This window comes from Actinopolymorpha sp. B11F2 (genome assembly GCF_040195635.1).
Classification (GTDB): domain Bacteria; phylum Actinomycetota; class Actinomycetes; order Propionibacteriales; family Actinopolymorphaceae; genus Thermasporomyces.
In genome coordinates, this window is the sequence record NZ_JBEFTX010000011.1 from 115,344 (window position 1) to 173,014 (window position 57,671).

48 protein-coding genes (2 of these 48 cut by a window edge) are annotated in these 57,671 nt (G+C 69.0%); 16 read left to right on the forward strand and 32 right to left on the reverse strand.

The window, feature by feature from the left end; translation table 11 throughout:
• On the forward strand, positions 1 to 622 hold the 3' portion of the coding sequence (locus tag ABN034_RS20290) for an NAD(P)-dependent oxidoreductase (protein ID WP_349692554.1). The gene continues 284 nt to the left of window position 1, outside the view; 622 of the gene's 906 nt are visible here — the last part of the coding sequence; its start codon lies off the left edge, out of view; its stop codon occupies positions 620 to 622.
• 74 nt (positions 623 to 696) lie between these two features.
• Here the strand turns inward: ABN034_RS20290 and ABN034_RS20295 are convergent, their stop codons facing one another.
• Positions 697 to 1,902 (reverse strand): acetyl-CoA C-acetyltransferase, encoded by a 1,206-nt coding sequence (locus ABN034_RS20295; RefSeq protein WP_349692555.1) that lies wholly within the window; start codon positions 1,900 to 1,902, stop codon positions 697 to 699.
• 319 nt (positions 1,903 to 2,221) lie between these two features.
• On the opposite strand from ABN034_RS20295, the gene ABN034_RS20300 reads away from it, so the two are divergent.
• Positions 2,222 to 2,983, forward strand: coding sequence for a phosphotransferase (locus ABN034_RS20300; protein WP_349692556.1), 762 nt, complete (start codon positions 2,222 to 2,224; stop codon positions 2,981 to 2,983).
• An 88-nt stretch (positions 2,984 to 3,071) separates the two neighbouring features.
• On the opposite strand, the gene ABN034_RS20305 is transcribed toward ABN034_RS20300, so the two are convergent.
• The 10 genes from ABN034_RS20305 to hisC form a co-directional block, all read right to left on the reverse strand.
• Positions 3,072 to 4,799 (reverse strand): ABC transporter substrate-binding protein, encoded by a 1,728-nt coding sequence (locus ABN034_RS20305; RefSeq protein ID WP_349692557.1) that lies wholly within the window; start codon positions 4,797 to 4,799, stop codon positions 3,072 to 3,074.
• Positions 4,800 to 5,237: 438 nt separating this feature from the next.
• Positions 5,238 to 6,254, reverse strand: coding sequence for a ferredoxin family protein (locus ABN034_RS20310; protein ID WP_349692558.1), 1,017 nt, complete (start codon positions 6,252 to 6,254; stop codon positions 5,238 to 5,240).
• A gap of 192 nt (positions 6,255 to 6,446) precedes the next feature.
• On the reverse strand, positions 6,447 to 7,271 hold the full coding sequence (locus ABN034_RS20315) for a septal ring lytic transglycosylase RlpA family protein (protein ID WP_349692559.1): 825 nt from the start codon (positions 7,269 to 7,271) through the stop codon (positions 6,447 to 6,449).
• 274 nt (positions 7,272 to 7,545) lie between these two features.
• The gene (locus ABN034_RS20320) at positions 7,546 to 8,460 is read right to left on the reverse strand and encodes a glycine betaine ABC transporter substrate-binding protein (protein WP_349692560.1); all 915 of its coding nucleotides are present in this window, start codon (positions 8,458 to 8,460) and stop codon (positions 7,546 to 7,548) included.
• Between the two features lie 103 nt (positions 8,461 to 8,563).
• Positions 8,564 to 9,568: an ABC transporter permease gene (locus ABN034_RS20325; RefSeq protein WP_349692561.1), complete on the reverse strand. Its 1,005-nt coding sequence runs from the start codon at positions 9,566 to 9,568 to the stop codon at positions 8,564 to 8,566.
• Positions 9,565 to 10,833 carry a quaternary amine ABC transporter ATP-binding protein gene (locus ABN034_RS20330; protein WP_349328352.1) on the reverse strand — a complete coding sequence of 423 codons (1,269 nt, stop codon included), beginning with the start codon at positions 10,831 to 10,833 and terminating at the stop codon, positions 9,565 to 9,567. The genes ABN034_RS20325 and ABN034_RS20330 overlap by 4 nt, the downstream gene beginning before the upstream one ends.
• Before the next feature lie 366 nt (positions 10,834 to 11,199).
• Complete coding sequence (locus tag ABN034_RS20335; RefSeq protein WP_349692562.1) at positions 11,200 to 13,122, reverse strand: ABC transporter ATP-binding protein; 1,923 nt, start codon at positions 13,120 to 13,122, stop codon at positions 11,200 to 11,202.
• Complete coding sequence (locus ABN034_RS20340) at positions 13,119 to 14,855, reverse strand: ABC transporter ATP-binding protein (protein WP_349692563.1); 1,737 nt, start codon at positions 14,853 to 14,855, stop codon at positions 13,119 to 13,121. The genes ABN034_RS20335 and ABN034_RS20340 overlap by 4 nt, the downstream gene beginning before the upstream one ends.
• A gap of 394 nt (positions 14,856 to 15,249) precedes the next feature.
• Positions 15,250 to 16,857, reverse strand: a complete 1,608-nt coding sequence (locus ABN034_RS20345; protein WP_349692564.1) for a hypothetical protein — start codon at positions 16,855 to 16,857, stop codon at positions 15,250 to 15,252.
• A 126-nt stretch (positions 16,858 to 16,983) separates the two neighbouring features.
• Entirely contained in the window at positions 16,984 to 18,066 is a 1,083-nt protein-coding gene (hisC, locus tag ABN034_RS20350) for a histidinol-phosphate transaminase (RefSeq protein WP_349692565.1), read from the reverse strand.
• Between the two features lie 85 nt (positions 18,067 to 18,151).
• Here hisC and ABN034_RS20355 point away from each other — a divergent pair, with 85 nt between their 5' ends.
• Both ABN034_RS20355 and ABN034_RS20360 read left to right on the forward strand, forming a co-directional pair.
• The gene (locus tag ABN034_RS20355) at positions 18,152 to 18,808 is read left to right on the forward strand and encodes a DUF3159 domain-containing protein (RefSeq protein ID WP_349692566.1); all 657 of its coding nucleotides are present in this window, start codon (positions 18,152 to 18,154) and stop codon (positions 18,806 to 18,808) included.
• Positions 18,809 to 19,012: 204 nt separating this feature from the next.
• Positions 19,013 to 20,026: a PadR family transcriptional regulator gene (locus ABN034_RS20360; RefSeq protein WP_349692567.1), complete on the forward strand. Its 1,014-nt coding sequence runs from the start codon at positions 19,013 to 19,015 to the stop codon at positions 20,024 to 20,026.
• A gap of 320 nt (positions 20,027 to 20,346) precedes the next feature.
• On the opposite strand, the gene ABN034_RS20365 is transcribed toward ABN034_RS20360, so the two are convergent.
• Complete coding sequence (locus ABN034_RS20365) at positions 20,347 to 21,483, reverse strand: IS30 family transposase (protein ID WP_502879068.1); 1,137 nt, start codon at positions 21,481 to 21,483, stop codon at positions 20,347 to 20,349.
• Between the two features lie 183 nt (positions 21,484 to 21,666).
• On the opposite strand from ABN034_RS20365, the gene ABN034_RS20370 reads away from it, so the two are divergent.
• Entirely contained in the window at positions 21,667 to 22,572 is a 906-nt protein-coding gene (locus ABN034_RS20370) for a fructosamine kinase family protein (protein WP_349692569.1), read from the forward strand.
• Between the two features lie 107 nt (positions 22,573 to 22,679).
• Here ABN034_RS20370 and ABN034_RS20375 read toward each other — a convergent pair whose 3' ends face one another.
• The 3 genes from ABN034_RS20375 to larB all read right to left on the reverse strand — a co-directional run bounded on the left by ABN034_RS20375 (position 22,680) and on the right by larB (position 26,114).
• A complete protein-coding gene (locus ABN034_RS20375; protein WP_349692570.1) occupies positions 22,680 to 23,624 on the reverse strand; it encodes an NHL repeat-containing protein in 945 nt (314 codons plus the stop codon).
• A gap of 337 nt (positions 23,625 to 23,961) precedes the next feature.
• Positions 23,962 to 25,212 (reverse strand): nickel pincer cofactor biosynthesis protein LarC, encoded by a 1,251-nt coding sequence (gene larC, locus ABN034_RS20380; protein ID WP_349692571.1) that lies wholly within the window; start codon positions 25,210 to 25,212, stop codon positions 23,962 to 23,964.
• 11 nt (positions 25,213 to 25,223) lie between these two features.
• Positions 25,224 to 26,114 (reverse strand): nickel pincer cofactor biosynthesis protein LarB, encoded by an 891-nt coding sequence (gene larB, locus ABN034_RS20385; RefSeq protein WP_349692572.1) that lies wholly within the window; start codon positions 26,112 to 26,114, stop codon positions 25,224 to 25,226.
• A gap of 180 nt (positions 26,115 to 26,294) precedes the next feature.
• On the opposite strand from larB, the gene galE reads away from it, so the two are divergent.
• From galE to ABN034_RS20400, 3 genes are all read left to right on the forward strand, one after another.
• Complete coding sequence (gene galE, locus ABN034_RS20390; RefSeq protein WP_349692573.1) at positions 26,295 to 27,290, forward strand: UDP-glucose 4-epimerase GalE; 996 nt, start codon at positions 26,295 to 26,297, stop codon at positions 27,288 to 27,290.
• A gap of 331 nt (positions 27,291 to 27,621) precedes the next feature.
• Entirely contained in the window at positions 27,622 to 28,293 is a 672-nt protein-coding gene (locus tag ABN034_RS20395; protein ID WP_349692574.1) for a GNAT family N-acetyltransferase, read from the forward strand.
• An 83-nt stretch (positions 28,294 to 28,376) separates the two neighbouring features.
• Positions 28,377 to 30,683: an ATP-binding cassette domain-containing protein gene (locus ABN034_RS20400; protein WP_349692575.1), complete on the forward strand. Its 2,307-nt coding sequence runs from the start codon at positions 28,377 to 28,379 to the stop codon at positions 30,681 to 30,683.
• Positions 30,684 to 30,820: 137 nt separating this feature from the next.
• Here ABN034_RS20400 and ABN034_RS20405 read toward each other — a convergent pair whose 3' ends face one another.
• The 7 genes from ABN034_RS20405 to ABN034_RS20435 form a co-directional block, all read right to left on the reverse strand.
• Positions 30,821 to 31,210, reverse strand: a complete 390-nt coding sequence (locus ABN034_RS20405; protein WP_349692576.1) for a VOC family protein — start codon at positions 31,208 to 31,210, stop codon at positions 30,821 to 30,823.
• Positions 31,211 to 31,267: 57 nt separating this feature from the next.
• Complete coding sequence (locus ABN034_RS20410) at positions 31,268 to 31,465, reverse strand: GNAT family N-acetyltransferase (RefSeq protein WP_349692577.1); 198 nt, start codon at positions 31,463 to 31,465, stop codon at positions 31,268 to 31,270.
• Between the two features lie 854 nt (positions 31,466 to 32,319).
• Positions 32,320 to 33,156, reverse strand: a complete 837-nt coding sequence (locus ABN034_RS20415; protein ID WP_349692578.1) for an MBL fold metallo-hydrolase — start codon at positions 33,154 to 33,156, stop codon at positions 32,320 to 32,322.
• Positions 33,157 to 33,192: 36 nt separating this feature from the next.
• The gene (locus tag ABN034_RS20420) at positions 33,193 to 34,281 is read right to left on the reverse strand and encodes a serine hydrolase domain-containing protein (RefSeq protein ID WP_349692579.1); all 1,089 of its coding nucleotides are present in this window, start codon (positions 34,279 to 34,281) and stop codon (positions 33,193 to 33,195) included.
• A gap of 78 nt (positions 34,282 to 34,359) precedes the next feature.
• Positions 34,360 to 34,800, reverse strand: coding sequence for a YybH family protein (locus ABN034_RS20425; protein ID WP_349692580.1), 441 nt, complete (start codon positions 34,798 to 34,800; stop codon positions 34,360 to 34,362).
• A 14-nt stretch (positions 34,801 to 34,814) separates the two neighbouring features.
• Positions 34,815 to 35,264: an SRPBCC domain-containing protein gene (locus ABN034_RS20430; protein WP_349692581.1), complete on the reverse strand. Its 450-nt coding sequence runs from the start codon at positions 35,262 to 35,264 to the stop codon at positions 34,815 to 34,817.
• Positions 35,261 to 35,647 carry an ArsR/SmtB family transcription factor gene (locus ABN034_RS20435; protein ID WP_349692582.1) on the reverse strand — a complete coding sequence of 129 codons (387 nt, stop codon included), beginning with the start codon at positions 35,645 to 35,647 and terminating at the stop codon, positions 35,261 to 35,263. The genes ABN034_RS20430 and ABN034_RS20435 overlap by 4 nt, the downstream gene beginning before the upstream one ends.
• Before the next feature lie 260 nt (positions 35,648 to 35,907).
• Here ABN034_RS20435 and imuA' point away from each other — a divergent pair, with 260 nt between their 5' ends.
• The 4 genes from imuA' (at position 35,908) to ABN034_RS20455 (ending at position 43,245) form a co-directional block, all read left to right on the forward strand.
• Positions 35,908 to 36,786, forward strand: coding sequence for a DnaE2-dependent mutagenesis accessory factor ImuA' (gene imuA' / locus ABN034_RS20440; RefSeq protein ID WP_349328372.1), 879 nt, complete (start codon positions 35,908 to 35,910; stop codon positions 36,784 to 36,786).
• Complete coding sequence (locus ABN034_RS20445; protein WP_349692583.1) at positions 36,783 to 38,603, forward strand: DNA polymerase Y family protein; 1,821 nt, start codon at positions 36,783 to 36,785, stop codon at positions 38,601 to 38,603. Before imuA' ends, ABN034_RS20445 begins: the two co-directional genes overlap by 4 nt.
• A gap of 144 nt (positions 38,604 to 38,747) precedes the next feature.
• Complete coding sequence (locus tag ABN034_RS20450; protein WP_349692584.1) at positions 38,748 to 42,356, forward strand: error-prone DNA polymerase; 3,609 nt, start codon at positions 38,748 to 38,750, stop codon at positions 42,354 to 42,356.
• A gap of 136 nt (positions 42,357 to 42,492) precedes the next feature.
• Complete coding sequence (locus tag ABN034_RS20455; RefSeq protein ID WP_349692585.1) at positions 42,493 to 43,245, forward strand: hypothetical protein; 753 nt, start codon at positions 42,493 to 42,495, stop codon at positions 43,243 to 43,245.
• Positions 43,246 to 43,260: 15 nt separating this feature from the next.
• Here the strand turns inward: ABN034_RS20455 and lipB are convergent, their stop codons facing one another.
• Both lipB and ABN034_RS20465 read right to left on the reverse strand, forming a co-directional pair.
• Positions 43,261 to 43,917, reverse strand: coding sequence for a lipoyl(octanoyl) transferase LipB (gene lipB / locus ABN034_RS20460; RefSeq protein WP_349692586.1), 657 nt, complete (start codon positions 43,915 to 43,917; stop codon positions 43,261 to 43,263).
• Between the two features lie 115 nt (positions 43,918 to 44,032).
• The gene (locus ABN034_RS20465; protein WP_349692587.1) at positions 44,033 to 44,605 is read right to left on the reverse strand and encodes a type VII secretion system-associated protein; all 573 of its coding nucleotides are present in this window, start codon (positions 44,603 to 44,605) and stop codon (positions 44,033 to 44,035) included.
• Positions 44,606 to 44,974: 369 nt separating this feature from the next.
• Between ABN034_RS20465 and ABN034_RS20470 the strand changes: the two genes are divergently transcribed.
• Positions 44,975 to 45,607, forward strand: coding sequence for an HAD family hydrolase (locus ABN034_RS20470; RefSeq protein WP_349692588.1), 633 nt, complete (start codon positions 44,975 to 44,977; stop codon positions 45,605 to 45,607).
• Here the strand turns inward: ABN034_RS20470 and ABN034_RS20475 are convergent.
• From ABN034_RS20475 to ABN034_RS20485, 3 genes are all read right to left on the reverse strand, one after another.
• The gene (locus ABN034_RS20475; RefSeq protein ID WP_349328379.1) at positions 45,604 to 45,915 is read right to left on the reverse strand and encodes a hypothetical protein; all 312 of its coding nucleotides are present in this window, start codon (positions 45,913 to 45,915) and stop codon (positions 45,604 to 45,606) included. The genes ABN034_RS20470 and ABN034_RS20475 overlap by 4 nt on opposite strands.
• Before the next feature lie 113 nt (positions 45,916 to 46,028).
• Positions 46,029 to 46,652 (reverse strand): HAD family hydrolase, encoded by a 624-nt coding sequence (locus ABN034_RS20480; RefSeq protein WP_349692589.1) that lies wholly within the window; start codon positions 46,650 to 46,652, stop codon positions 46,029 to 46,031.
• Positions 46,653 to 46,745: 93 nt separating this feature from the next.
• Positions 46,746 to 47,537 (reverse strand): peptidyl-tRNA hydrolase, encoded by a 792-nt coding sequence (locus ABN034_RS20485; RefSeq protein WP_349692590.1) that lies wholly within the window; start codon positions 47,535 to 47,537, stop codon positions 46,746 to 46,748.
• 128 nt (positions 47,538 to 47,665) lie between these two features.
• Between ABN034_RS20485 and ABN034_RS20490 the strand changes: the two genes are divergently transcribed.
• Entirely contained in the window at positions 47,666 to 48,406 is a 741-nt protein-coding gene (locus ABN034_RS20490) for a PIG-L deacetylase family protein (RefSeq protein ID WP_349692591.1), read from the forward strand.
• Here ABN034_RS20490 and ABN034_RS20495 read toward each other — a convergent pair.
• From ABN034_RS20495 to ABN034_RS20510, 4 genes are all read right to left on the reverse strand, one after another.
• Positions 48,363 to 48,845, reverse strand: coding sequence for a hypothetical protein (locus ABN034_RS20495; RefSeq protein ID WP_349692592.1), 483 nt, complete (start codon positions 48,843 to 48,845; stop codon positions 48,363 to 48,365). The genes ABN034_RS20490 and ABN034_RS20495 overlap by 44 nt on opposite strands.
• Positions 48,846 to 48,874: 29 nt before the next feature.
• Complete coding sequence (locus tag ABN034_RS20500; RefSeq protein ID WP_349692593.1) at positions 48,875 to 49,969, reverse strand: hypothetical protein; 1,095 nt, start codon at positions 49,967 to 49,969, stop codon at positions 48,875 to 48,877.
• Between the two features lie 245 nt (positions 49,970 to 50,214).
• A complete protein-coding gene (locus ABN034_RS20505) occupies positions 50,215 to 50,667 on the reverse strand; it encodes a thiol-disulfide oxidoreductase DCC family protein (protein ID WP_349692594.1) in 453 nt (150 codons plus the stop codon).
• Positions 50,668 to 50,753: 86 nt separating this feature from the next.
• Entirely contained in the window at positions 50,754 to 51,191 is a 438-nt protein-coding gene (locus ABN034_RS20510) for an ATP-binding protein (protein ID WP_349692595.1), read from the reverse strand.
• A 270-nt stretch (positions 51,192 to 51,461) separates the two neighbouring features.
• Between ABN034_RS20510 and ABN034_RS20515 the strand changes: the two genes are divergently transcribed.
• A complete protein-coding gene (locus tag ABN034_RS20515; RefSeq protein WP_349692596.1) occupies positions 51,462 to 52,799 on the forward strand; it encodes a S8 family serine peptidase in 1,338 nt (445 codons plus the stop codon).
• A gap of 128 nt (positions 52,800 to 52,927) precedes the next feature.
• Here the strand turns inward: ABN034_RS20515 and eccCa are convergent, their stop codons facing one another.
• A complete protein-coding gene (gene eccCa / locus ABN034_RS20520) occupies positions 52,928 to 56,998 on the reverse strand; it encodes a type VII secretion protein EccCa (protein ID WP_349692597.1) in 4,071 nt (1,356 codons plus the stop codon).
• A gap of 300 nt (positions 56,999 to 57,298) precedes the next feature.
• On the opposite strand from eccCa, the gene eccD reads away from it, so the two are divergent.
• On the forward strand, positions 57,299 to 57,671 hold the beginning of the coding sequence (gene eccD, locus ABN034_RS20525) for a type VII secretion integral membrane protein EccD (RefSeq protein WP_349692598.1). Its footprint extends 1,022 nt past the window's final position; only the first 373 of its 1,395 coding nucleotides appear in the window; its start codon is at positions 57,299 to 57,301; its stop codon lies beyond the right edge, outside the window.

Consider the following 57,671-nt stretch of genomic DNA (forward strand, 5'->3'; position numbering starts at 1 on the left):
AAGCGTCATCGTCAACCTCAGCTCCGACACGCCTGACGCCTCCCGCGAGGCGGCGGAATGGGCCGCCAGGCACGGAGCGAGCTTCGTGACGGGTGGCGTGATGGTGCCTGCTCCCGCGATCGGCACGCCAGCGGCGTACGTGTTCTACAGCGGACCCAGGGAGGTGTTCGACGTCCACGTACCAGTGCTGAGCCGGATCGGCGCACCCACGTACCTCGGCGAGGACCCGGGCCTGGCCCAGCTCTTCTACCAGGCCCACCTCGACGTGTTCCTCACCGCGTTGTCGAGCCTGCTCCACGCCACGGCGCTCGTCACCGCCGCCGGAATACCGGCAGCCGAGTTCCTGCCCGGCGCGCTGACCACCCTCACCGACATTCCGGCGATGATCGGCGACGGTCGTGAACTCGCCCGCCGGCTGGAAGCAGGTGAGCACCCTGGCGAGCTGAGCACGGCCCAGATGATGGGCGCCACCGCTCACCACATCCTGCGCACAAGCGAGAACTCCGGCGTCGACGTCGCGCTGCCGAAGGCGGTCAGGTCACACTACGAACGCGCCATCGCCGCTGGCCACGGCGCCAAGGACTGGACGGCACTCTACGAAGTGATCAAGACGCGCCGCTGAGTCCGGTCCAGGCGGAACCACACCGCAGGGATCAGCACCTCGGCGGTTTCCGGCGCCGGTAGGTCACGTCGGCGTCAGAGCCGTTCGATGATCGTGGCGACGCCCATGCCACCACCCACGCAGAGCGTCACGAGTCCACGGCGGAGGTCCCGTCGTTCGAGCTCGTCGAGCAGCGTGCCGAGCAACATCGCGCCCGTCGCTCCGAGCGGGTGGCCGAGCGCGATGGCACCACCGTTGACGTTGACGATCTCGGGTGAGACGTCCAGCTCCCGCATGAACCGCAGCACCACCCCGGCGAACGCCTCGTTGACCTCGAACAGGTCGATGTCACCGACCGTCAACCCCGCCTTGTCAAGCGCCTTGCGGGCGGCCGGAGCGGGACCGACCAGCATGATCGTCGGGTCGGTCCCCACCGCCGCGGCGCTCACGATCCGGGCCCGCGGGGCGATGCCGAGGTCCGCGCCGACGCGTTCACCGCCGATGAGGACAGCCGCCGCCCCGTCCACGATCTGGGAGGAGTTGCCCGCCGTGTGGACGTGGTTGATGCGTTCGACGCTCGGATAGCGGTCGATCGCCACGGCGTCGAAACCGAGCGCGCCGAGGTCGGCGAAACTGGGCTTGAGGCCGCCCAGAGTCTCGACCGTGGTCTCGGGGCGGATCGCCTCGTCATGGTCGAGCAGCAGCATGCCGTTGTGGTCGACGACCGGGACCAGCGACCGGTCGAAGTAGCCCTTGTCGCGAGCGACCGTCGCCCGGTGCTGCGACTCGGCGGCATAAGCGTCCACGTCGTCGCGGGTGAAACCCTCCAGGGTGGCGAGCAGGTCGGCGCTCACGCCCTGGGGTACGAATCCGGTGGCGAGGTTGGTCTCCGGGTCGATGAACCACGCGCCCCCGTCGGAACCCATCGGCACCCGCGACATCGACTCGACACCGCCGGCCACGACGAGATCGTCGAAGCCCGACCTGACCTTCTGTGCGGCCAGGTTGACGGCTTCGAGACCGGAGGCGCAGAACCGGTTGAGCTGGGTACCGGGGACCCTGAGGTCCCAGCCGGCCATCAGCACCGCGGTACGAGCCAGGTCGGCCCCCTGCTCACCCACCGGCGTGACGATGCCGAAGACCACATCATCCACGCGTTCGGTGTCGAGTTCGGAACGCACCTGCAGCGCTTCCAACACCCCTGACGCGAGGGTCACCGGTTTCACGCTGTGCAGCGCGCCCCGCTTCCCCCGGCCTCGTGGTGTGCGGATCGCATCGAAGACGTACGCCTCCTCGGTCATGAATCCAGCTTGCCCCTTCGCCGGCGGATCAGCCCAGAAGTCGCCCGACCCGGCCGCCTTCGTGCGCGGGAATGATCACGAATGGGTGATCATTCCCGACCAGGCGCGGCAGATTCACCAGGTTCGTGGGGAATTGCCGCGTCTCGTGGATCTTGCCGGCTCGGCCTGCAAGACCGGAGCTCGCGCGGCGTGCCTGTGGGAGCGCGTGCCTGTTGGATCAGGGGCACCCTCCCGCACACGCCCGTTGGACCAGGGGCTACACATGGCGCGCGGCAACCCGATGCTGGCAGGTCGGCGTACACCCGGGCAGGCTGGGCACATGAGCCGCCAGCGTCGCGTGACCGGGGAGCGCCTCGCAGGTGGCCTGGCGCACGACGTCGTACGCATCGGCGAGACAGTACGCCGACCGATGCCGGCGCGCGCGGCCTACATCCACGACGTCCTCCGGCTCTTCGCCCGCCACGGCTGGCCCGCGGCGCCCCGCTACCTCGGCGTCGACGAGGAAGGGCGGCAGACACTGACCTATCTGGCCGGTCACGTCGCGTGGCAGCCGGCACAACCTCCGGCGGTCTGGTCCGAGGACAGCCTGACCCGGGTGGCCAAACTGGTGCGGCAGTTCCACGACCTGACCGCCGGGACGCCACTGGCGGAGGACGACGAGGTGGTCTGTCACAACGACCTGTCACCCAGGAACACCGTCTACCGCGACGACGGCGCCGGCCTGCGTCCGTACGCCTTCATCGACTGGGACTTCGCCGCACCCGGCCGGCGGATCCACGACGTCGCCCACGTGTGTTGGCAGTTTCTCGACCTCGGGCCGGGGCGCGCGAGTCCCGAAGGGCCGGCGCGGCTGATCGGCCTGGTCGCCGACACCTACGCGCTACGGACGCGGGACCGGCGTGCGCTCGTCGAGACGATCCTGTGGTGGCAGGACCGCTGCTGGCGAGGCATCGACGAGCGGGCCGACGCGGGCGATCCGGCGATGGAGCGGCTCCGGTCAGCAGGGCACGTCAAGGCGATTCAGGAGGCGTACGCCTGGGTCGACGAGCATCGCTCCGCCCTCGAGTCCGCCCTGCTTTGAACGAGCGGGCTTGTCGTCGCCGTACGAACCGTTTCCGTACCTCAGGTCCTCGTGGTTCCACGCCCTCAGGTCCGTGTAGTTCGATGCCTCAGGTCCTGGTGGTGAAGTACTGGCACGGGTCGGTGGGGCCGGGATCAGGAAACCACGCGCCGGTGCTCGAGTGGATCTCCTTCGGCACGTTGTGGAAGTCATTTCGCACGATGCCGTAGCCCTTGGCGGGAAGATTGATCCCGATGAAGGCGAACTCCTCGGCCGCGATGGCGAGGATCTCCTTCATCAGGTTCGCCTGATCGTCCTCGCCCACCGTCGTCTGCAGCTGGTCGTACAGAGCCATCTGCCGCCGGACCCAGTCAGGCGGCCGCTCGCCGGATGCGCCGCGGGATTCGTACCACTCCACCCACGGGCCGGCGTACTCGTTGCCGCTCTGGGGGAAGTACGCGCGAGGATCCATGACCACATTGGTCCCGCCGAACGCCAGCACCATCGAAACGTCCTGTTCGTTCGCCTCCCGCTTGGCCTCGACGAGGGACGGGGACACGGTCTTGACCACGGTGTCGACTCCGACATCGCGCCAGTAGCGCCCGACGAACTCGGCAACCTGTGGAAACTCGGGTCCGTCATTTCCCTCCGACGCGACGTCGAACAGGATTCTGATCCGCTCGCCGTCGGGGCCGAGGCGGAAACCGTCCCCGTCCTTACCGCTGTACCCGGCGCGGTCGAGGTAATCGTTGGCGAGATCGACGTCGTAGGAGATGAACTGCTTCGCGAGCTTCTCGTTGTAGAACCCGGTTTCGCGCCGTGGCGAGCTCTGCCATGGCTCACCTTGCCGCCGATAGATCGCGGCGATGATCTCCTGGCGGTTCAACGCATGGGAAAGCCCGATCCGAAATTCCCTGTTCCCGAAGACACTCCTCTTAACGGCGTCGGTATGAGTCACGTTGAGCATCAGAAGTGCCGTGTTCATCGGATCTGGAAGGAGATCGAAGAATCGGTAGTTGCCCTTCTCCCGATCCCGAGCGAGCACGGGTTTGTTCTCGGCGATGTTGATGTGCCTGCTGTGCATGTCCAACTCACCACCGAGCGCCTTGAGCAGGACCACCTCGGGCGTCTGCAGGACTTGGTACTCGATCCCGTCGAGGTAGGGGAGTTGGTTGCCTTCGGGATCGACCTTCCAGTAGTACGGATTGCGCTTCGCGACGACGCGAGTCCCACTGCCGTCGTACGGCGTTTCCAGCGTCCACGGGCTGAGGGTGGGAAGGTCCGGGTTCAGCGACCAGTCGGCGCGATCGAGAAAGAGTGCGACCCAGTCCTCGAATCCCGCGTCCCTGACTTTCCGGTCGATCGTGTCCGGGACATATTTCTGGTGGAACTTCTCAAGATAGTGGCGAGGCTTGTTGATCAGCTCCAGCCCGTTTCCCCCGGCCAGATAGCGGGCCAGGAGACCATGGGAGGTCTGGTATCGGAAGGCCACGGCATGGTCGTCGACCTTCTCTAACGTGGGCGGCTTCCCTGCGCTGAGCAGGAGCGGCGACTTGGTGGGAGTGAGCTCATCGTTCATGAAGACGTCGTCGAACCAGAACGTCACGTCGTCTGCGGTGAACGGTGAGCCGTCTGACCACTTCATACCTTCCCGCAGGTGGAAGACGTACTCGGTCTTGTCGTCATTGACGTCGTAGGACTCGGCGACATCCGGGACCACGCCGCTCCAGTCCCTGCTGTAACGAAGCAGGCCACCGTAGTGCTGCAGCCTTTCCATCCACGCGGCGTCGTCGCTGCCGACCAGCGCGGTGTGCCACGTCCCTCCGTACACCCCCACCCGCTCGACCGGGCGGACGACGAGGGGAGTCTTCGGAAGACGCTCCTTCAGGGGCGGGAGTTTCCCTCCTCGGACCAGGTCGACCAGAGCGGGCGCTTCCTTGGCACTATTCCGCCTCCGACCACCCCGCTTCGATCCGTTGCCCCCCGGGTCTGTCGAGAGGAGGTCACACCCGGTCAGGGTCAGTGCAGCGGCCGCGGAGGCACTCGAACTCAGCAGGGTCCTCCGGGTCATTCTGCCGACGCACCTGGTCCGTTCGTTCATCCCACCGCCCACCCTTTTGAGGACATTCTGTATACCCATTCCGGTATCCGGTCAACAGATTCCATAGGTCACAGAACGGCCAGCCAGGGACGTCGGACACACATCTCCGCGTTCGTCATCAGGGGCGGACACACGTCGGCGGTACGCCACCGAAGGAACGCCCGAGGTACGACGTCAGCCGGGGAGCGGACTGGGCACGCCCTCGGAGATCCCGGTCGCGAGGTTGACGGTGGGGATGACGGGAGCCTTGGCGCAGCTGGTGCGGCGTTCCGGCTCGGGCGTCTCGACGCGCCCGCTCACCCACCAGGCGCGCGCAGGTCCTGGTGGCGGGTTGCCGTTCGGGGCCGCCGCGCCGCCGTCCTCGGTGGCCGGCACGCGATCCGGGGCGCCATCCCGGTCCCGCTCCCTCACCCGCACCCGCCAGTCGGCGCCGTCGACCAACTCGTCGTCGAGGATCAGCGCGTCGGTCCCGGTTTCCCCCGTCAGAGCGCGGACCGCGAGTTCGGCGACCTGACCGGCAGGGCTCCACGTCGATCGACCACGACACCGCTCGGTCACCATCTGGCCCGTACCCGAGCCGGTGAGCAGCCGATCCGCGAAACCGGCATCCAGCCGGCCGTACAGGTACCCGCTGGGGAGCACCACCGCCGTCGGCGCGAACCTGTGCCCACCGGTGTGCGTCGTCTCCCACACCTGCTCGCCGTGGCGGGTTGCCAGCTCGGCGGCGATCGGTCTCCCACGCAAAGCGCAGCAGACGTCGCGGCGGCCGTTGGTGCAGACCAGGAGCAACGTGCGATCGTCGAGACGCCCGAACGACGGGCGGACGCCGGATCCGAGCGCATCGAGATCGAGGTCGAGCAGCTCGCGAGGATCGTCGACGCGCCCATGGACGAGCCACGTCGCGCCAGGCCGGGTGTGCGCGAGAAAGACCTGCCGGCGGACGGTCGGTGGGTGTTCGTCGGCATGCCGCCCTGGCCGCCGGATCAGTTGCAGTCGTACGCCCGTCCCGCCCGCCCGGCGGATGAGCTCCGTGCCGATCTCGTGATCGAGGTGGGATTCGCGTAGGGCGTCGGGGCCGTAGGGCCCGGACTGCTCGATGCACATCCACGTCCGCGCCGCCGCTGCCGTGCCCGCCAGGGGTTCTGCCAGCGTCGCCGACAGCACCGAACATGACGTCGCCGGCAGCTCCATCTCCCCACCTGACCAGACCGTGGACAACTCGCGCCCGCTCCACTGTGACAGGACGAGCGGGTAACAGCCAACCGGGCAGGGTACTTCTCGGCCAATGCTGGACCTCCCGCGTCCGCACCAGGCCCCACGCGAGCGTGGGCGTTCCACATCATGGACACGCCGCCGCGGGCACACCGGCAGCCGCACACCTCCTCAGGGCGCATCGCCCTGGTCGGCCAGCACTTCGTAGGTGACCTCCTGCTTGCCCTGACTGCGGGGCACCCCGAGCGCGTCCCAGGTGTCAGGCAGCAGGTCGATCGCGACGCCCGTCCACTCGGCGGGACCCCGGTCGCGCACCGGTGCGATCACGCTCCTGCCCGTCTCTTTGCTGGTGATCCGGATCATCGTCCCGCAGGGGACCTCCCACAACGCGACGCCCTCGGTGAGCTCCCGGCTGTTGCCGCCGCAGGCCATCGGCTGGTATTCGGACTCGTCACCGAAGTAGCTGGCGAGCCCGCTCACCGTCTCCACGACCTTCGGCGAGATCGACGGTGTCGGCGCGGGCGAGGCAGTCCGCGCGGCCCGTTGTGCCCGCCGTTCGGCCGCGCGTCGGGCCTTGGCCGCGGCCTCCCGCTTCTCCTGCGCGGCCTGTTTCCTGGCCAGTTCGGCCTTGGCGCGCACGTCGTCGGCGTGGTCCTGGAGCGCGTGACCTCGCGCCCGCTTGGCCTCCGACACCGCGGTCCACGTGCCCGCGTCAGGCAACGCGTCCGGAGTGGGGAAGTCGAGCCGGTCGCCGCGGGAGGCCCGCGCCGTGGCATTGGCGCGGGCGTCGCCGTCATGCTCACCTGCGTACATCGCCCACAGCCGACTGCCCCCTGCCGACCCGGTGAGGACGTACACACCGCCGCCGACCGCGCCGAACAGGATGAGCGCGAGGGCGATGCCGAAAATCACGGGAGTACGCATCTGCTTCCGGCGGCGGACCCCCGAATTCCGCGGGTGCCGACTGGAGTCACCGCGCGGGAAAGATCTGGGCACCTGCTCGCCTTCCGGTCCGGGGTATCGCTGGAAAACTGCGGAACAGATCTCCCCCGACCGCGGACGAACCGGCCCAGGTTTACACAGCTATCGAGATCAATCCAAGCCTGCCGGACGAAATGCCCGCCTTTGTCGTAAGAGGCCGAAAAGAAGACGAAACGGCCCTGCCCATCGAGGAACGGCGGGAACACCGTGCGGATACGACGGCGCCCGGTGATCACCACTCGGGTGATCACCGGGCGTCCGCGTCAATGACCCGGCCGGAGCCGGAGAACTACTTCGTCAGGTTGGTCACGAAGTCCGGGTTGTCTTCCATCCAGGCCGTGACGCCTTCTTCTTCATTCCCCTCGTTCTGGTTCAGGGCGACGTCCTCCAGCGTGCCGAGGCTCTCGTCGTCCATCGTGAAGTTGGCCATCCAGCCGGCCAGCTCGGGGAAGTCCTTCTTGAAGCCCTTCCGGCCGATCGCGTGGATCTCTTCTGCCTTACCCATCGCGCCCTTGGGGTCCTCGAGGTCGCGGATCGGCAGTTTCGCGTACGCCCAGTGCGGACGCCACAGAGTCACGACGACGGGGTCCTTGGCGTCGATCGCCTTCTGCAGTTCGGTGAGCATCGCCGGAGTCGACGATGTCACGAGCTCGTACTCACCCTCGAGGCCGTACTGCGGGATCGCCTCCTCCTTGGTGACCCGGGTCAGTCCGGCACCGGCTTCGATACCGACGATCCGGCCGTCGAACTCGCCCCCGCTGCCCTTCAGGTCCTCGATCGACTTCGCCTTCACGTAGTCCGGTACGGCCAAGGCGAGCTTCGCGTTGTCGTACCACACCCCGAGGTCCTCGAGATCCGCGCTGTACTTCTCCCAGTACGGCTGGTGAGTCACCGGCAGCCAGCCGTCGAGGAAGAGGTCGATGTCACCCTTGGAGAGGCCGGTGAAGATCGGTCCCGGGTCGAGCTGAACCAGTTCGACCTCGTAGCCCTTCTCCTCGAGCACCTGCTTCCACATGTGGGTGACGACGACGTCCTCGTCCCACGGAATCCAGCCGATCTTGATCGACTTTTCGCCCGCGGGCTCCTCGGCCTTACCTCCGCCGGTGTCACCGGTGTCGCCTTCGGATCCCCCGATGGTGCCGCAACCCACCGTCACCAGCCCAAAGGCGAGCAACGCCGCGATCAGCATCGTCAGGCGTCTCATCTTCGATTCACGTTGCACGGTTAGCTGTCCTTTCCCATCTTCGGATTGCTCAGGCCTCGTGCTGGACCGAACACGTCCTGCTCGCCTGGGACGCCCGCGAACATCATTGTTCGCCGGCGGCCGCAGCCGCTCGGACGACCGCCGAGCGGCTCGTCAGCGCCGCCGTGAGGCGGTCGAGATAGATCGCCAGGATCACCACCGCTATCCCGGCTTCGAAACCCTCGCCGATCTGCGCGTTGGAGATCGCGGAGTAGACATCGCCACCAAGGCCACCAGCACCCACCAGGCCGGCGATCACGACCATGGACAGGGCGAGCATGATCACCTGGTTGACGCCCGCCATGATCGTCGGAAGGGCGAGTGGAAGCTGGATCCGGGCGAGGATCTTCATCGGTGAAGCGCCGAACGCCTCGCCGGCCTCGACAACTTCACGATCGACCTGACGGATGCCCAACTCCACCAACCGCACGCCTGGTGCCATCGCGAAGATCACGGTCGCCACGGCGCCGGGAACCGGGCCGACGCCGAAGATCAGGATCGCGGGAATCAGGTAGACGAAGGGGGGAAGTGTCTGCATCACGTCGAGGACCGGCCTGATCAGCTGGCTCACCGTGTCGTTGCGCGCGGCGAGGATGCCGACCGGGACGGCCAGCAGGACCGCCAACGCGCTTGCGATCAGGACCAGGGACAACGTCTCCATCGACGAGTCCCACAGGTCCATCCCGCCGACCAGCACGAACCCGATGAGCGAGAACAGACCGAACTTCCATCCACGTAAGGCGAACCCGAGGAGGGCGAAGGTCAGCGACAGGACGAACACCGGCGGGATGCTCGTCACCGCCGCGAGGTAGCCCAGGACGGCCGCCCCCACGAACGCGGCGACGCCCACCTTCCATCCCCGCAGGGCGAAAGCGACGACACCGAACAGGAGGGCGAGCCCGATGATCGTCGGGGTGAGTAGGAACGTCGTCAGCCCGTCATAGGTCCACTCGAGCACCGAAGCGATGGCATCGAGCAGCACCCCGAACGTGGCGATCAACCAGTCGATGACCGCCTCGATGGCCTCACCGACGGGGATCCGGGGAATCTCGACAGCGGCCAGGTTCATGACGGCACCTCCTCGGTGGACACCGAGGACGGCTCCGCCGCATCCTCTGACGTACTGCTCCCGTCGGACTCCCCTGCGCCGCCGCCGAGGGCGAGCAGCAACGTGACACGGGGTATGACGCCGACCAACCGTTTCTCCTCGTCGACGACCGCGAGCGGCACCGGACACTCCGCGGATGGCGTCAGGAGTTCGGCCACCACCGTGTCGGGTGAGACGGCGACGACATCCTCGGGATCCATCAGACTGGTCAGCGACTCCGAGCCCTGGCGGGTCGCCTCGGCGACGGCGGCGTCACGAACGACGCCCACAAGTTTCCGGTCGCTGTCGACCACGAACGCCGCGGCCACCTGTTGCTCGCGCATGGTCCGCAGCGCCTGGCGCGGTCCGGAGCGCGCGCCCACGACGGCGACGGACCGCTCCATCACCGCACTCGCCGTCAGTACGCGTGAACGGTCGACATCTTGCACGAACTGCGCCACATAGTCGTTCGCCGGGTCCTGCAGGATCTCTTCTGACGTACCGATCTGCACGATCCGCCCGTCGCGCATCATCGCGATCCGGTCACCCAACCGCATGGCCTCGTTGAGATCGTGGGTGATGAAGATGATGGTTTTCCCCAACCTGGCCTGGAGTTCCACCAACTGGTCCTGCATCTCACGCCGGATCAGGGGGTCGAGTGCGCTGAACGCCTCGTCCATCAACATCACGTCCGTGCCAGCCGCGAGCGCTCGGGCGAGTCCGACGCGCTGCCGCATTCCGCCGGAGAGCTGGGTCGGCAGGTGGCTCTCCCATCCGGTGAGGCCGACCATCTCGAGTGCGTTGTTGGCGCGCTCGAGCCGCTCCGCCTTCGGCAGTTGACGAATCTCCAGGCCGTACGCGGCGTTCTCGAGCACGGTGCGGTGCGGCAGCAACGCGAAGTGCTGGAAGACCATGCTGACCTTCTCCTGCCGGAGCGCGCGAAGCTCCTTGCTCGGCAGGCCTGTGAGCTTGGTCTCGTCGATGTAGACCGCACCCGAGGTGGGCTCGAGCAGTCCGTTCAGCATCCGGATGAGCGTCGACTTGCCGGAGCCGGACAACCCCATGACGACGAAGATCTCACCGGGCTCGACTTCGAAGGACGCGTCGATGACAGCGGGTGTGACGCCAAGCTTGCCGACGGACTCCTTGTCCTTTCCTTGTTCGAGGAGGCGGACGGCATCGTCAGCGCGACGTCCGAACACTTTGTAGAGCTTTTCGGCACGTACGGCGGGCACTAGCTCCCTCATCGCTTCTCGTCGCGCGCCGCTGCACGGCGTCCAAGGCCAGCACGGCGGAGCACTAGGGGCGTTCGACCGCGGCATGCTTGGCGCCTTCGCCGCAGTCCGGCCGGCGTCTGCGCCTCTTCGGACCCTCGTAGTGGGTCGACGCGCGACGTTTCCACCTGCAGTCCGGCCAGCCCCTGGACGGACTTGTCGGTAACTGACCGTACCCGGGTCTGGTGGACGAATTCCAGTCCAGCCCGCCCGCCGGGCAGGTCGACGTTCCACAGAGTGGTATTCCTCACTCTGCGTCGGCACATTGAGCCGTACCGTGCCTGAAAATATGGCCGGTCCGGCGAGCGATGGTGCGCCGCCGGACCGGCAGGAAGGCACTCAGGCGAGACTGTCCAACCACGCCTGATGCAGATCGGCGAACCGTCCGGAATCGGCAATCAGGTCCGACGGCGGTCCGTCCTCGACGATCCGACCGCCTTCCATCACCAACACCCGGTCGGCGATCTCCACCGTGGAGAGCCGGTGCGCGATGATCAGCGCCGTCCGGTCGGCGAGGATGGTACGCAGTGCCCGCTGCACCAGTCGTTCGCTGGGAACGTCGAGACTGGACGTCGCCTCGTCGAGGATGAGCACGGCCGGATCGGCCAGGAACGCCCGCGCGAACGCCACCAACTGCCGCTGCCCTGCCGACAGCCGGCCCCCGCGCTTGCCGACCTCGGTGTCGTAGCCGTCCGGCAGGCTGGTGATGAACTCGTCTGCGCCGATCGCCCTTGTGGCGTGGACGATGTCCTTCATCGAGGCGCTCGGCCGGCCGAAGCGGATGTTGTCGGCGACCGTGCCGGTGAACAGGAAGTTCTCCTGCGTCACCATGACGACCGCCCGCCGGAACGTGGCCTCGTCGAGATCGCGCAGGTCGACACCGTCGAGCTTGACCGTGCCGCGGATGGGGTCGTAGAACCGCGACAGCAGCTTCGCGAGCGTCGTCTTGCCGGCACCCGTCGCACCCACCAGTGCCACCGTCTGCCCGGCCGGCACACGCAGGTCGAGATGCGGGAGCACCAGCCGCTCCTCCTGCGCCTCACCGTCAGGTCTGTCGCTCTTGTAGCCGAACTCCACCCCGTCGAAGTGCACCGTGCCCTTGGCCCGCGGCAGCGGCACCGGATGGGTCGGCTCGGGCACGTCCGACTGTTCCTCGAGCACACCCGACAGCTTCTCCAGTGCCGCACTCGCCGACTGGAATGTGTTGTAGAACTGGCTGATCTCCTGCATGGGCTCGTAGAACTGCCGCAGGTAGAGCAGGAACGCCGTCAGCACGCCGACCGTCACGGCGTCGTGGAACGCCAGCCAGCCGCCGTACAGCAAGACCGCGGCCACGGTGAGGTTGCCGATCAGCTTGATGCCCGGCATGAAGACCGCGATCAGCCGCATGCCGCGCATGTTGGCGTCCCGGTAGGCCTCGTTGACTTCGCGGAAGATCTCCTGGTTACGCGGCTCCCGACGGAACGCCTGGACCGCGCGGATTCCGTTCATCGACTCGACGAAGTGCACGATGACCGCCGCGACGGTCTCCCTCGTACGCCGGTACGCGATGCTGGACTGCTTGCGGAACCACTGGGTGAAGAGGAACAGGATCGGGATCGGGATCAACGCCACCAGGCCGAGGTGGACATCGAGCACCAGCAGCAGGATCGCGGTACCGATGAGCGTGAGCACCGCCGAGACCAGGCCGTCGAAGCCGGACTGGAGCAGCTCGTAGATCGCGTCGATGTCGGAGGTCAGGCGGGAGATCACCCGACCCGAGGTGTACTTCTCGTGGAACCGCAGCGACAGCTTCTGGAAGTGGTTGAAGACCCGCCGGCGCAGCTCCAGCAGGATGTCCTGACCGATGCGACCGGACAGTTGCAGGAAGGCCTGTCGCGCAAGCGCCTGACCGATCGCCGCTACGAGGATGACGGCGACGACCGTGATCAGCGTCCGCGCGCCCTCACTGGCGAGGATGGGCGGAATACCGCGGTCGATCCCGACCTTCACGAGGTACGGAATCGCCAGCCGGGCAGCGTTTTCGGCGATGACGATCGCGATCAGCGCGAAGATCAGCTTCTTGTGTGGCCGCAGCAGGTCGCCCAACAGCCGGCGGGAACGTTCGCGCAGGAGCAGAGACACCTTCTCGGTGATCTCGTCCTGCTGCTCCGCGGCGACGCCGCGCCAATCCTTGCCGTCCGTACGGCCGTCGTCGCCGTTGCCGCCGTGCCTGCGGTCCTGATCGGTCCGGTCGGCCGCCTCGGTCGAGGATGCGGTCACGACATCACCTCCTCGGCGTCGAGATCGGCGTCCTGGCCGAGCAGTTCGCGATACTCGGGCACCTGGTCGAGGAGCTCGTGGTGGGTGCCGACGTGAGTGACCGTGCCGTTCTGCAACAGCGCTACCTTGTCGGCCAGCAGAACCGTCGACGCGCGGTGCGCGACGACGATGCCGGTCGCGTGCTCGAGTACCTTCCGCAACGCCTCCTCCACCAACGCCTCGGTCTCGACGTCGAGGGCGGACAACGTGTCGTCGAGGACGAGCACCTTCGGCTTGGTCAACACCGCGCGGGCCAACGCGAGCCGCTGCCGCTGCCCACCGGACAGTGACATGCCCTGCTCGCCGATCCGGGTGTCGAGTCCCCAGGGCAGGTTGTAGACGAACGTCGCCTGCGCGACCTCGAGCGCCTGGGCGATCTCGTCGTCCGTCGCGTCCGACCGGCCGAGCGTGAGGTTCTCCCGCACGCTCATGGAGAACAACGTCGGCTCCTCGAACGCCGTGGCGACGACCGACCGGAGGGTCGGCAAGGTGAGATCGCGGATGTCGTGACGGTCCACGGTGATCCGGCCCGCCGTGACGTCGTAGAGCCGCGGCACCAGCGCCGTCAACGTCGTCTTGCCCGAGCCCGTGGCGCCCACCACTGCAAGGGTTTCGCCCGGCTGAACGTCGAGCCAGACATCTCGCAGGACCGGAGTCTTGTCGTCAGGGAAGTGGAACCCGACGCCCTCGAAACGCAGGTGCCCCCTGAGCCGCGCGACCTCCTTGGTGCCGCCGGCGATCGTGGGCTCGGTGTCGAGCACCTCCATCACCCGGTCGGCGGCGGTCATCGCCTCCTGCGCCATCGCCAGGATGTGGCCCATCGACGCGATCGGCCACACCAGCTGGAGCATCAGGGTGGTGAACGCGACGAGGGCTCCCAGCGTCAGCGCGCCCCGCCCCACCGCGAGCGCCCCGAGCAGCAGGACCAAGGCGAGGGTGACGTTGGGAACGAACCCGAGGACGGTCCAGAACCGGGACGAGAGCCGGACCTTCTCCATCGAGGTGGCGTAGACGTTGCAGGCACCCTCGTCGAACTTGTCGTAGACGTGGTGCCGTCGTCCGAACGACTTGATCACCCGGATGCCGACGGCACCCTCCTCGATGACCGTGGCGAGGTCACCCTGCTCGTCCTGCACCTGGCGGGAGATCCGGATGTAACGCCGTTCGAACCGTCCGGACGCGATGACGATCGGGATGGCCGACGCCGCGACGACGAGGCCGAGTGGCCAGTACATCCGGAACAGCAGCACGGCGACGACACTGAGCTGCACGATGTTGGTGATGAGGAACAGGACGCCGAACCCGAGGAACCGCCGGATCACCGACAGGTCCGTCGTCGCCCGCGACAACAGCTGACCGCTCTGCCAGCCGCCGTGGAACGCCATCGGCAACCGCTGCAGGTGGGCGTAGAGGTCGTCGCGGATCTGCGTCTCGAGACCCAGGACCGCGCGGGACTGGATCCACCGCCGGACGAAGATCAGGAACGCCTCGGTGATACCGAGGCCGGCGGCGAGGAGACCGAGCAGGATCAGTCCGGTGACTTCCCGGTGGGCGATGGGACCGTCGATGATCTCCTTCGTGACCAGGGGAATCGACAAGCTCGCGCCGACACCGACAAGGGCCGCGAGGAGCATCAGGACCAGGCGCCCGGTGTAGGGACGGAGGTACGAACGAAGCCGCCACAGGTTGGTCACGCCGGCGAAACGGCGTCTGCCACCTGGCGGTGTGGCTGGCTGGCCTTCGGAACTGTCTGGATCTGAACTGTCTGGGTCTTGGCTTCCTGGATCTGGACTTTCTGACTGGTGGGCGCCGAGCGCCGGTCTATCTGATGGCATCGTCGGGCAGGCCGCTCCTCACCGGGTATCAGTGGACTGCGCTGTCGGTCGACTGCGCCGTCATGGCCGACTGCGCTGTCAGGCCGAAGTGAACTGCTGCCGGATCTGTGCGCGAGACCCCTCCCCGACGATCCGGTCAGGTCAACAGATGACCCAACAAGAGTAAGCCAACACGTCAACCGAGTAAGGGCGTTGACGCCACGTGGCGGACCCCTGTGACCGGTGACACCGCCGGACCTGTGACCGGATCTGGTCAGTACCGAGGTGATTCGCCCGGGCTATTGCCCTGCTGGCCGGCACTGCGATCGTCCGTGCGATCGTCACGTACGGCCTCACCTTGCTGGTCTCCAGGCCCATCGGTGGGGCGATCGGCCTGCTGGTCGGGCCCATCGCCGGGTCGGTCGCCGGGTCGGTCGAAGGGCCACTCGCCTGGCCAGTCGCCGAGTCCATGGCGGGCCGGATCGTTCGTCCACTCGACGGCTGGACGCGCCTCGGTGGGAGGGTCGCTCGCGATCGGCCGCGGCGGCTCGGAGAACCAGTCACCGACACCGGAACGGGACGTCTCGTCGGGGAGGTCGGACGTTTCCTTGCTGGCGGCATCGTCGGACCACCCGGAGGTGGCCGGTTGCTGACCAGGCTGGCTCGTCCACTCAGCGGGCGCACCCTGCTGACCCGACTGACTCGGCCACTCGCCTGCGGTTTGCCGCGAGTCACCCGCCGTCTGCTGGGTGGGGGTCTGATTCCACTCGGCGACGCTCTGCTGCCCCGACTGGTTCGGCCACTCGGCGACGGGCTGTGTCGTGGGCTGGGTGGACCAGGCCCCGCCGCTCTGGTGACCGGACTGGCTCGGCCACTCGCCTGCGGTCTGGTGGGAGTCACCCGCCGTCTGCTGGGTGGTGGTCTGATTCCACTCGGCGACACCCTGCTGCGCTGGCTGGTTCGGCCACTCGGCGACGGCACCCTGCTGGCCAGGCTGGCTCGTCCACGCACCGCCGCTCTGCTGCGCTGGCCACCCTGCCGGCGCGGGTGGGTGGGCCTGCCAGGCCACGCCGCCCTGCTGCCCCGCCTGACCCGCCTGACCCGACTGCCCCGCCTGACCCGACTGCCCCGCCTGACCCGACTGGCCTGCCTGCGCCGGCCACTCAGCGGCCGGTTGCGCGGCCGGTTGCGCGGCCGGTTGCGCGGCCGGCTGGCCGGAGGACCACTCACCGACTCGGCGCTGATCCGACTGAAGCCACTCGCCGACACCCTGCCCACGCCGGGACCATTCGCCCACACCCCGTCCGGCGTCGGAGGGCTGCTCGGCTCCCGACCACGAAGGGCTCGCGTCCGCACGCCCGGCATCGCCGTACCGCTGTCCGACCGGTTCGCTCCCACCCGACTGCACTGGCTCGCCGTAGCTCGGCCGCCCCGACTCAGCCCGGTCCTGCCACTGTGCTCCACCGATCGCCTGTGCGGGCGGAGGCTGGTCACCGTCCGCCGGCCACCGGTCCTGCGCCACCGCACCGCTGGCCTCCGCGGCGTCCGCCTCAGTGCCGGCGGCTGGCGCGGGGAACCTGGTGGTCTCCGTCATGCCAGCCTCGGCACGTTCCTGCGGTGCGGGTCGTTCGGTGGTCCTGTCGTACGGAACGACCTCTGCCCGCCCGCGGCGGCGGATCGCACCCGCGACCGCACCGATCGCCAGCGCACCCGCCGCGATCTCGAAGCCCAGGCCGATCCAGGGATAGAGATCCCGCTGTTCGGCGGTCAGCTCGGCGGGGCCGAAGTCGATCGAGAGGAACATCTGGAGGCCGACGAGGACCTGCAGCGCAAGACCGACGACGACAAGCAATCCGCGTACAAGTTGCCCTAGGACCGTCATGGCGAGGAAGCCTAACCATCGTGACCCGATCGGTCGCGCCCCCTGGGCCGGGAAGATTGGCCCGCCCGGGCGACCGCTGGCCGTGTCGGTGCAGATGACCGCTTCCGGCCATCGTCCGGTTGCCGGTCACGCCGACCAGCGGCCTGCTACCTCGAGCACCAGGTCGTTGGCGGCCGGTTCACCGATACTCACCCGACAGCCCGCACCGGGGAACGCACGGACGACGACCCCCTCGGCCTCGCAGGCCTGCGCGAACCGGTCAGCGTCGTCACCGAGCGGCAGCCAGACGAAGTTGGCCTCTGTCGCAGGGACGGCAAATCCCTGTGTACGAAGGGATTCCGCGACCCGGTAGCGCTCCTTGACAAGCTGCTCCACGTGCGCGAACAGCACGTCCTCGCACCCCAGCGCGGCCAGTGCCGCCTCCTCCGCCACGGTCGACACCGCGAACGGAGGGGTGCAGGCGCGGAGGGCGTCGGCGACCGGTTCGTGGGCAATCGCGAAACCGACCCGGAGGTTGGCCAGGCAGTACGCCTTGGAGAACGTACGAAGGATGCAGACGTTCGGGTGCTCCCGGTAGAGGGCGAGGCCGTCGGCCGCGTCAGGGTCGCGGATGAACTGCAGGTAGGCCTCGTCGACCACGATCAGAACATCGTCCGGGACCCGGGCGAGGAAGTCCGCCAGCTCGTCGTGGTGGACGACCGGGCCGGTCGGGTTGTTCGGCGTACAGACGATGACGACCCGAGTGCGATCAGTGACCGCCGCCGCCATCGCAGGGAGGTCGTGCCGCGCCCCGGCGGTGAGCGGCACCCGCACCTGGGTCGCGCCGGCCGCCTGCGACGCGATCGGATAGGCCTCGAACGACTGCCACGCGTAGACCACCTCGTCGCCGGGTTCGCAGGCCGCCTGGATGAGGTGGTAGAGCAACGCGACCGATCCGGTGCCGGGCGCCAGATTGCTCACCGGCACGTCGAGGCGGCGGGACAGCTCGCCGGTCAGACGCCCGCAGGAGAGGTCCGGGTAGCGGTTCATTGTGCCCGCGGCCGCACGCGCAGCCTCGAGCAGTTCGGGAGGCGGCGGGTAGGGGTTCTCGTTGCTCGACAGCTTGTACGTCGGCCGGCCCTTGGCGGGAGCGGCGGGCCGACCTGGCTTGTACGAGGGGATGCCCTGCAAGCTGCGACGCAGGCGAGGTCCGGACGGGCGGGCGGTCATGGACCCACCTTAGAGCGCAGGTCGGGTTGGCCTATTGCCGACTGCGAAGGCCCCGACCTTGCGTACTTAGGGCAGGCTTAGTCACGTGCAGGTGCACGAGAAGAAGGAACCGGACATCGCGCAGCCGGAGTCACTGGCCCGGCTCCTCGGCGGATGGCGGGCGTCCACGGACGCGACGCTGCCGCCGGTGGCCTTCGTCGCCGCCTGGCTGCTGACCGGGCATTCGGTGGCCTGGGGAGCGGTGGCCGCGTTCGGTGTGAGCGTGCTACTCGGCGTCTACCGGCTACTCCGGGGTACGCGGCCGCGGGCGGTTCTCCTCGGTCTCCTCGGTGTCGCCATCGCCGCCGCCGTCGTCCTGCGGACCGGACACGCCGCCGACTTCTTCCTCGTCCAACTGGTCACCAACGCCGCGAGTGCGCTCGCCTGGATCGTCAGCATCGTCGTGCGCTGGCCCCTGCTGGGCGTGGTGGTCGGCACCGCACTGCGTCAGGGTGGTCGCTGGCGGCGGGACCCCGCGTTGCTGCGGGCGTACGCGACGGCGTCGTGGGTGTGGGTCGGTCAGTACGTCGTGCGGGTCGCCGTCCTCGGGTCGCTCTACCTGGCCAACGCCGTCGTCGCCCTCGGTATCGCGAGAGTCGCGCTGAGTTGGCCGCTCGTCGCCGGGTGCGTGGCGGTGAGCGCGTGGATCCTGGCGCGCGTCCTCCCATCCGACCACCCCGGCTTCCGCAGCCCACAGGCCTGAGCAACCCACGGGTCCAAGCGGGCCGCGGTCCAAGCGGGCCACGGTCCAAGCGGACCACGGGACCTCGCGCGCCACGGGGCCCCCGCAAACCGGCTCTTTCGTACGACCAACCAGTGGTCTGGCACGCCGAGGGCCTTGTCGGCGCTGTATCGGCGATATATCGTGAACCATCGTTAGCATGGCATCGAACGAAGGAGACGCGCCATGAAGAGGTTCATGAACCAGGGGCCGTTCCGGGATCGGGGTCCTGGCGGGCGGCGTGGCGACAACGCCGGTTGGCCCGGTCCCGACTTCCCTGCGGAGGGCCGTCACGGTGAGCCCGCCGGCCACGGCGAGCACCACCACGAGCGCCACGACGAGCGCCACCATGAGCGCCGTCGCGAGCGTCGGGAGCGCCGCGAGCGGCGCCGCGATGAGCGCAGCAGCCACCACGAGCATCACGAACACGGCAGGAACCACGGCGGCTTCGGCCCAGGCGGGCCGGGATTGGCGGGCCTCGGCCCGGGCGGGCCAGGGTTCGGTGGCTTCGACTTCGGCTTCGGCCCGGGTTTCGGCGGCTCTGGTGGTTTCGGCGGCTCTGGTGGTTTCGGAGGCGGTGGACGGCGCGGCGGATGGGGTCCGCCGTTCGGGTTCCCGGGCCGTCGCGGCCCGCGCGCCCGCCGCGGCGACATCCGCGCCGGGATCCTGCACCTTCTCGCCGACTCGGACCGGCCGATGCATGGCTACGAGATGATCCGCGAGCTCCAGGAACGCACCGGCGGTGCGTGGCGACCGAGTGCCGGCTCGATCTATCCGACCCTGCAACTCCTCGAGGACGAAGGGCTCGTCGCCTCCACCGAGGACACGGGGAAGCGGCTGTACTCGCTCACCGACGCCGGCCGCGAGGAAATCGCCAGGCGTGGCGGTTCGGCCCCCTGGGAGGAGTTCACCGAGCCGACCGACTCGCCGTGGCACGAGCTCCGCAACGCCGGCGCGGGCCTGATGACGGCGGCCATGCAGGGCGCCCACGCGGCGAACGAGCAACAGTTGCACCGGATCACCGAGACCCTGCGGGAAGCCCGGTCGCGGATCTACCGGATCCTGGGCGAGGACGAGCCCACCGAGCACGACCGGCCTGGGCGCGACAGCGACGCCCACCATCACACCGACGCCCACCACCACACCGACGCCCACCGCGACACGGGCGACGACGCGCGAGGGGACGACACGAGCAAGTAGCCCGCCGGAGGCGGCGACACCACTACCCAGCTGTACGAACTACCCAGGGCGGATTCTGGCGGTGGTCGCAACACGGCTGCTTGTTGGGGTGAGCGTAGCGAACGGAAAACGGAACGGCCGGGTCGCGGTGGCGTGAAGGAGAAGGTCGTGGCCGCCCGATCGGGGAGGATGAGGGGTAGGTCTCGCCGTCAAGGGCGCCTTGCGGCGTCGCTGGCGCGATGGGGCTGCGCCCCACCCTTGACTGCGAGCCCTTGCCCCCTTTGATCGGCTGGCTATCGGGCGGCCACTCCCGGTGTGGCGCACCACCGCCCCCCCGCCCGTTATGCCTGGAGCAGCGGGCCGATCAGTTCGTCGGGCTTGGCGTAGTCGTGTCTTTTGCGGGGCCGGTCGTTCAGTTCGGCGGTGACCCAGTCCAGGTCGGCCTGGCTGTGCACGGATAGGTCGGTCCCCTTGGGAAAGTACTGTCGTAGCAGGCCGTTGGTGTTCTCGTTCGTACCGCGCTGCCACGGCTTGTACGGGTCACAGAAGAAAATCTGGATGTCGGCTGCGATCGCGACCTGTTTCCAATCCCGCATCTCCGCGCCCTGGTCCCAGGTCAGCGAACGACGCAGCGGCGCAGGAAGAGTTTGGATCTTCGCGGCCAACACCGGCGCGACCTGCTCAGGCTTATACCCCTCGGGCAGGTGCAGCAGCAGCACGTACCCGGTAGTCCGCTCGACGAGAGTGCCGATCGCGCTGGCGTTGTTCTTACCAATGACCAAATCACCCTCCCAATGCCCCGGCACCGCACGATCGGCCGCCTCGGCAGGCCGTTCGGAGATATTGACCATGCCCGGGATCCGGTTCTTACGCTGCCCGACCTTGCGGCCCGGCTCACGCAACGCCCGCCCAGTGCGCAGACACTTGGTCAGCTCACGGCGTAGCGCCCCACAGGACTGCACATACAGCGACTGGTAGATGGTCTCGGTGGACACCCACATCTCCGGGTCATCGGGGAAGTCCTGCTTCACCCGGCCGGCGATCTGCTCGGGTGAGAACTTCTTCTCCAAGTCTTGCTCGACCCGCTCCCGCAGTACCACGTTGGTGGCCAGCTTGCACCGCTTCGGACGCGACGCCCGCCCGTACGCCGCCGCATGCGCGCTCGTGGCCCGATACCGCCCTATCTGCTCGGCATTGCGGGCCAGCTCGCGGGAGATAGTCGACGGGCTACGACCCAGCCGAGCAGCGATCGAGCGCATCGACTCACCGGCCGCCCGGCCCAACGCGATCTCCTCCCGCTCAGCCAACGTCAAACACCGACCCTTCAGGTCGCGTCCCCGCCGCGGACGCACCCCACCAGCAGCGACCAACCACCGGCGGCCCTGCACCCGGTAGGTGCCCGCCGCAACCGCCGCATCGGTGATGAAATCCCCCCGCGCCATCGCCTCCCAGAACCGCTGATGAACCTCCGGAACCATCCGCACAGAGAACCGCACCCACAACACCCCTCACCCACCGGGTGTTGCAACCACCGCTCGAACCCGGGCCAGCCTGTACGAACGCGCATCCCTGCCGCCTGCTGCACAGTTCACCGACGCTTCGGTCACGCGAATGCGCTGAACCCCTTACGTAGCGTAGGCGAAACGCCCTAATATCGGACAATGGCTCGGCAAGCAAGCATCGCGTTCCACGTCGAAGAGGTCCTCAACACTCCCGTCATCTCGACCAATCCCGTCGCCGGCGGCGACGTGTGCATCGCCACCCGGGTACGCCTCGGCGACGGCCGAAGCGTCTTCGTCAAGGCCCGCCCCGGCGCACCCGCAGGCTTCTTCGCCACGGAGGCACGGCACCTGACCTGGCTCGCCGCCGCCGGTGAAGGGGCGGCACTGACACCGGGCGTTCTCGGTTACGACCACGAGTGCCTCGTCCTGGAGTGGGTCGAGACCGGGCGTCCCTCCGCCGAAGCCGCCGAGAGGCTGGGCCGCGCACTGGCGGTCACTCATCGAAGTGGGGCACCGGCGTTCGGAGCCGCGGCCGAAGGTTTCATCGGACGGCTGCCGCAACCCAACGCCCCGACCGACAGTTGGCCGGAGTTCTACGCCCGGCACCGGGTCGAGCCGTACCTCCGGGTGGCGTTCAACCGCGGCCGACTCGACGCGAACGAGGCGAACGCCATCTGCGCACTCCTCGAGCGCCTCGAGGAACTCGCCGGACCATCCGAGCCGCCCGCGAGAATTCACGGCGACCTCTGGTCGGGCAACATCATCTGGGCGACCGACGGGCAGCCGCGCGTGGTCGACCCGGCTGCCTACGGCGGTCATCGCGAAACCGACCTGGCCATGCTCATCCTGTTTGGTACGCCGCACCTCGACCGGCTCCTCGCTGCCTACGACGAGGTGTTTCCCATCGCCGATGGTTGGCGCGACCGGCTCGCCATCCATCAGCTGCACCCGTTGCTCACCCACGCGGCGACCTACGGCGGTGGGTACGGAGCGCGGGCCGGGCGGGTCGCCCGCGACCTCCTCGCCAGGAATCCCGTCCAACGGCCCGACCCGCGTCCCGTCTGACTCCTCGCTGCCCCGTCGGGTGGGTGGAGGTTCGCGGGGCTGAAGCGGCCGAACCTCCACCCGATTCGGGAAGCGCGTCAGCTGCGGCGTCGTCAGCTGCGGCGTCGTCAGCTGTGGCGGATGGCGACGACGGAGTACGGCGTCGTCGGTTCGGGCGGGGTGGTGAAGCGGGCGTTCGGGAGATAAAACCGGTCGCCGTACGCCGCGACCGTGGTGGGGACGTCGAACCGCTCGTCGGTCAGGCGGTCCACCACCCTTGCCCGCGTGCCAGTGGAGTTCAGGCAGAGGACGGCGACGGTGTTGAGCCGGTTCTGAACGGCGTACAACGTGTCTCCCCGCAGCAGCAGCCCGTCGCCGTTCGTCAGTACCTCGCCACCGAGGTCGACGGTCGTCGTGACCCCGGTCCTCGGGTCGACGTGGAACAGCATGCCGGTGGACGACTGGACGACGAGGAGCGCCCTTCGGTCCGGCGTACGCACCAGCCCGTTGGTGTTGATGCCCGCGCCGAAGACGATGTCGCCGCTCAACGGCAGGCGTACGACCTCATCGGCGGCCGGAAGGTGGCCCCGGCGCAACGGCAGTTGGTAGAGGACCGGGTTGGTCGAGTCGGTGAACCATGCCGCGTCGCCGGTGAGCACGACGTCGTTGACGAAGCTGGCGCCGGTGGCGAACTGGTACGACGCGAGGACCTCTCCGGTCCGCCGATCGATGACCCTGCCGTCACCGCCCGATCCGCCGGAGACGAAGATCCGGTCCTCGTCGGTCTTCAACCCGAGCGACGGTGTGCCCGGGCCGGTGCTGAGGATCCGTCCGCTGCCGTTCGCCAGGGACGCCTCGTAGATGGACCCGTCCAGGCGCGAGCCGAAGTACGCCACCGGGCCGGGACCGATGGCGATGCCCTCCGGCTGGAAACCGTCCGGCAGCGGGAAGGTCGTCGGGAAGTCGTTCGACCGGCCGCCGTGGTGAACGGATGCCTGGGCGGTCGTGGGTACGCCGGCAAGGCCGAGCAGGCCTCCCAGCGCGGCAGTGGACAGGAAGCTGCGTCGATGCATGGCGACCCCTCGGTTCGATACGGCGTCGAGCTGTGGTTGGCCGTGGTGCTGCAGGTATGCCGTGGTGGTTCAGGTATGCCGTGGTGCTTCAGGTATGCCGTGGTGCTGCAGGTACGGCGTCGAGCTGACGTGGGCGGATCGTTGGTGTCCCGGACAACGGCGACGAGGCCCCGCCGGCCGCGCCACGTATCGACGGGGACCGGCAGGCGACGCGGCCAGTGCGGGACCTCGTCCACTGTCACGGACGGCGGGTCGAGTCGGTTCGACGGCGGGCCGAAATCCGCCGGGGTCACCCCGCGCGCCTCCGGCGGACCGTGCACCAGACGCACCGGTCGGCTCAGTCGAGCGCGGACGCGCCGCCGCTGATCTGCGCCTGCGCGAGTGCCGCGGCCTCCGCCAGGACGGACTTCACCGGGCGGCCGGTCCGCTCCGCGAGTGCGGCCACGTCGTCGTACTCCGGCTGGACGTTGACGACCGCGCCGGCGTACATCGCGACCTTGACGCGCACGGGTCCGTCCGGGAGAGCGACCGTGCGAATCTCGCGGTCGAGCGGTTGCTTGCGTACCTGGTGACTTCGTACGCCGATCGCCGAGGTCTCGGTGAAGATGACCTGGCACACCGCGTCCAGCCGGTCCGGGTCGACGAGGACCGCCAGCAGGTGCGCCGGGCGGCCCTTCTTCATCAGGATCGGCGTCAGCCAGGCGTCGGCGGCCCCGGCAGCGAGGAGGCGCTGGAGGACCGCGGGCCAGATCCTGGGGTCGAGGTCGTCGACGTTGCACTCGACGACGACCTGGGTGGAGGTCGGTGGTCCCTGCGCTGCCGCGCCTTGTGCGGCCGAGTCGGGCACCGTGCCGAGGACAAGGCGCACCACGTTGGCCCGGCCGGGGACCTCGCGCGTCCCGGCACCGAATCCCTGACCACTGACCTGCATCGGCGGCTGCCCGCCCCATCCGGTCACGTGGGTGGTGAGCAGCGCTGCACCGGTCGGCGTGCACAGTTCACCGAGGGGCGCTGCCTCGCCGCCGGTCTCGCCGGCGTACGACGGTGCGCCCGCGCCCGCCAGCAGCTCCACGACCGCGGGAACGGGGACCGGAAGCCGACCGTGGGCGGCGCGGACGAAGCCGGACCCGACCGCGACCGGTGAGGCGGACACCGCGTCGAGTCCCAGGTGGGCGAAGCCCGCGCACACGCCCACGACGTCGGCGATCGCGTCGAGCGCGCCCACCTCGTGGAAGTGGATCGCGTCAGGCGTGGTGCCGTGGACCTTCGCCTCCGCCTCTGCCAGGCGCCGGAACGTCTCGTGCGCCTGCTGGCGTACGGCGTCGTCGAGCTCGGACTCGTCGAGCAGCTTGCGGACGTCGGCCCAGGTGCGGTGATGGGTGGAGTCGGTGCCGTCGACGGTCACGTGCGTGGCGGCCAGCCCGTTGCGGGTGACGCGTGCGGCGGTGAGCTCGACGCTCTCCGGCGCGACCATGTCGACGGCCGTCGTGAGGACCTCGAGGGGTACGCCGGCTGCCACGAGCGCGCCGAGCAGCATGTCGCCACTCGCGCCCGAACCGCAGTCGATCCAGGCGATCCGGCGGTCCACCGGTTGGCTCCTCACTGGTCCACCACGCGGTGCTCGGGCGGGTGCCGCGTGCCAGCGTTCTGGTCGGAGGCCCGGTGGTCGGTCACCTGGTGGTCGGTCACCTGGTGGCTCACGGCCTGCCCGTTCCCGGCGCGGCGAGCTACCCGGGCGGCGAACACCCCGGCGCCGAAGCCGTTGTCGATGTTGCTGACGACCACACCCGGAGCGCAGGAGTTGAGCATCGCCAGCAGCGCGGCGACCCCGCCGAACGACGCGCCGTAGCCCACGCTCGTCGGCACCGCCACCAGGGGTACGCCGGTGAGCCCGCCGACCACCGACGGCAGGGCGCCCTCCATACCAGCGACGACGATCAGGCAGTCGGCGGCGTCGAGCTGGTCTTTCGCGTCGAGGAGGCGGTGGACGCCGGCCACGCCGACATCACTGATCCGGTGGACGCCACCCCCGAACGACTGGACCGTGAACGCCGCCTCCGCCGCCACCCGGGCATCCGACGTACCCGCCGCGACCACGCACACCATGCCTGTCGGCTCGGGCAGTGGCCCCACCGTGGCGGCCCTGGCGGTCTCGTCGATGCGTGCGTCGGGAAACGCCGACCGGATCAGAGTGATCGCGTCGGCGTCGAGTCTGGTGGCGAGCGCGGCCCGACCGGGATGAGCGTCCCGAAGCGCCCGGAGCAGATCCACCACCTGGGCGGGGGACTTGCCGGCGCCGTAGACGACCTCCGGGTCGCCGGTACGGGAGAGCCGGTCCGTGTCGAGGCGTGCGTACCCCAGATCGACGTAACCCGGATCGACAGTGGCCGGTTCGGTGGTCCCGTTGCGGGTGCCAGCCTGCCCGTCGCCTCCTACCGGCGACCCTGGCGAGCCAGGCAACCCGCCGGGCACGATATCGCGGGAGGTCATGGCTCGACCTTAGGTCGGCGCGCGAGCGGGACCCGATGCGGGTCGACGAACGGGAAGGTCACATAGCCGAGAATGGACCACGTTCGAGTGCGTACGGAAGCTTCGCCGGCGAAGGCGACCAGAACAGCGAAGCCGTGAAGACCGCGGGGAGCGATACGTGAAGACCGGGAGGAACGCAGCGTGAAGACCCTGATCACGGGCGGGGCGGGCTACATCGGCAGCACCATCGCCTCAGCATGCCTCGACGCCGGGATCGTGCCGGTGATCCTCGACGACCTGAGTACCGGACGGGAGGAGTTCACCGAGGGCCGGGCGTTCTACCGCGGCGACATCGCCGACGGTGACGTCCTCGACACGGTGTTCCGCGATCACCCGGACATCTCGGCCGTCATCCACTGTGCCGCGAAGATCGTCGTACCGGAGTCGGTGCGCGACCCGCTCGGCTACTACGCCAACAACGTCTCGGGGACCATCGCGCTGGTGCAGCATCTGCTGCGTCACGGCTGCGAACGGTTCCTCTTCAGTTCGTCCGCGTCGATCTACCAACCCGGGCCCGATCTCAGCGTCGACGAGTCGTCACCGGTCGACCCGCAGAGCCCGTACGCCGCGACCAAGATGATGGTCGAACGCGTCCTCGCCGACGCCGCTTCGGCTCTTCCGCTCCGGGTGATCTCGCTGCGCTACTTCAACCCGGTCGGTGCCGACCCCCTACTGCGTACCGGCCTGCAGAGTCCCGCCCCGACCCATGCCCTCGGGAAGCTGATCGAGGCGTACGAGTCAGGGACGCCGTTCACGATCACCGGCACCGACTGGCCGACCCGCGACGGTTCGGGTATCCGCGACTACATCCACGTCTGGGATCTCGCAGAGGCACACGTGCGGGCGCTGGAGAGGTTCGACGAGGTGGTGCCTGCGCCACGGGGATACGAGGTCATCAACCTCGGGACGGGACGGGGTACGACGGTCCGCGAGCTTGCCAGCGCGTTCCAGGATGCGGTCGGTGACCGGCTCCAGGTGCGGGAGGCGGGTCCCCGGCCGGGTGACGCCGTGGGCTGCTTCACCCGCAGCGACAAGGCGGCAGCCATGCTCGGGTGGAGCGCGACGAGGACCGAGAAGGACGGCGCGCTCGACTCGCTGGCCTGGGCGCGGAAGCGTCCCACCATCCTCGGCCGCTGAGCCCATCCTCGGCCGCTCGTCGATGGCAGCGGGCGCGTAGTCCATCCGGACGCTGAGCCGATCGCCGGCCGCTGAGCCGATCGCCGGCCGCTGAGCCGATGGCAGCGGGCCGCGTGCTGAGCAGTGCGGAACCACCGACAGACCGCGGTTCATGATCAAGAGGCAGAAAACGGGGAAACGGGCCTACGATCGCCCGGTTTCTGCCTCTTGATCATGGTCCGCGGCGCCGCCAGGGCGTTCGGCGGGCCCTCGACAGCAGCCCGGGCGCTCGACGACCTGTGCAAAACATTGTTCGTGCGGCTGTCGGTGGCTGCCGCCAGAATGAGCGGTCATGTCCGCCGACCCGCCAGCCGGCCCAGCACCGCCGCCTGCTCCAGCCCAACCAACCGAACCAACCCAGCCAGCCCAGCCAGCCCAACCAACCCGCCCGGCGGACCCGACCCAACTGGTCGACCTCGATGCCCTCGCCGGCAACTCCGTCCGCCTCCGTGCCCTCAACGAGGGCGACCTGCCGCAGCTGTGTGCCTGGTGGGCCGATCCGCGCATCACGCCGTACCAGGTCGTCGGTCCGCCGCATCCGCGCCCCGCCAGCGTGCTCGCCGAGTGGTTCCGCACCCGGGGTGCCAACGACGGCATGGACTGTGGGTTCTGCATCGTGACCAAGGACTCTGGTGAGCTGGTCGGCCAGGCCGCCCTGTTCGGCATCGCGCCGAAGGACCGGTGCGCGACGTTGGGGATCTTCCTCGGTCCGGAACATCAGGGCCGCGGCTACGGCTCCGACGCCGTGCGCACCCTCGTCCGCTACGGGTTCGCCCAGCTCAACCTGCACCGGGTCGAGCTGGGCGTGTTCGGCTTCAACGCCCACGCAATCGCCACGTATCGCAAGGTCGGCTTCGTCGAGGAGGGCCGGCGCCGGCAGGCGATCTACCGCAGCGGAGCCTGGCACGACGAGGTGCGGATGAGCATTCTTCGTTCGGAATGGGACGCCTCGAGCATCCCTTAGCAGTCACCCGCAAGCTCGAGCGTCCACTGACAGAGGAGGACCGCGGTGGTGTGTGTTTCCAGATCGTACGAAAGGGTCGCGCGGTGACCGTCGAGCGTCGGGCCAAGGCGGACAGCCATGATGTGATCCAGGTCCGCGGCGCCAGGGAGAACAACCTGGCCGACATCTCCGTCGACATCCCCAAGCGCCGGCTCAGTGTGTTCACCGGCGTCTCCGGGTCCGGCAAGTCCTCGCTGGTCTTCGGCACGATCGCCGCGGAGTCGCAGCGGTTGATCAACGAGACCTACACCGCGTTCGTCCAGTCGTTCATGCCGAATGTCGGCCGTCCTGATGTCGACGCTCTGCACAACCTCAGCGCGGCGATCGTGGTCGACCAGGAACGCATGGGCGCCAACTCACGTTCGACGGTCGGCACGGCGACCGACGCCCACACGATGCTGCGGATCATCTTCAGCCGGCTCGGCGACCCGCACGTCGGCACTTCCGGTGCGTTCAGTTTCAACCTGCCCGAGGGCATGTGCCCCGAGTGTGAAGGCATCGGCCGGGTGTCCGCGATCGACATCAACGAGCTCGTCGACGTCGAACGTACCCTCAACGAGGGCGCGATCACCGCGCCGAACTTCCAGGTGGGCTCGTGGTACTGGCAGACCCTCGCGCACTCCGGCTTCGTCGATCCCGACGTCAAGCTGAAGGACTACACCCCGCAGCAGTGGGAGGATTTCCTCCACAAGCCCGCCACCAAGATCAACAACGGCACCTTCAACACCACGTACGAAGGCCTTGTCGTCAAGGTGCAGCGGCTCTTCCTCGCCAAGGAACGCGAGTCGATGCAGGCCCACATCCGGGCGTTCGTCGACCGGATCGCCACGTTCGACACCTGCGGCGTGTGCAAGGGCGCCAGGCTCAACCCCGCGGCGCTCTCGTCGAAGATCAACGGACTCAACATCGCCGAGTGCTCCGCCATGCAGATCAGCGACCTGGCGGAGTTCGTCCGCGGCGTCACCGACGAGTCGGTGGGCCCGTTGATGTCGACCCTGCGCGAGACCCTCGACTCGCTGGTCGAGATCGGCCTCGGCTACCTGAGCCTGGACCGGGAGTCCGGCACGCTGTCCGGCGGTGAGGCGCAGCGGGTGAAGATGGTCCGGCATCTCGGGTCCAGCCTGACCGACGCCACGTACGTGTTCGACGAACCCACGATCGGGCTGCACCCGCACGACATCGCCCGGATGAACGACCTGCTGCTCCGGCTGCGCGACAAGGGCAACACCGTGCTGGTCGTCGAGCACAAGCCTGAGGTGATCCAGATCGCCGACTACGTGGTCGACCTGGGCCCTGGCGCTGGTGCGGCGGGTGGGCAGGTGTGCTTCACCGGCGATGTCGCCGGACTCCGAAGATCGGGAACGCTGACCGGGCAGTACCTCGACCATCGGGTACGCCTGCGCGAGAAGCCACGCCAGTCGCTTGGGCACTTGTCCATCAGAGGCGCCACCCTGCACAACCTGCGGGACGTCGACGTCGACATCCCGCTCGGCGTCATGACCGTGGTCACCGGCGTCGCCGGATCCGGCAAGAGTTCGCTGATCCACGGCTCCCTGGTCCAGGGTTCACAGTCCGGCCGTGAGGGCGTGGCGGTCGTCGACCAGTCCGCGATCCGCGGGTCGAGGCGCAGCAACCCGGCCACCTACACGGGAGTGCTCGATCCCATCCGCACCTCCTTCGCCAAGGCCAACGGCGTCAAGGCGGCACTGTTCAGCGCGAACTCCGAGGGCGCCTGCCAGACCTGCAAAGGAATCGGACTCGTCTACACCGACCTGGCCATGATGGCCGGCGTGGCGTCGACCTGTGAGAAGTGCCAGGGCAAGCGGTTCACTCCGGAGGTCCTCACCTACAAGCTGCACGGCAAGGACATCAGCGAGGTCCTGGCGATGTCGGTGACCGAGGCGCGGGAGTTCTTCGCCAGTGGCGCTCGACAGGCGCGGGTCATTCTCGAACGCCTCTCCGACGTGGGCCTGGGCTACCTCAGCCTCGGCCAGCCACTGGCCACGCTCTCCGGAGGCGAGCGGCAGCGGCTCAAGCTGGCCATCCAGATGGCGGAGAAGGCGACGACGTACGTCCTCGACGAACCGACCACCGGCCTGCACCTGGCCGATGTCGACCAGCTCCTCGCGTTGCTGGACCGGCTTGTCGAGGACGGCAACACCGTCATCGTCATCGAGCACCACCAGGCCGTGATGGCGCACGCCGACTGGCCCATCGACCTCGGCCCTGGCGCGGGCCACGACGGCGGTCGGGTGGTGTTCGCCGGAACCCCTGCCGATCTCGTCGCGCAGGGCGACTCGCTCACCGCCCAGCACCTGCGTACCTATCTCGACCTGGCGGCCACCGCGTAGTGTCCGGTTGCCCAGGGTGGGTGGGCGGGCGGCGACCGGCTGTCCACACGCCCGTCGTGTTCGCGGGCGCATGCGTAGGCGACCGCACGTAGGCCTGGCGCGGTGTGCGGGCTCCGATCGCGGTGTGCGGGCTCCGATCAGGGGCGGCGGCTCGCAAGGACGCAGAACTCGTTCCCCTCTGGGTCGGCAAGCGTGACCCAGCTCTCATCGCCGGTTTGGCCGACATCGGCGTGTCGAGCACCTAGGTCGAGCAGGCGACGGACCTCTTCGTCCTGCTCCCTGTCGGTGGGGTTCACGTCGAGGTGGAGCCTGTTCTTGATGGTCTTGCCCTCGGGCACGCGCGCGAATGTCAATGTCGGCGGCACCGGACCAGGGTGGTTGGTGGCGTCAGGCACCGTAGGGGGACCAATGGCGACAATGCCCTCGTCTTCGTCTTGCACCTCGTAGTCAAGGACCGCGCACCAGAACCGGGCCAGACCGTTCGGATCGGCACAGTCGATCGCAAGCTCGGTGAACTTACTGGTCATGTCAGGACCTCCAGGTCACGTAGTGGGTCCGCCAATGGGTTTTCTAGCCTCGGGAGGCTAGGCGGCCCGGTATTGGTCCCGGATCTCAGGGAGTTGGTGGAAGCCAGCTGAGGAGTAGGTGGCGACGGCACCGACATTGGAGCTCGCGGTGCAGACGATCGCGCTCGACGAGCCCAGCTCCTGGAGTGCGGCCGCCGCGGAGACGGTGATCGCCTTGCCGTAGCCGTGACCGCGATGTTCCCGGTGCACGCCCATCGGCTCGAGCAACCCCGGGCTTCCCCGGACCGGCCGACCACACCGTCACCGCGGCAACCGCGTTGCCCCGGTCGTCGTACGCGACCAGACACCGGGCGTCGGCGTACGGCAGTCCGGCCGCCATCGCGTGCCAGCGCCCGTCCGTGAACGTCGACCTGTCGAACGACGCCCGCTGTACGGCGGCCCGCATGTGCGCCTGCTCCGGCCCGACCACCTCGATCCGCACGTCTGGGTCCTCCACCGGCTGCGTGAGGTCGCGGCGCAGCGGTGTCCGCGGCTCGTCGGAGTTCCAGCCGGCTTCGAACAACAGATCTTGGGCCAGTGCGCCCAGAGGCGCTTCGACGTTGACGGTTCCCTCTCCCAGTACGCCGCCCCCCGGCTCGGTCACGTCCCGGGTTCAGCTGTTGCGCCAGTTCCTCGTCCCGCCGAGCGTCTGGCGCGATCGTCAGCCGCAACAGCTGGGGACCGTCAAGCAGCCCGACGGCGAGAATCTGCCCGTCCCGGCTCCAGGTCCGGACCGCCACGGCCGTCGCCGCTGCGCCGAACCGCCAGAACCAGCCCAGGTCGCCCGGATGCAGTTGCATCGGCGCCCCGTCGTACTGCCACTCCCGCAGCACGCCCACAGCCTCGCTCAGCCCGTCGACTCCCGGCTCGCCCCGCACAATTGCCATACGCCGATCACACACCACCGGGTCGACAGTCCGCGCCTGGTTTTCGGCCGTCCGGCGTGGTGTGGCCGGGCTCAGAGAGGTCATAGGCACGCACCATGACAGACACGCTCGAAGCCTTGGCGTTGGCGCAGCACACTGATGGGGTAAGGGCTTGCAGGGCCAGCTTGGGTCGCAAGCGGTTCGCTAGCCGGACGTCGCGTCGCGTTCGCTTCTTTGGGCGAGCCTCTGGGCTTGCCCCGCGTGGATGTCGCTTACCCATTCCCAGCCGGGCTTGGCCGATGGGCCGATCCGCGGGTCGTCGGGAGCATGGCCGTCACGCAGGGCTTGCACGTACGCGCGGTCCTGTTTGATCCGTGCGCGTACCTGATCAGCTCCGCCGACGGACCCATGACCGGGGATGAGGACATGGACGTCGTCCGCCACGTCCTCGAGCAGCCGCAGCCCAACGAGGTAGTCCTCGATCGGGTCATTGGTGCTGTTGAAGTCGTCGAGCATCGGAATGAAGACATCGGACAGCGTGTCGCCGGCGACGAGAACACCGCGTTCCTCGATCAACAGTGCCGCATGGCCCGGGGCATGCGCCGGATGCTCGATGATCCGGACTCGAGGGCCATCCCAAGGAATCTGCGCAGTTTCGGCAGGCAGGGCGGTGATGAGGCCGAACGGGTCCAGCGGTATCTCCTCGGCGATTTCCGGCGGTAACCCCTCGGCGACGCGGGCCTTCCAGTCCGCGTTCGACCGCAGGTCTCGCATCTGAGCCGCACAGCGGGCTGTGCCGTAACGGGGCGCTTCGCCGAGTTCGGCGTGCCAGAGCACGTGATCCCAGTCAGGATGCGTCGAGAAGCCTGCCGCGACGGTCTGGCCCCACTCGCGAAGGTCGTTCGCGAGGCAGGTCATTTCATCGCCTGTTATCCCAGGGTCGATGAGCAACACGCCGGCCCTGCCCTGCACGACAACGGTGTTGTTCTGGAGTAACTCGCTCTGGTGGACCAACACACCTTCCGCGACCTGCGTCAGCATGCGGCTCCTTCCGCTTGTGCTTCTTGGTGTCGATCCTCACGCATGTGGGTTGACCTCGGCTGTGGTGAGGTCGGCGAGTCGTTGTGCGGTGTTGAAGTGGGGGGTGAGCCGGCTCTTGGTCAGGGCGAAGGAGGTGCCGGTCGCGGTGTCGGCGTAGACGTAGCTGCCGCCACCACCGACCCAGCCGAACGTGGTAGGCGTCTGTTCCATGCGAGTACCGATTCGGCCGAGCGGATAGCCCAGAGCCAGCCGCGCATGGTTACCGAAGACCTGGTCGGTGCCTTCGAAGGCCACCGCCGTCACCTCCTGGAGTTGGCGGGAATCGATGAGCCGACCGTCGAGCACCGCGGCGTTCATGGCAGCGATTCCCCGGGCGGTGAAGGTGCCGACCGACGGGATGTCTGCTTGCAGGATGTCGTGGCTGTTGCCCATGGCCGCGGTCGGTTGCAGTTCCCAGGGCGCCAGAATGGCATCACCGTCGGGTCGGGCGATCGGGGGTGGTGCGGCGTCTTCGAGTCGTGCCAGGCGAGCCAGGTCGGTTCGGGGCACACCGAAGTACAGGTCACCGTCGATACCCAGGGGCACGCTGATCCACTCGTGCAGGAGTTGCCGCATCGGTTTGCCAATGACCCGGCGTGCGACCTCGCCGAGGAGGAAGCCGAAGGTGAACGAGTGGTATCCCGTCTCGGTCCCGGGTCGCCACCGCGGTTCGGCGTCGGCGATCGCGGTGCAGACCCGCGACCAGTCAGTCAGGTCGGCAGGGCCGAGGCCACGAGGCATCGCCGGCACGCCGACGGAGTGTGTGAGCACGTGGCGAAGAGTCGCGGTCGCCTTGCCGTGGGCACCGAACTCTGGCCACAGGTCGACCACTGGTGTGTCGTATCCGACGGCACCGGTCCTGACGAGCAGATGAGCGATCAGCGACGTCATGACCTTGCCAGTAGAGAAGCTGAAGAACGGGGTCTGCGGGTTCACCCTGCGCCCGGTCCGGCCGTCGGCGATACCGGCGACGGCGTCGACGACAAGCGCACCGTGGTGATAGACGGCAACCTGCAAGCCGGTTTCGGCTCCGGTGTCAACGAGTTCGTCGAGAACGGCTTGAACCTTCTGCTGCAGTGAAGGCATCATCATCACCCCTTTGGCCACGTGTAGCCACTCAACATGAGAGAGATATGCCTGCCGCGGCGTGCAGGCCCACCTGGGTCACAGGTCGCCGGTCAGTACGGCTTTGCCCGTCTCGCCCTCGAAGGGCACTGAGGCGTGCTCGTGGACGATCTTCCAGCCGTCGTCGAGTTTGCGGAGGCAGCTGGTCGCGCGTACCCACATGCCGACTTCCGTGCCGTCGAGCATGGTGCCGCTGATCCGGACCAGGAAGTGGCAGAACGCGAGGTCGGCGTTCGTCGTGATCGTCAGGTCGCGGATCTCGTGGCCGATGCCGGTGCGGTACGCCGCGAGCCACTCCTGCTTTCGAGCTGTCGTCTCGGCGCCACGATGGACGAACGGGGCGACGGCATCGAACACCACGACATCGGCGTCGTTCGCGGCAGCCAGCGTGGCGGCGTCCTTGCTGGAAAGCGCCTGCGTGCGGGCCTCGAACAGCTCGCGGATCTCGGCTTCGGCGTTCGGGTCGTTCGTTCTCTGCACTGTGGACACTCCCTTCAGGACTGGTCGAGTTCGCGGCCGAGCGCGTCCAGCCAGTCGCCGGTGCCTTGTTGTCGCCACTCGGGCTGTTCCTGGTCGTCGAGGAAGGTGTCCTGTTCGGTGAGCACCAGGTGCGTGCCGGTGCCGTCGGAGACGAACTCCACGGTGGTCACCGACACGGTCGCCAGCACACCGCGGCCGTACAGCAGGGTGGTGTAGACGATGCGCTCGTCGGTGAGGATGTCGCGGTAGACCGACTCGGCGACGATCTCTGCCCCGTCGTCGGTGCGTCCGTGGGCGGCCTCCGCGCCGCCGACGCGGAAGTCGAGGGTGTAGTCGGCGTCGTCGGCGGCGAACCATTTCGCCTTCGTGTCCCGATCGGCCCAGGCCGCGAAGACCTGTGCGGGGGAGGCGGAGTAGGTCCGCTCCAGCGTGAACGTGCTGTGCTTCACCGAGTGCTCGGTCATGATCTGGGCTCCTTCGATGGGTCGTCCGGTGGTGTGGTGGTCGTGGTGTGGTCGGTCGCGCTCTCGCCGAGGACGTCGCCGAGGCGGTCGAGGCGGTGCTCCCATGTCGTTCGCTGGAGGCGCAGCCACCCCTCGGCGCGCCGCAGGCCGGATGGGTCGATCTGGCAGGTGCGGACGCGTCCGGCCTTCTCCGATCGGACCAGCTCGCTCGTCTGGAGTACCTGAAGGTGCTGGACCGTTGCCGCGACCGTCACGCCGAGGAGGCGCGCCAGCTCACTCACCGTGGCCGGGCCGCGGGTCAGGCGCTGGATGATCGCCCGCCGGTTGGCCTCGGCGAGGGCGTGGAACACCCGATCCGCGGCGGCCGACTCATGGTTAAGCATGCACTTAACTGTAGGGCGCCTCCCCAGAAAGTCAAGTCGTCGCTTAAGCTTTTGCTCTCGGCCCAACCGAGCATGGACATCTGCCGCGGGCATCGGTGTCAGGTCATCGGCCCTCGAGGTAGGCCTGCCGTGGCGTGAGGTCACCGAGGATCTGGGCGGCCTGATCGCGTTGGAGAGCTGGCGGTTCCTGCGTGGGGCATGCCCGAAAGCTTGACGCAGTAGAGATTGACACCATCGAACGTACGTTCGATGATGGAGTGGTGGCTGGTTCTGCGCAGGGACGCACCCTCGACGTCGTACGCACGTCGGCAAGCCAGCCTGCCGTGGCCGAACGCACCGGATCGAAACCCGGCATCGCGGACCACAGTCGGGCGAGGCGCAACCGTGCGGCGGTGGTGGAGGAGCTGCGGGCCGAGCTCGCCGCCCGCCCGGCGACTGCCACGGGATCCGGCCGGGCGGTGCCCACCCTCCCCGCGCTCCCGGCCTTCGGCGACCTGCTGCCCGAGCGGGGACTTCGCCGGGGCGCGAGCTATTCGGTCCAGCGTTCGGCCATGCTCACCATGGCGCTCCTGGCCGGAGCGTCCCGGGCGGGCTCCTGGTGCGGGATGGTCGGGATGCCCGGTTTCGGCGCGGAAGCCGCGGCCGGGCTGGGCATCGACCTCACCCGGGTCATCCTGGTCCCGGCGCCAGGACGACAGTGGCTCAACGTTGTCGCGACCCTGGTCGACGTCCTCGACCTCGTGGTCGTCCGCCCACCTGCCCGCCCCTACGACGCGGAGACGCAGCGGCTGGCCGCCCGAGTACGCGAACGCGGCGCCGTCCTTCTCGTCCAACGCCCGGACTGGCCGGGATGCGAACTGCGGATGGCGATCACGTCGAGCACCTGGCACGGCCTCGGCGCCGGGCACGGGCACCTGACGTCTCGCGAGGTGACCGTCGAGGCGACCGGGCGGGGCACCGGCGGGCGACGTCGTACGACCCGGTTGTGGCTGCCCGACCGCGCCGGGGACGTCCGCGTCGCCGGACCTGCGGATCGCGCCGACCTCGCTCCGCTCACCGAGCTTGCTGAGCTTCCCGACCTTGCTGACCGTCCCGGTCGCACCAGCCTCCCTGGCCGCCGGTGGGAGCGCGCGGGATGAACGCCGTACGCACGATCGTCGTCTGGTTCCCCGACTGGCCGGTGACCGCGGCCGGGCGAGACACCGGGCAACCACCGGACGCTCCCCTCGCGGTCCTCGACAAGGGGCAGATCTTCGCCTGTTCGCACGCCGCGCGCGCGCATGGCGTAAGACGCGGGCTGCGGGTCCGCGAGGCGCAGGCGCGGTGCCCTGACCTGGTGACGTTGGCGTACGACCCGGCTGTCGACGCCCGGGAGTTCGAACCGGTCGTCGCCGCGATCGAGGCCCTCGCCCCTGGCGTCGAGGTCATCCGACCGGGGCGGTGCGCGCTCGCGGCCAAGGGGCCGAGCCGCTACTACGGCGATACGTTCGGGCAGATCCTGCGTACGCACCTCGAGGAGGCCGGCCACAGCTGCGTGATCGGGATCGCGGACGGGCCGTTCGCGGCGGAGCAGGCGGCGCGGCTGGCCGAACGCTCCGGCGAACGGGAGCTGGCCTTCCCACCCGGGGAGTCGGCCCGCTGCCTCGCCTCGCTCCCGGTCGACACACTCGACCGGCCCGAGCTCGTCGACCTGCTGCGCCGGTTGGGTATTCGTACGTTGGGTGCGTTCGCCGCGCTGCCTGCCCGACAGGTGCTGGCCCGGTTCGGCAACGACGGTGTCGCCGCGCACCGGCTCGCCGCCGGCCGTGACGACCGGCCGCTGGCGACGCGGCGGCCGCCGCCCGAGCTGGCGACGGACGCCGCGTTCGAGCCGCCGGTCGAGCGGATCGACCAGGTGGCGTTCGCGATCCGCGGCACCGCCGAACGCCTGGTCGCCGGGCTCGCCGAACGCGAACTGGTCTGCACCTGCCTCCGGGTCGAGATCGACACCGAACGCGACGAACCGCGCAGCCGGCAGTGGCGGCATCCGCGGTGGTTCAGCGCGGCCGATGTCGTCGACCGGGTGCGCTGGCAACTGCAAGGGACCAGCACTCGTGCCTCCGACGGCTCGGACGGCTCGGACGGATCGGGTGGCGACGCGGCTGGTGGCAGGCTAACCGAGGAACTGACCTCCGGTGTCGTACGCGTCCGGCTGATTCCCGACGACGTGGCGCCAACCGGGGCGTACCAGGACGGTCTGTGGGGCGACCAGGCACCCGACGAACGCATCCACCGCGCCTTCACCCGGGTGCAGAGCCAACTCGGGCACGAAGCGGTGGTGACCGTCGTTCTGTCAGGAGGGCGGGCACCGGCCGAACGCATGACGTTGGTGCCGTGGGGCGACGACATCGCACCTGCCCGCCCGACCGGGCAACCGTGGCCGGGGCATCTCCCGCCTCCTGCCCCGACCACGGTCCTGGCCACGCCCGAACCCGTGCGGGTCCTCGGTGCGACCGGCCACCTGGTCGAGATCAGCGAACGCGGTGCCTTGTCGGAGGACTGCCGCCTGCTCGAGCGGGATAGCTCTGACAACTCGGTCATCACGGGCTGGGCAGGTCCCTGGCCGGTCGACGAGCGCTGGTGGGATCCGGTGGCGGCCAGCCGCTGCGCGCGATTCCAGGTCGCATGCACTGACGGGCGGGCGTTCGTCCTCCGGTACGAAGCCGGCACCAGGTCCACCGCCGACCCCCTCGCCAACAGCATCAGCAGCGTCTCTGGCTCCAACGGCCATTCTCCCGACGGGACCACCTCCTCTGGGAGCAATGCCAGCAGCATCCCTGACGCTGACGCCCGCTCCAGCACCGGAAACCCCAGCACCGGAAAACCCAGTGCGGGCACGAGCGCTCGGGGTACCACGGCCTCCCACGTGCAGGACGCTGAAACCGGCCGGTGGTGGATCGAGGCCTGCTATGACTGAGCTCCTCCTTCTCTCCACCTGGCGCGCCGCTCATGATCATGCGTCACTTTCAGGGCTTTTTCGGCGTGAAGAAGCCCTGTTTCTCACGCATGATCATGAAGCCGCCACCGGATTCACCGGCCGACCCATCCGAGGGCGGCACTGATGGGCTGGGACAACCCGCAGGTCCCGTGGTCGGAACTCGAACGCAAGCTATCCGGCCGCCGACGCCCCGGCGGTCCGCCACCACACGCCGACGGCGGCGACAGCCCGGCGTGGACCTCCGTACGCCCGCCGTACGATCCTCCGCCCGAGGACCGTCCGCAACGCCCCGACGGCCCGGTCGTTCCGTACGCCGAACTCCACTGTCATTCCAACTTCAGCTTCCTCGACGGTGCGAGCCATCCCGAGGAACTCGTCGAGACCGCCGTCGCACTGGGCCTCCAGGCCCTCGCACTCACCGACCACGATGGTCTCTACGGTGTCGTACGCATGGCCGAGGCCGCCGAGCTCGCAGGCTACGACCTCGCCACCGTCTTCGGCGCCGAGCTCTCCCTCGAGCTTTCCCAACCGCAGAACGGCATTGCCGACCCGGAGGGCAGCCACCTCCTGGTGCTGGCGCGCGGCGAGGAGGGTTATCACCGACTGGCCGGCGCCATCACCGAGGCGCAGCTGCGCGGTGGCGAGAAGGGACGCCCTACCTATGACCTCGAGGACCTCGCCGCGCGCGCGAACGGCGAGTGGGTGATCCTCACCGGCTGCCGCAAGGGCCTGGTCCCACGCGCCCTCGAGCACGGCCACGCCTCCCTCAGCAACACCGGCACCCTCAGCAACACCGGCACCCTCAGCAACACCGGCACCCTCAGCAACACCGGCACCCTCAGCAACACCGGCACCCTCGGCGTCCATGCCGGCAGAGGCCGAGCCCACGCCGACGGCATGACCGCCGCCGACCGCGAACTCGACCGGCTCATCGCGTTGTTCGGCCGCGACAACGTAGTCGTCGAACTCATCGACCACGGCTACCCGCTCGACACCGACCGCAACGACGCCTTGACGGAGCTGGCGAAGGCCCGGCGGCTTCCCGTCATCGCCACCAACAACGTGCACTTCGCCACGCCCGACCGGCGTCCACTCGCGACCGCCCTCGCCGCCGTACGCGCCAGACGCAGCCTCGACGAGATCGACGGCTGGCTCCCCGCCGCCGGCACCGCCTTCCTGCGCTCGGGTGCGGAGATGGCCGCCCGGTTCGCCCGCTATCCCGGCGCGGTGGCCCGCACGGTCGACTACGCCAACCAGCTGGCATTCCCGCTGCGCAAGGCGAAGCCGAGACTCCCCAAACAGAACGTCCCTGACGGCCACACACCGATGAGCTGGCTCCGCAAGCTCGTCTTCGACGGCGCCGACGAAATGTACGGTTCGTACGTCGGTAAAGCCCGCGACGACGCCTACGCCCGGTTGGAAAAAGAGCTCCAGGTCATCGCCGAGAAGGATTTCCCCGGCTACTTTCTCATCGTCCACGACATCGTGACCTTCGCCCGGGAGCGCGGAATTCTCTGCCAGGGCAGGGGATCCGCCGCCAACTCCGCGGTGTGTTACGTGCTCGGCATCACCGCGGTCGACGCGATCTTCTACAACCTTCCGTTCGAACGGTTCCTCTCCGCCACCCGCGAGGAAGAGCCTGACATCGACGTCGACTTCGACTCCGACCGGCGCGAGGAGGTCATCCAACACGTCTACGAAAAGTACGGCAGGCGCAACGCGGCACAGGTCGCGAACGTCATCACGTACCGGCCGAAGATGGCGGTCCGCGACATGGCCAAGGCGTTGGGCCACAGCACCGGACAGCAGGACGCCTGGTCCAAACAGGTCGACGCCTGGGGCAGCGGTGTGGCGACGGTCGAGACGGACGTACCGCCCGCCGTGGTGCAACTCGCCGAACCCCTGCTGAGGTTTCCGCGACACCTCGGCATCCACTCCGGCGGCATGGTGCTCACCGAACGCCCGGTCGGCGAAGTCTGTCCGATCGAGCACGGACGTATGAAGGATCGCACGGTTCTGCAATGGGACAAGGACGACTGCGCATGGATGGGCCTTGTCAAGTTCGACCTGCTCGGCCTCGGCATGCTCGCCGTCCTGAAATACACGATGGACGACATCGAGGCACACCTGGGCGAACACTGGGAACTCGCGACGATTCCCAAGGAGGAGCCGAGCGTCTACGACATGCTGTGCCGCGCCGACTCGGTCGGGGTGTTCCAGGTGGAGAGCCGGGCGCAGATGGCCACTCTGCCTCGACTTCGCCCACGACGGTTCTACGACCTCGTCATCGAGATCGCGCTGATCCGGCCCGGGCCCATCCAGGGCGGCGCCGTCCACCCGTACATCCGTCGCAAGCTCGGTCAGGAACCACCCACTCCGCCCCATCCGAGCCTGGCGCCGGCGCTCGAACGTACCCTCGGCGTTCCGCTCTTCCAGGAACAACTCATGCAGATCGCCATGGAGGTGGGTGGCTGCAGCGGCGACGACGCCGACCTGTTGCGCCGGGCGATGGGATCCAAACGTGGGTTGGAAAAGATCTCCTCCCTCAAGGAGAAGCTCTACAACGGGATGGCCGTGCGGGGAATCACCGGCGAAACCGCAGACATGCTGTACGAAAAGATCGAGGCGTTCGCGAACTTCGGATTCGCTGAAAGTCACTCGATCAGTTTCGCGTTGCTCGTCTATGCGAGTGCGTGGTTCAAGCTGCATTATCCGGCGATCTTCCTGGCGGCATTGTTGCGGGCGCAGCCGATGGGTTTCTATTCGCCGCAGAGCCTCGTGACCGATGCCCGCCGGCACGGTGTGGAGGTGCGCCACCCCGATCTGCACGCCTCCGGCGTCCAACCCGTGCTGGAGCGGCTCGCCGAGTCGCCGGGGACCGCCACCACGAACCCTTTGGATGAGGGGTCGAGCGACAGCATCGCGACCGGTGAGCCGGCATGCCTGTCCGACCACCAGCCGCCCACCGGGCCCTTCGATCCTGACGCTCCCGCCGACGACGCCAAGCATCGCCGCGACGGGAGGTTCGCCGTACGCCTGGGTCTCGCGGGGGTGAAGTCGATCGGCGAGGACCTCGCCACGCGCATCGTCACCGAACGCGACGCCCACGGGCCCTACGCCGACCAGGCCGACCTCGCTCGCCGGGTGGGGCTCACCTCCGCCCAGATGGAGGCGTTGTCCACCGCGGGGGCGTTCGGATGCTTCCAGCTCAGCCGCCGGCAGGCGCTGTGGATCGCGGGCAGTGCCGCGCAGGAACGCCCCGACCATCTGGCCGCCGACTCCGCGTCGATCCCGGAGCAGGTGCCGCTCCTGCCGGACATGAATCCCGCCGAACGCGTGATGGCCGACCTGTGGGCGACCGGGATCTCCCCCGACGACTACCCGACCCGGCATGTACGCGACAAGCTGGAGGCGCTGGGAGTCGTCCCCGCTGACCGGCTCGCCACCTACGACAACGGGCGCCGGATCCTGGTCGGCGGCGTCGTCATCCACCGACAACGTCCTGCCACAGCCGGGGGCGTGACGTTCCTCAACCTCGAGGACGAGACCGGGATGGTCAACGTCATCTGCCCCAAGGTGGTGTGGGACCGCTTCCGCCGGATCGCCCGCGACTCACCCGCCCTGCTCATCAGGGGCCGACTCGAACGCGCCCAGGGTGTCACCAACATTGTTGCCGAGAAGTTCGCCCCGCTACCGCTCACGATTCGTACCATGTCCCGCGACTTCCACTGAGGGGCGCCTTGTGGGTCTGTTCCGGTCGGCGTCGCCGACCTCCACCCCGGTCTCTCCACGGCTGGCAAAGCTGATGCCCTCGTGGATCATGGCCGGGCTCGCGACCTACCCACGGAACACCCCCTAGGCTTCGGCCGTGACCAATGCCGTCGACCTTGCACCCCCAAGGTTCGCGGCACTGGTAGGCCCGGCCGTCACCCGCGCGTTCACCGCCGGCATGCACGCGGGGCGCACCGAGGGACGGGAGCTCGTGCTCTCCTATGGCGGCCAAGCTGTCGGCTACCTCATCGACCTGCGCAACCCGCTCGCCGCCGGTCGATCCGTCTCCCGCGACGGGCTGGCGGCCGTGTACCGCTACGCCGACCCCGGCGAGGTGGACGAGACCGTGCAGCGCAGCGTCGACCATGGCCTACTGAGCCGGGCCCCGGCCGGCGAGATCACCGCGACCGAGCGGGGACAGGCGTTTCTGCGCGACCTGTTCGCCCTGCACGCACGGGTGCTGACCGAGCGGTGGGGGCAGGAGCAGAACGGTCCGGTCGAACGGCTCAACACCCTGGTGGCCCGAATCCTCGCCCAGGCGACTGCGACCAGCGGCGACGCCTGGGCGGTGCACGCGCCGCCCTACGAGCCGAGGGGCACGCCGTCACCCGTGCTGCTGCTCAACCGGCTGTCGACGTTGCGGATCCACCGCGCCGACGCACACGCAGCCGCCTGGCAGCGGGCAGGGCTCTCGGCCGCGGAGATGGTCGCGATGCCGTGGGGCAGCACGTGGAGCCCGCGGCGACAGGCGGTTGAAGACGAGACCAACCGGCGCGCCGCGTCGCCGTACGCCGTCCTCACCCCGGACGAACGCCTGACCATGCTGGCGGACCTGGCCATGCTCCCGTGACGCGGGCAATCCCAGTCACCGCAACCACTGCTGGGCTCGGGCACCCAGCGCGCCGGCCACGGCGTCGCGGATCGCCGCGTCGGACGGCATCGGGACCCCCGTGCGCTCGGCCAGGCGCCGCAGCGACACCATCGTCACGTCCTGCAGCCCACACACCGTGAACTGCTCGAACACCCGCATGTCCGGGTCGACGTTCAGCGCGAATCCATGGCTCGTGACGCCGCGCCGGATCCGCATGCCGATCGACGCGACCTTGTGGTGTTCTGGCGTCCAGACGCCGACGAGGCTCGCTGCACCGGGCGGGGTGTCGCGCCGCATCGTCGCGAACCCGAGCTCGCCGAGCGCCGCCACGAGTCCGTTCTCCAGCCAGCGAACGATGTCGACCGGGCCGCGTTCTCGCAGGTTCACCACCACGTAGCCGATCAGCTGGCCGGGCCCGTGGTAGGTCGCGTACCCACCCCGGTCCACCTGCACCGTCGGCACGCCGGCCGCGGCGGGCGGCAGGTCTTCGAGTGGCGTCCGCGGACCGTACGTGATCACCGGCGGATGGCTCAGCAGAAAAAGTCGGTCACCGACCACGCCGCGCTGGCGTTCGTCGACCCAGCCGGCCATCTGGCGGACGGCCTCCGGATAAGGAACCTCGCCCAGGTCGACCCGTTGCAACAGGGACATCCGTCATCCTTCGCGCGTGAGAGGCTCCTTCGCACGAGGGATGGGCTCGAGCGGCCTTCTCGGTAAACACGTGTCGCCGTGAGGCTACCCGTCGAGAGACGTGCCTCTCCCCAGGTCAGCTCTCCAGGATTTCCGGGCCATCCAGGGTCAGCGACGGTGGTGAGCCGGGATTGAGCCGCACACGTACGCGTCGCAGCACGTCGGCGAGCCGGCGGACCTCCAGTTCCTGGGGCGGTCCGCCGGCCGCTGCGCCTGCCGTGACTCGCTCGGTCGACGTGAACGCCATCAACAGCGAGCGTCCCTCGGAATCGGTCACGATCGGGATCTGTCCACGGGCTCCGCGAAGGGCGGGGATCACGAGGGTGGCCTGGCGTAGGGCAACCAGCAGGTCCGAAGTCGGCCCGTACTCGGCGACGGCCAACTCGAGAGCGCGTTCGACCTGGTTGACCGGCACCGGGAAGCCGCGCCGGCGAGGCCCGGGTCGGTACTTGCCGTTCGGACGGTATCCGTCGCGGAGAATCTGACCCGCTCGGTTGGTGGGGAACGCACCCTCGATGCCCCACGCCGGTACAGCGCCATCTGGGTCGAATTCCGGGTCGATCACGTACACCCACTGGCCCGGGTTCGCCCTCGCAACCTCGCGCATGCCCTCGGTGATCCGCGGGACTTCCCTGCGAGCGTCGTCCATCGCTTGTTTCTCCAGACGGCCAATGAGCCTGGTCCTCCGTGCGGGCCTTGACATTGCCTGCGGCCCACGACGCATCGCCTACGGCTCAATCCTCAGCGCGATCTGACTGGCGTTCGGTCGAGGTCGAATTCCTCACGGCCTTCCTCACATCGCTTGAGCATTGCCGACATAACGGACGCGATACCGACGCAGAACACTACCTTCCACCGGGTCGACCTTCCACACCGTCGCCCATCGAGGGCGAGCCGCTCGCGCGCCCACAGCGGCCGACTTCCCACTCACCGCGAGCCGCTCGTCACGTTCGCACGCCGACCTCCTCTGCACCCGTGGGGCGGCACTCGCACGACGGGACCTGGCAGGATCGGCGCCATGTCTTCGTTCCCGTTCGACGCGGTGCTGTGCGATCTCGACGGTGTGGTCCGGCTTTGGGACCCCGATGCGATGAACCGGATCGATCGTACGCACGGACTGCCGCCGGGCACCCTCGCCGCCACCGCCTTCGCGCCCGCACGCCTGCAACCAGCGGTGACCGGTCGGGTGACCGACACCGAGTGGCGGGCCGCGATCGCCGCCGACCTCGCTTCGGCGTACGGGTCACCGCAACAGGCGCAGGCCATGGTGGACGCCTGGTCCGCGCTCATCGGCGCGGTCGACCGCGACATGCTCGAACTCCTGGCCACGGTCCGCCAGCACGTGCCGGTGGTCCTGGTGTCCAACGCGACGACCCGCCTGGAGGACGACCTCGACCGGCTCGGCATCACCGACGCCGTCGATGCGGTCGTCAACACCTCACGCATCGGCGTCGCCAAGCCCGCCGCCGAGGTCTACCGCCACGCCGCCGGCCTCGTGGACGCCGACGTGTCGCGCTGCGTGTTCGTCGACGACACGCCCGGCCACGTGGACGGTGCCCGAGCGGCAGGAATGGTGGGCATCCACTTCGAGGGCGTCGACGCCCTCCGAACTGTCCTCTCGCCACTGTGGTCCGCCGCGGCCCCCGGCTAGTCCGGCGCACTCCGACGAGGTTGCCGGCGTACGCGGACCACATGGGCGTCGAGGTCGACGTCGAACGGCGGGTCGCCACTCGGGCGTACGACCTTGCGCACGGTCTCCTGCTCCATCTCCCGCTTCACCAACCGGGCGGTCGGATCGAACAGCTGGGAGATCTCGAGGCTCATCCCCCCGCTGCTCTTCGTCCGGCGGTAGTAGATCCATCGCCGGCGTTCCATCCAGAGCAGGCCACGATCGAGGACGAACAGCGCAACGGCAACCGCCCCGGCGATGAGGGCGACCTTCACACCAGCACTTCCCACGGCCTCCCCAACGAACGGTGGACGAGCATGGTTTCGCAACCCCAGCGCCGGCCGGTCAACCGGCGTGGCGTGGCGTGGCGCGCGCCGAACCACGCCCGGCGGCTGCTTGGCTCTTACCCCGCGAGCGCCGCGAGCAGATCGGCGGGAGCGGTGAGAGCCGGAAAGCCCTGCGTACGCGCGACCGCCTTCCGGCGTACCTCCGTCGGCCAACGGTTGACGTGCCACCGCGCCGCGAACGCCCGCATGCCAACCGCCGCAGCGCCCGCCAGTTCGTCGCTCCCACCGTCACCGACGAAGACGCACGCCTCCGCGGGCACGCCGAGACGCTCGCACGCCAGCAGGTAGACGGCAGGGTCGGGTTTCGCCACGCCCACGTCGTAGGAGAACACGACGGAGTCGATGCGGCGGGCGAGCGGACTCGACGGCCAGCCCTCGACCTCTTCCACCGAGCAGTTGCTGACCAGTCCGAGCCGAAAGCCGGCCCTCGCGAGCTGGTCGAGGGTGTGCAGCACCGCCGGATCGACGCAACGGAGGACCGAGGCTTTCGCGGCTGTGCGTTCGGCGGCGAGTTCCTCGATCCGCGCCCGCACCTCGGCGCCGGGCCGACACCCGCTGCGTACGCATGCCTCCGCGAGGACGTCCTCGAACGCGAGGCGCCGGGTCATCCGCTCGTGCTTGCGTGCCCGCCACAGGGAGTCGAACAGGCCCCGATCGATGCCGAGCCGGTCCGCGGGCATACGACCGGACGCCGTTCCACCGACGACGAGATCGACCTCCGTGACCAGCGGACAGGTCGAAGACCACCGCCGCGCCCTGGGCCCGGCGAGCGTTCATGGGCGCAGGGACGCGAGTTCGGCGAACGTCGACGCGCACGTGTGTGTGCCCGGCTCGACCTCGGTGTAGCCCGCGTCGGTGACCAGCGCCGCCTCGACCTCGCCCCCGACGACGCCGCGCCACGTCTCTCGCGTCGCCTCGACGATCCGCAGCGGGAAGCCGGCGTCGACCCAGCCGAAGACCCGCTCCGCGTCGAGCTCGAGCAGGCCGAGCTGCGCCGCATGTCCCACCTGCGCGCACGCCTTGCCGGTCGACATCGCCAGCCGGGGCGCCAACACGATCGTCAACGTCGGACCGCCGGCCGCCTCCGCCCCCACGTCCTCGAGCGGGAAGCGGCCGGGAGACCGGTCAGGATCGACGTCCAGGTCGAGCCCCTCCACCTGGAGCTTTCCCACCGGCGGCGGGACATCCGACACCGGATGCGGCAGCAGCGCGCGGACCTCGGCGTCGTCCACCGTCGCCGTCACGCCCGGCAGCGCGGCGACGTCGAGCCATCGCGAACCCCGCGCGCGGCGTACGACCTTGCGGATCCGGCCGTCCGCCCAGCGCTGGAGTGGCTCGTGCCACGGGCAGTCCGGCGTGGCGGCGGGATCGGCCAGGAGCCGGACGACCGCCAGTGCAGAGGCGTACATCGCCTGCTGGTGCGAGGGCGTCCGCTCCCGCTCGACCCGGACGACAATGGGCAGCGACCACGGCTCGGCGTCGTCGCGCGCGGCCCGCGCGCGCCACGCCTGCGTCCGCCAGTGGGTACGCCAGAAACGGACGGCGGCCCGCTGTTCCTCGGTCATGGCGTACCTCTTCGGTGAGGGGACCCTCATTCACTAGGTTCATGCGATGGGACCCCTCCGAGGGCAGTCCCGACAGGTGCTAGCCAACCACGTGTGCCGACCACCGCCGCCACCGAGAGGGAACGCAGATGAACGACCGACCGGGCGAGCTCCTTCCGCTTCCGGACGACTGGCAGCGCTGCCTCGCGATCGTCGCCCACCCCGACGACCTCGAGTACGGGACGGCCAGCGCCATCGCCGGCTGGACCGCCGCCGGCCGCGATGTTGCGTACGTCCTGGTCACCAGGGGTGAGGCCGGGATCGACGGGCTCCCACCGCAGCAGGCCGCCGCGCTCCGCGAACGCGAGCAGCGCGCCAGCGCGGCCGCCGTCGGAGTCTCGGAGGTGGAGTTCCTCGACCACCAGGACGGCGTCATCACCGAGGGCCTCAGGCTGCGTCGCGACCTGACGAGGGCGATCCGCCGGCACAAGCCCGAGCTGGTCGTGACGCTCAACCACCGCGACACGTGGGCACCCGGCGCATGGAACACCCCCGACCACCGTGCGGTCGGCCGGTCGGTCCTCGACGCCACTGGTGACGCCGGCAACCGCTGGATCTTTCCTCAGCTGGTCGAGGAGGGCTACGAACCATGGGCCGGGGTGCGCTGGGTGGCGGTATTCGCCTCGCCCGAGCCCTCCCACGCCGTCGACGTGACGGACACACTCGAGGCCGGGGTGCGTTCCCTGGCCGAACACCGTGCCTACATCGAGGCGCTCACGTCCCAGGACCCGACGGACTACGCCAGGGAGATGCTGACGAGGAACGCCCGTGCGGTGGGCGAGCGGTTCAGTGGCCGGTTGGCGGCGGCGTTCGAGCTGTTTCCCCGCTGACACTGCGCAGGGCGGCGACGGCGGCAGCCAGCCGTGCGTCCCGCGTCGGGCTGCCCGGGCGCGCTTCGGCGACGAACTCGACCAGGTGCCGGCGCGGCCCCGAGTCGAGGTCCGCCGGATCGAGCCCCGCCGCCAGCAACGCACGGGTGAGGTCGGCCGGCATCGACCGGCCGCGGGTACTCGCGGGAAGGACGAGGGTTCCACGCCAGTGGTCGGGAAGCTCCGGCTGGCCGGGCAGCGGGTTCACGATGGTGACGTCGTCGAGGGTCAGGACGCGGACCTGCACCGACACCTGGCTTCGGGCGTACTCGACACCCGGCTCCCATGCCCCGGCCAGCACCAGCTTGGCGGCCCGGTAGCTGTCGTACCCGCTGATCCGCTCGTCGAGAACGTAGCTGCGGAGGCCGTCGTGGTCCTCCCGATGTCCTCGGACCGCCATCGTCCTCGGCGTACGCGCAGCCACCCGCGTCATCGGCTCGGCCCCGTGAGCGGCAGCCCGGCGTACGTCGTGTACCAGAGCGGCCGGTAGCAGCGCCAGCGCTCCGGTACGAGTCTGCTGACGCTGCCGCGGTCCTCGACCTCCCGCCGGATCCGGAGGTAGTACGACAGGTCCGTCGCGTCCGGCGACCGCAGGACGTCCATCAGCGGGGTGTGCGACTGGTAGACCTGGATCGAGGGGAAGACGCTCACCTGTGGCAGCAGCCGTCGCAGGAAGTCGCGCATCTCGACGTACGGATCAAGACCCACCACATAGGTGAACGACGTGTCGAGCCCGGCGGAGCGCGCCCTCGCGAGCAGCGCCGGCATCTCCTCCGGGCGCAGGCTGGCCTTGCTCTCCTTGAGCAGGATGTCGCGCCGGGAGGTGCACTCCGCGGTGAGGTAGAGCAGGAACGGACCCACCTCGCGGGCGATCGCGTCGAACGCCTCCTGGCTGCGCAGCACCGAGCTGAGCAGCCCGATCCGGGGGTGGATGCCGTGGTCGGAGAGAACCCGCCGGACGGTACGCAGATGATCGAGCGCCGCGGCCTCGGTGTGGAAGCAACCGGTGGAGATCGTGACCTCGGTCAGGTCCGCGAGCGACCCGCCGGGCGGCAGTTCGGCCGCGAGACCGGCGAGGAGGGCCGCGATCTCGTCGTCGAGCCGCAGGCGCGGGTCAACCGCGTCCTCGAGCGTCGTGGGACAGAACGCGCATCCGGTGCAGCGGCTGCGGGAGTTGGGGTTCAGGGTCGCGGCGCGCCAACGTTCACCGTCCCAACAGCGTAGGTAGCCGGGCACCGCGTCGTCGGCGACCACCCGTTCGACGTCGGCCACCGTGCGCCCCTCGACCACGAGTACGTCGCCGACGAGTTCGAAGGGCGAATCCGGGCGCCCGGACGGTACGACGATGAGACGCGGTTCCGGCTCGGTCGGCAGGCGAAGGTCGATCCGGACGCGGGAGCCCGCGGGTGTGCGGATCCCGTAGACGTTGAGGGCGATGAGCAGCAGGTCGGCCCAGGGGACGTCGTAGTCCGAGGCGAGAGATTCCCAGCGGGCGAGTGCGGTGGAGTCCACCGTGGCGGTCATCGCTCCTGCTCCCTTTCCGGCCGAGTCAACGGCTCTCCGATCAACCGCGCGTTTCCCGCATCCCGATGCCCGCCCCGAGGAACGCTGTTTGTCCAAACAGTCCCATAGACGTCGCCGAGCATCCATTTCGTTCCATAGATGACGGAAATCCAGACATTCCCACCATGCGACGAAAGGCGTGGCACAGTGGGTGGGTTCCTGTCGTACGCAGTGCAGTGGTGCGCTGGCCCCGCGGATGGACCGGATCACGCGTCCGAGGGGCCCGTTCGCCGGGACGCTCGGAGCCCGCCGGGGGCGGCGCCGTCCCTGGGGGGAAGTGCGCAGGCCGGCGTACCGCCCGGCAGTCGGTACCGGTTCACGGCGATGACGCGGTAGACCAGCTGGGCGAGCCAGCGGAACGGCGGAATCCGGATCACGGCACCGGGTACCAGCCACATGCCACCCGCATCGAGCAGGAGACCGGCGATCGCCTGGGCGCCCCCATCGATCCGGCCGTCAGGACCGATCCACACCACTTCGTGCTCGGCCTGCGTACGCGTGACGCCCAGGGCGGCGAGGTCAACGCGCTGCCAGGGCACGACGTCGGCACAGGTGGGGATCCACCGCTTGATCAGCTGTGCGCTGCGGGTGCAGAACCCGCAGTCACCGTCGAAGAGAAAGGTCGGCAACGGGTCGGCACCGCGATCGCGAGGTCCCACGTCTCCATGGTCCCTGATCGCCACAAATCTGGCACGCCTGGAGCGACAGGCGGGACGGGCAACGACGCGTCAGTGCACCACTCGCGTCACCGCCCGCGTGCGTCCGCGGTGTCGAGGGAGAGAACCGCGAAGACGGTGGTCGTGTCCGGCTCTCGGCGTACGCCCCAGTTCTCGGCCAGTTGGTCGACGATGGCAAGGCCCCGGCCGCCGAGGGCCGAGGCGGGAAGGTCCAGGTTGCGCGGGTACGTCGCACCCCCTCCGTCGGTGACGGCCACCTCCAGTTCGGCCGACCGCCGCGTCCAGCGGACCCGTAGCGTCCCCGCGGGCAGCGGGCGGGCATGCCGAAGGGCGTTGCCGACGAGTTCGCTCAGGACGATGAGTGCGTCATGGGCATCCTCGGGGGAGACGCCGGCGAGCCGCAGGTCTGCACCAAGCCTGCGCCGGGCCCTGCGCGCACTCGCCACCTCGAAGGGCAGCATCAACGCCGTGGAAGTCGCCGAACTCTCGACGGGAGCCACAGTCACGCCTTCTCCTTCGACCTCCGCTCGCGACACCCTGACAACGCACGAACCTGCGCAGGCATGACGCTTTGCTTCCCTTCCTGGCACGTTGGGAAACACTTCGACCATGGCCGGGGCCGTCCAGGGGAGGACAGGGCCCGAGGTCCCCTGTCGGTCCCACCATGTCGAACCTTCGCCCGCCGACCTGGTTTCCCACGCGGCCGGAACTGGACGCTTCACCAGTGGCTACCGCCGATCCGGCGCATCCACCCAATCCGGGTACTCTCGCCCACTGTGAGGTGCGCGAGAAAGCAATCGACCCGAGCGGCCGGCTTCCTCCTGGCGCTTGTAGCCGTCGCCGCGCTGCCCGCCGCTCCCGCCCTGGCAGGGCCCGCCCAGCCCACCTCAACGGTGGCGCGGGCGCCGGGCGCCGTCGAGGCCGGCGCCGGATTGCCCCGTGCCCCCATCCGCCGCGGTCAGCTCGCCGAACTCTGTCAACAGCAGCCGCGCCCGAGCAACTCGATCGCGGAGACGCCCTGGGCGCAGGCGCGGCTGCAGTTCGACCGCGTGCACACCTTCGCGACCGGTCGCGAGGTCACCGTCGCCGTGGTCGACACCGGCGTGTGGGCGTCCCACCCGCAACTCAACGGCCCTGAGCTCGACGGTGGCGTGGTCGACCAGGACAACGGAGGGAGCCTTGTCGGGGACGGCGTGTCGGCCACGGTGGACTGCGACGGACACGGCACCCTCATCGCCGGCATCATCGCGGCCCGCCCGGCCGACGACACGAACTTTCAGGGCATCGCACCCTTCGCCAAGATCCTGCCGGTCCGGGTGACGAACTCGCTCGACGAGGGATCGGCGGGCACGCTGGCCGACGGGATCAACTACGCCGTCGACCAGGGTGTCGACATCATCAACGTCTCCGTCCTCGCCGACAACGAGTTCCCCGCGTTGGTCGATGCCATCAAGCGGGCCCTGGACAACAACATCGTCGTGGTCACGGCGGCCGGCAACACCGGCGCCGAAGACAACGCCAAGAGGTGGCCCGCCGAGCTCGCCCGCAAGCCGGGCTTCGAAGGCCTCATCGTCGTGGGTGCGACGAACCAGGACGGCACGCTGGCACCGTTCACCACCACCTCGGTCCCTGCCTCCGTGGCCGCGCCGGGCGTGGGGGTCACGGGACCCGCTCCGATCCAGGGTCATACCCGCAACGACAACGACGGGACCAGCTTCGCCGCACCGTTCGTGTCAGGGACGGCGGCGCTGGTGCTGGAGGCGTACGACAAGCAGCTCACGCCGCTCCAGGTGAAGCGCCGGCTGCAACTCACGGCCGACCACCCCGGAGCCGACCTGCCGGCCGAAGGCCTCGGATATGGCGTCGTCAACCCCTACGAAGCCGTCACCGCCATCCTGCCGGAGTCGAGCTCGGCCCCCGCGACACCTGAGGCCGGGATCAAGCCGCTTGCCGCAGACACGGGTCCGGACACCACGGCCCGCGACGTCGCCCTCATCGTGAGCGGAACCGCCGTCGGCCTTGCCGTCATCACGCTCGGCGCGGTCGCGACCTACCGGCGCGGCCGCGACCGCAGCTGGCAGCCGAGCCAGGAACGACCGCAGACCCAGACCTGACGCGAAACCGCACCCGCCGAACCCGAGCCCCCGACCGGCACCCAGCATGAAAGCCGCGGCGGGGCGACGACAGGCGACGCCGCTCCCGCCGACGGCGCGCGCCCTCCTTGGTCCGCCCCGTGGCGCGCTCAGCGCTCCTTCGCGATGTAGGCCGTCTGGATCAGCTTGGTGCCGAAGCGGCGGCTGACCAGCGTGCCTCGTCCGGGCGGGAGCGGTGCGCCCCGGACACCGCCCCACAGCTGACCTTCCTCCCGGTTACCGGACATGATCAGACCCGGGTTGCCCATGTCGCGGATCCGCTGCACGACCGGGTCGTACATCGACCGGCCGGCACCGCCGAACCCACGCGCGATGATCACATGCAGACCGATGTCGCTCGCCTGGCTCACGAGGTCGGCGATCGGGGCGAGCGGGTTGCCGGACGACGTGGCGACCAGTTCGTAGTCGTCGACGATGATGTAGAGGTCCGCACCCGTCCACCACGACCGGTTACGCAGCTGGTCGGGCGTCACGTCCGGCCCGGGCAGCCGCTTGCGCAGCGCCGCACCGACATCCTTCAGCAGAGAGGTCGCCGCATCGGACGACGCGGCGTACCCGATCAGGTGGTCACCGCTCACCGAGTCCAGCAACGAACGCCGGTAGTCGACGATGATGAGCCGCGCCTGCTGGGGGGTGTTCCGCGCCACGACACCACGGGCGATGACATCGAGCAGGTTGGACTTGCCGCACTCCGTCGCGCCGAACACGACGAGGTTCGGCTCGTCGGCCGGGTCGAGATAGACGGGAGCGAGCTCGTCCTCGTCGATGCCGATGGGTACGCCGGGACGCACGTCGGCACCCACCGTCGGCAACGTCTCGAACGGCAGCTCCTCGGGCAGCAGCCGGACCGGAGGTGCGGGCGGGCCCTGCCACGCCTGGGAAACCGCGTCACACATCGCCTTGACCCCGTCGGCAAGGAGCTCCGGGTTGGACTCACCGTCGATCCGTGGCAGTGCGGACAGGAAGTGCAGCTTCTCCGGCGACAACCCGCGCCCCGGCCGGTTGGCTGGGACGTTGACGGCGGCCTTTCGGTCGATCTCAGAGTCGTACGGGTCACCGACCTTGAGCTCCAGCCGGGTCTGGATGAGGTCCTTGATCGCCATCCGGAACTCCGACCACTTGTTCGCCGTGGCGATGAGGTGGATGCCGAAACCGAGACCACGCGCGGCGATCTGGGTCAACGTCGCCTCGATCGCCTCGTGCTCACCGCGCACGGTGCCCCAGCCGTCGACGACGAGGAAGACGTCGGAGGCGAACCGGTCCGGTGCGATCCGACCCTCGCGGCGCAACCGCCGGTAGGTGGCGATGGAGTCGACACCAGCGTCGGTGAACGCCCGCTCACGCTGCTCCAGCAGTGTCGTCATCTCGCCGACCGTGCGCCGGATGGCATCGGCGTCGAGCCGGGTCGCGACGCCACCCATGTGCGGCAGGCCCAGCATCGATGGCAGCGTGCCACCACCGAAGTCGAGGCAGTAGAACTGCACCTCGTCGGGCCGGTGGGTCAGGGCGTACGACGCGATCAGGCTCCGCAGCAGCGTGCTCTTGCCGCTCTGCGGACCTCCCGCGATGCCGACGTGCCCGCCCGCGCCGGACAGGTCCAGCCACATCGGGTCACGCCGCTGGTAATAGGGCTTGTCGACCAGCGCCACCGGCGCGGCCATCGTGCCGCGCCCCTCCCACTTCACGGTGAGGCCGTGCTCCTCGGTGACCTCGAGCGGCCCGGGAAGAAGCTGGTCGAGCGTCGCGGACTCGTTGAGCGGTGGGAGCCACACCTGGTGGGCGGAGCGACCCATGCGTTGGAGCTGTTCGACCACCAGGTCGACGAGGACCTTCGGCTCGTGCATCACCTGCGTCTGGGCGATGATCTGGGTCTGCGTCTCGTCGAGCTCGGGTTCGGCCGGGACCTCGACGATGTTGGGTTCGACGTAGTCGGTGGTGTAGGCCGTGATCTGCGGCATCCAGCGCCGCTCGCCCGGCTTGGCCGGCTTCTTCTGGGCGGCCGCTGCCAGGCTGGGAGGTTGGTAGATGCCACCGACGTAACAGGCCTTGAACCGGACGAGCCCCTCCGTACCGACCTTGAGGTAGCCGCCACCGGGCTCACGCGGAAGTTCGTACGCGTCGGGCACACCCAGCACGACCCGGCTCTCACCGGCGGAGAAGGTCCGCAGACCGACCCGGTAGGACAGGTGGGTGTCGAGGCCGCGCAGCTTGCCCTCCTCCAGTCGCTGCGAGGCCAGCAGCAGGTGGACGCCGAGGCTTCGACCCAGCCGGCCGATCATCACGAACAGCTCGATGAACTCCGGCTTCGCCGACAGCAGCTCGCTGAACTCGTCGACCACGATCCACAGCGTCGGCATCGGGTCCAGCGGCTTGCCCTTGGCGCGATCCTCTTCGTAGTCGCGCAGCGAACCGTAGTTACCGGCGTCGCGGAGCAGTTCCTGCCGGCGGTTCATCTCACCGGCGAGGGCGTCCTGCATCCGGTCGACCAGGATCAGCTCGTCCTCGAGGTTGGTGATGACCGCCGACACGTGGGGCAGGCTGTCGAGCCCGAGGAACGTCGCACCACCCTTGAAGTCGACCAGCACGAGGTTGAGGTAGTCGGGCGAGTGGGTGACCGCGAGACCGAGGACGAAGGTACGCAGCACCTCGGACTTCCCGGATCCGGTGGCGCCGATGACCAGGCCGTGTGGCCCCATGCCGCCCTGCGCCGACTCCTTGATGTCGAGCTCGACGGGCTGGCCTTCTGGGGTGAGGCCGAACGGCACCCGCAGCCGCTCGTGCCGGGGCCGTGGCTTCCACACGACCTCAGGGTCGAGCTGGTACGCGTCGGGGATGTTCAGCAGGCTCATCAGCTCGAGCTCGTGCTGGGCCTGCTCCTCCTCGACCTCTTCCTCCTCCTCGACCGCCACCGAGCCGCCGGCCTGGACCGACCTGAGCGGTGCCAGCTGCCGCGCGAAGGACTCGGTTTGCGCGATCGTGAACTCGTCCGGACGCCCGAGCTGGCTCTCGTGCTGCGTACCGTCGGGGTCGGTGGTGACGTGGAAGAGCTCGTCGGCGGTCACGCGCAGCTGCATGACGCCGTCGCCGAACCGGCGTACGGCGTTGCCGGAGACGTCGATCACGGTCACGCCCTGCAGCGGGGCACTGAGGAACTTCGAGTCATGGCTGGCGTGTCCGCCGTCGATCACCACGATGATGTGCGGCTGGTCGGCCAGCGGCTTGGCGTTGGCGGAAAAGAGCGGGCGGTTGCCGATCTGGTCGAACAGCAGGCGTTCGAGCTCGGACAGCGAGGCCGCGACGAACCGGACCTGTCCGGCCCCGTCGGTGTTCTCCGGGTGGAGGGCGTGCGGGAGCCACTTCACCCAGTCCCACTCGGCCCGGCGGTCCGGCGCGAGGCACGTACCGATGACCATCTCGTGGGGCGCGTGCAGGCCCGCCAGGTGCACCAGCATGGCCCGGGTCAGGCCGCGGACAGGCTCGGGCTCACCGTCGATGCGGAGATGGGCGAACGCACGAAGGTTGACGGCGACGGGCACGTCCGGAACGGTGCGGTAGGTCTGGATGAACCGGCGAAGCGCCCCCGCCGCGACAGGTTCGAGGTCCTCGACCGGCTTGGTCTCCGGGCTGATGAGTCGCAGGACGAACCGCTGGGCGCCCCGTGCGACGCGGACGTGGGCGAAGTCGTTGTCGGTCGCCCGGCGCTCCCACAGCCGACGGTTGAGGGGAAGGGTCCACAGGCTGTCAGGGTCGGGGTACCGCCACTCCAGCGCCTCCCGCTGCCGGTTGGCGGCGGTACGGACCCGGCGGCGGAGCTGGGTGAGATAGCGAAGGTAGTCGCGGCGACTTCCGTTGATCTGGTGCTTGCGTTCGGCACCCTTGCCACCACCGCCGAGCTGGCCGATGTACATGCCGACCATGGAGACGGCCATGACGCCGCTCATCATGATCCGCATGCTGTTGCCGCCGCCACCGACGTTGCTGGTCATCATGAACGCCATGACGGCGCCACCGCCGAGCATCGGCAGGATGCCGAACATCTTCTGCATGGCGCCGCCGGGCGTGACCTCCGGCAGCTCTGGCGGTGACTCGAAGAGCACCTCGCCCTTGGGCATCGCCGGCGGCGGCTTGCGCCCGGTGCGGCGGTGGAGCACTGTGCTCATTGCGCGACCTCGCTTCGGCCCTGTCTGTGATCCGACGTGCCGGTGCGCTCGGCCGAGGTGAGTCCGGCCGGCTACCGGCGGTACGGCTTGCCATCTGTCGGGTTGTGTCAGGCACGCCCTGACGTACCTGGGAGTTCGCGCGGGAGGGGCGGTCGCCCGGCCAGACCGACCGGCGTCCCCGCTCCGCACCGTCTCTTGGAGAATGCTAACGATGCACCAGACGCGCCCGCTTCACCCCGATGTGGGTAATCTCGCGGATCGTCAGTTCCAGAGTGCTCGACACGGGTGAGGAGATCAACAGTGGAGGCGAACAGCGGCGTCGAACTCTGCCGGGTCACCGTCGTCGCACCGCGAACGCGGATGGACCTCGCACTGCCGACCGACACCCCGCTCTCGGATCTGCTGCCGACCCTGCTGAAGTACGCCGGCGAGAACCCGGACGATCCGGCGTTCCTGCGCGGCGGATGGGTGCTGCAGCGGCTCGGTGAGTCGGCGTTCGATCCGTCGCTACGGCTGTCCGGCCTCGGCGTGCGCGACGGCGACGTGCTGCACCTGCGGCACCGCGAGACGGCCATCCCCGAGTTCGCCTTCGACGATGTGGCCGACGCCATCGCCGTGGCCACCCGCGAGCGGCGGGCGGCGTGGCAGCCGTCCGACGCCCGGTCCTCCGCGC

Bases quoted from the DNA above. Each gene is read 5' to 3' on its own strand.
- ABN034_RS20295 (WP_349692555.1), bottom strand. From the start codon at position 1,902: ATGACCGAGGAGGCGTACGTCTTCGATGCGATCCGCACACCACGAGGC.
- ABN034_RS20300 (WP_349692556.1), top strand. From the start codon at position 2,222: ATGAGCCGCCAGCGTCGCGTGACCGGGGAGCGCCTCGCAGGTGGCCTG.
- ABN034_RS20310 (WP_349692558.1), bottom strand. From the start codon at position 6,254: ATGGAGCTGCCGGCGACGTCATGTTCGGTGCTGTCGGCGACGCTGGCA.
- ABN034_RS20320 (WP_349692560.1), bottom strand. From the start codon at position 8,460: ATGAGACGCCTGACGATGCTGATCGCGGCGTTGCTCGCCTTTGGGCTG.
- ABN034_RS20325 (WP_349692561.1), bottom strand. From the start codon at position 9,568: ATGAACCTGGCCGCTGTCGAGATTCCCCGGATCCCCGTCGGTGAGGCC.
- ABN034_RS20330 (WP_349328352.1), bottom strand. From the start codon at position 10,833: ATGAGGGAGCTAGTGCCCGCCGTACGTGCCGAAAAGCTCTACAAAGTG.
- ABN034_RS20345 (WP_349692564.1), bottom strand. From the start codon at position 16,857: ATGACGGTCCTAGGGCAACTTGTACGCGGATTGCTTGTCGTCGTCGGT.
- hisC (WP_349692565.1), bottom strand. From the start codon at position 18,066: ATGACCGCCCGCCCGTCCGGACCTCGCCTGCGTCGCAGCTTGCAGGGC.
- ABN034_RS20360 (WP_349692567.1), top strand. From the start codon at position 19,013: ATGAAGAGGTTCATGAACCAGGGGCCGTTCCGGGATCGGGGTCCTGGC.
- ABN034_RS20365 (WP_502879068.1), bottom strand. From the start codon at position 21,483: ATGGTTCCGGAGGTTCATCAGCGGTTCTGGGAGGCGATGGCGCGGGGG.
- ABN034_RS20370 (WP_349692569.1), top strand. From the start codon at position 21,667: ATGGCTCGGCAAGCAAGCATCGCGTTCCACGTCGAAGAGGTCCTCAAC.
- ABN034_RS20375 (WP_349692570.1), bottom strand. From the start codon at position 23,624: ATGCATCGACGCAGCTTCCTGTCCACTGCCGCGCTGGGAGGCCTGCTC.
- larB (WP_349692572.1), bottom strand. From the start codon at position 26,114: ATGACCTCCCGCGATATCGTGCCCGGCGGGTTGCCTGGCTCGCCAGGG.
- ABN034_RS20395 (WP_349692574.1), top strand. From the start codon at position 27,622: ATGTCCGCCGACCCGCCAGCCGGCCCAGCACCGCCGCCTGCTCCAGCC.
- ABN034_RS20405 (WP_349692576.1), bottom strand. From the start codon at position 31,210: ATGACCAGTAAGTTCACCGAGCTTGCGATCGACTGTGCCGATCCGAAC.
- ABN034_RS20410 (WP_349692577.1), bottom strand. From the start codon at position 31,465: ATGGGCGTGCACCGGGAACATCGCGGTCACGGCTACGGCAAGGCGATC.
- ABN034_RS20415 (WP_349692578.1), bottom strand. From the start codon at position 33,156: ATGCTGACGCAGGTCGCGGAAGGTGTGTTGGTCCACCAGAGCGAGTTA.
- ABN034_RS20420 (WP_349692579.1), bottom strand. From the start codon at position 34,281: ATGCCTTCACTGCAGCAGAAGGTTCAAGCCGTTCTCGACGAACTCGTT.
- ABN034_RS20430 (WP_349692581.1), bottom strand. From the start codon at position 35,264: ATGACCGAGCACTCGGTGAAGCACAGCACGTTCACGCTGGAGCGGACC.
- ABN034_RS20435 (WP_349692582.1), bottom strand. From the start codon at position 35,647: ATGCTTAACCATGAGTCGGCCGCCGCGGATCGGGTGTTCCACGCCCTC.
- ABN034_RS20445 (WP_349692583.1), top strand. From the start codon at position 36,783: ATGAACGCCGTACGCACGATCGTCGTCTGGTTCCCCGACTGGCCGGTG.
- ABN034_RS20450 (WP_349692584.1), top strand. From the start codon at position 38,748: ATGGGCTGGGACAACCCGCAGGTCCCGTGGTCGGAACTCGAACGCAAG.
- lipB (WP_349692586.1), bottom strand. From the start codon at position 43,917: ATGTCCCTGTTGCAACGGGTCGACCTGGGCGAGGTTCCTTATCCGGAG.
- ABN034_RS20465 (WP_349692587.1), bottom strand. From the start codon at position 44,605: ATGGACGACGCTCGCAGGGAAGTCCCGCGGATCACCGAGGGCATGCGC.
- ABN034_RS20470 (WP_349692588.1), top strand. From the start codon at position 44,975: ATGTCTTCGTTCCCGTTCGACGCGGTGCTGTGCGATCTCGACGGTGTG.
- ABN034_RS20480 (WP_349692589.1), bottom strand. From the start codon at position 46,652: ATGCCCGCGGACCGGCTCGGCATCGATCGGGGCCTGTTCGACTCCCTG.
- ABN034_RS20485 (WP_349692590.1), bottom strand. From the start codon at position 47,537: ATGACCGAGGAACAGCGGGCCGCCGTCCGTTTCTGGCGTACCCACTGG.
- ABN034_RS20490 (WP_349692591.1), top strand. From the start codon at position 47,666: ATGAACGACCGACCGGGCGAGCTCCTTCCGCTTCCGGACGACTGGCAG.
- ABN034_RS20495 (WP_349692592.1), bottom strand. From the start codon at position 48,845: ATGGCGGTCCGAGGACATCGGGAGGACCACGACGGCCTCCGCAGCTAC.
- ABN034_RS20500 (WP_349692593.1), bottom strand. From the start codon at position 49,969: ATGACCGCCACGGTGGACTCCACCGCACTCGCCCGCTGGGAATCTCTC.
- eccCa (WP_349692597.1), bottom strand. From the start codon at position 56,998: ATGAGCACAGTGCTCCACCGCCGCACCGGGCGCAAGCCGCCGCCGGCG.